The sequence below is a fragment of the Duodenibacillus massiliensis genome (genome assembly GCF_900128485.1).
Lineage (GTDB): Bacteria > Pseudomonadota > Gammaproteobacteria > Burkholderiales > Burkholderiaceae_F > Duodenibacillus > Duodenibacillus massiliensis.
Map to the genome: position 1 here is coordinate 9564 of NZ_LT635858.1, position 44941 is coordinate 54504.

Below are 44941 nucleotides of genomic sequence, written 5' to 3' on the forward strand. Positions count from 1 at the left end.
GGCCCTTTTCAAAAAGAGTTGCTGGCTTCGGGAAAGCGTAAGGAGTGCAACCTTGTTCTGCATCCCCGGAGAGGCCGGAAAGAAGCGTTTTGGGAGCTTCACATCGCTGTGGAGTCCCAAGGTTGTTCGGGCGAAGAGCATTTAAAGAATCTGAAAGCCGACGAGATCATGGGTATTGATGTCGGCGAGAACAATATTGCGGCCGTCAGCACGGGCCGTATTTGGAAAGCAGGAGCATTAAAGGATAAAAGAGACCGATATATGAGTCAGAGAAAGCGTCTTCAGCGCAACGGCTCTCAGAGTGCCAGACAGCACCTGAAAAAAGCCTCAGGCCGAGAAAGACGCCATGTGACGCATGTCAATAACGTTGTAAGCAAAGAGATTGTGCAGGAAGCCGCAAAGCGGGGTATCAAGTTAATCGCCCTGGAAGACCTGACGCATATCCGGGATCACATCAAGGCCGGGAAACGCATCAGAAGCCGACTGCACCGCTGGTCTTTCCGTGAGTTGCAGGAGATGATTGTTTACAAAGCGGCAGCCGCTGGAATCCGGTGTGTTTTCCTGGATCCGCGCTATACAAGCCAGACATGCTCACAGTGCGGGGCACCGGGCAAACGCCATAAGCACGGGTTCCGATGCAGCCAATGTGGTCACCTTGCGCATAGCGACTTGAATGCGAGCCGCAACCTGCAGGGTCTGTGCCGACAGCTGTCAGCACAGGGGCTGATGTAAACCAGCCTTATGTTGGGCCGTGTGATGCGGTTACAATAAAGCCCCCGTCTTCAGACGGGGGATTGTTTACAAATCGACGGTTTTAAAGCTGTCGGTTACGCAGCAGATATTGGCGCATTCCCGCTGAAGCCCTCCCCAAACTTCGGGAGCCAGCTGTGTTCAAATATCATCGGGGAAAAAACGGACGGCGTTCAGATACGCCGGACAAACAAAAACCGCTCAAAGTCATCAGACCTGGCGGCTCAGCACAGTACTTTCACAAGTACCGGAAAGAGAAATTGTATGGTGCGCGATACTGGTTTCGAACCAGTGACCCCCGCCGTGTGAAGGCGATGCTCTACCACTGAGCTAACCGCGCATTGATCCAAACGAATCAAGACTGCGCATTGTACTGAGTTTTTCCGTCTTGTAAAGACTTGCGCGCAGAAATTTTTGCCGCTCAACACCGGTAAGGCTCCCCAAAGAGCTTCCCTCTCAAAGCATTCGCACCCACGGCATCTCGCGTAAAATCGCGTATTCTTTCATTTTTTGTCCCGAAAGCACCGTGTCTGAAACAACCCGCATTCTTGGCATTGACCCGGGATTAAACCGCACGGGCTTCGGCGTCATTGACGCCGTCGGGGGCAAGCTCACCGTGGTGACGGCGGGCTGCATCCGCATCCCCGCGGGCGACTTAAGCGAGCGGCTCGGCACCATTTACCGCAGTCTCTCGCAGATTATTGAAGAAACAAAACCCACGGTCGCGGCAGCGGAAATTGTCTTTGTAAACATCAACCCCCGCTCCACACTGCTTCTCGGACAGGCCAGAGGCGCGGCGCTCACGTGTGCCGCCGTTCATAACCTCAGGGTGCACGAATTTACGCCCTCAGAAATCAAGCAGTCCGCGGTGGGAACGGGCCGCGCCACGAAGGAACAGGTTCAGATGATGATGGGCGAAATTCTCGGTATCCGGGGGCCGCTGCAGGCCGATGCCGCCGATGCCCTTGCGTGCGCCGTCACCTGCGCTCACACCCTAAGGCTTGCCGACGTGACCAAGCTCGGGAAACTGCAGGCAAGAACCGGAACCCGCAGCCTTAAGACGGCTTCAAGCCGCAGAAGCGCCTGGACGCAGCTCGCGCAAAACAGAAATAAGGAAAGCAAATGATCGGACGTATTGCCGGACGGCTTCTGGAAAAGAACCCGCCGATGATTCTGGTGGATGTGCACGGCGTGGGCTACGAAATCGCCGTGCCGATGTCAACCTTTTACAACCTCCCTGAGGTGGGCGCGGAAACGGTGCTTCTCACGCACTTTATCGTGCGCGAAGACGCCCAGCTTCTCTACGGGTTTCTTACCGCTGCTGAGCGCAGCGCCTTCCGGGAACTCATCAAGGTTTCCGGCATCGGCCCGAGAACGGCCCTCTCGGTACTCTCAGGGCTTTCAGTGGAGGCGCTTACCCAGGCCTTGACCGCGCAGGACAGCGCCATGCTCACGCGCATCCCCGGTATCGGTAAAAAGACCGCCGAGCGCCTTGTGCTGGAACTCAAAGGTAAGCTCGGCGCCGACTTCGGCGGAGCACTGACGCCTGCCGCGGGCAGCAAAGCCGACATTGTTTCGGCGCTTGTGGCTTTGGGCTACTCCGAGCGCGAAGCCACCGCGGCCGCACGAAAGCTGCCCGAGGACATCTCTGTTTCCGACGGCATCCGCGAGGCGCTTCGCGGCATGGCAAAATAGTTAGTCTCTCAGAACCCCGATGCAGACCATGGATACGATCGAACGCGTGGTGTCCGCCGACAGCGCCAGTCCCAACGAGGACAACATTGACCGCGCGCTGCGCCCGACGCTTTTAAAAGACTACGTGGGCCAAAAAACCGTCTGCGATCAGCTGCAGATTTTCATTGCTGCCGCGAAAAAGCGTCATGAGCCCCTGGACCACCTCCTCGTGTTCGGACCGCCCGGGCTCGGGAAAACGACGCTTGCGCACATCGTTGCCAACGAAATGGGCGTGAACCTGAGGCAGACATCAGGGCCCGTTCTGGAGCGACCCGGAGACCTCGCCGCGATTCTCACAAACCTTGAGAAAAACGACGTCCTTTTTATCGATGAAATCCACCGGTTAAGCCCTGTGGTGGAAGAAATTCTGTATCCGGCGCTGGAAGACTTTCAGATCGACATCATGATCGGAGAGGGGCCGGCCGCGCGCTCCATCAAGCTTGACCTGCCGCCCTTTACCTTAATCGGCGCCACGACGCGCGCGGGCGCCCTCACCAATCCTCTGCGCGCCCGCTTCGGGATCGTGAGTCAGCTGCAGTTTTACGACGCAACTGATCTGCAGAAAATCGTGGAGCGAAGCTCAGGGCTACTTAACGTTCCGATTACGCCGGAAGGGGCAGCCGAAATTGCCTGCCGCTCCCGCGGCACGCCCCGCATCGCCAACCGGTTGCTGCGGCGCGTGCGCGACTACGCGCAGGTAAGGCACGACGGCAAAATCACGCAGGAAGTGGCCTCCGCAGCACTCAAAATGCTCGACGTCGATCCCATCGGACTCGATACGATCGACCGGCGCTTTATGCTCGCCATCATTGAAAAGTTTGCGGGGGGCCCGGTCGGCATCGACAACCTTGCCAGTGCCGTCGGGGAAGACCGTGAAACCCTTGAAGACGTGGTGGAGCCCTACCTCATTCAGCAGGGTCTGGTGCAGCGAACCGTCCGAGGCCGCATGGCAACGGCACTTGCCTACCGCCATTTCGGTCTTGCGGCGCCGTCCACGCACCCCGCGGCGGCCGACCTTTTCGGCGACCTCGTCTGAGGCCTTACCTGTGGCCGTGCTCGCTTGCCCAGAGCGCGGCCTCAACGCGGGTGGTGAATTTGAGTTTTTTCAGAAGGTGCTTCACGTGCACTTTGACGGTACCGTCAGAGATCGCAAGACGCTCGGAAATCAGGCGGTTGCTCATGCCGCTCGCGATGCATTTCAAAACCTCGAGTTCCCTCGGCGACAGCGTGGAGATATCGCGGTTTTCATCCATGTAAGGGACGTTTCTCAGAGAAAGCGCCAGGGCACTTGTGAGCGTATCGCTGATCACCATTTCCCCGGACAAAATCGCCTGCAGTTCACGGACAAACTCCTGCGCCGTGAGGCGCTTGGTGAGAAAGCCGTCAGCCTGCAGGCGGATTGCGGCCATGAGTTCAGGCTGACTGCCGTCGGCAATCATCATCACGCAGCGGCACTCGGGGCGCGTTGCTTTAATCCGTTGCAAAAGTTCCAGGCCGCCCGCCCCGGCATCGAGATCAATCAAGGCAAAATCAACGCCTTTTTCGTCAAGAACCGGGAGCACCTCCTGGGCCGTGCTCACCGTCACGCAGCCTCTGAAGGCAGGCATGGTGCGCACGACGTCCGCGAGTGCCTCGCGAAAAAGCGGACACAGATCGTAGATAAGCGCCTGAGAGCCCGTCTCAAGGGCGGCTTCTGACCGGGTTGTCATAAGCCACTGTCCTCTTACGCGTCGTAGCCCGTGACGGCCGCTTTCAAAAGCTCTGCCCCGAGCATGAAGTCATCAAGCTTCATGGCTTCGTGCGGGTTGTGTGAGCCGTTTTGATTGGCAACGAAAATCATCGCAACCGGCACGCCTGCGGCACCAATCACCGCTGCATCGTGCCCTGCGCCGCTTGCGATAAGCCGCACGGGCAACCCGATCGTCTTTGCGGTTGCCTCAAGCCGCTGCATCAGTTCCGGATTGACCGAAGCGGGGTCCGTAATGAGTTTCTTATCAAACTCAAACTTCACACCGCGCGCTTTGCTCACAGCCTGCGCCGTTTCAAGAAGCTTTGCGTGGAACTTCTCCACGGTTTCGAGTTTGAGGCTGCGCATATCCACGGTAAAGGTCACTTCACCGGGAATCACAGAGATCGCGGCCGTGGGCGCTGTCTTTAAAACGCCCACCGTAAAGACGAGATCGTCGCCTGCGGCCAAAAATTCATCCCATGCCTTATCCATGCGGGAAAGAAAGTCCGCGCACGCCAAAACCGCATCGTGCCGGTAGGGCTTGTCAACTGCCCCGGAGTGAGCCGTTTCACCGATGATTTTCACCTGTTTATGGCGGATGTTGCCGCGGATACCGGTGACAATACCGGTTCGCACCGTCTCGGAACTCGTCAGCGTCGGCCCCTGCTCGATGTGAAGTTCCACAAAAGCCGCGATTTTCTTTAAGTCCATCAGGGGTTTTCCGGTCGTGAGTTTCTCCGGATCAAACCCGCATTCACGCATGTGCTCCCCAAGCGTTTTTTCCTTGGTACGGTCGGTGAGCGCCGTCACGTCCGGCGTGAGCTTACCGGTAAAGGCAAGCGACCCGATGTAGGACTTACCGTAAAAACTTGATTCCTCACAACGCATCATCAGAACCGTGAAGTCGCGCTTAGGGGTAAAGCCCGCCTTTTTCATGGCGCGCGCCGTGTAAAGCGCTGCGGTGATGCCGGCAAGACCGTCGTAGTTGCCGCCCTCGGGGACGCTGTCGGCGTGGCTGCCCGAAACAAAGGCAGGGAGCGTTCTGTCTTTTCCCGGGAGCGTCATCCAGACGTTGCCGGCCGGATCTTTCTTAATTTCCAGACCGAGGTCACGGCCGATCGCAGTGAGATAGTCAAGCGTTTTGGTTTCCACCGGACCATACCCCTGACGGGTTACGCCGGGGCCGTCCTTACTCATGGCCCGCACATCGTCAAAAATTTTGGAGCAGAACTCCAACCCCTCAGTATCAACGGTCAGCATCATTGTTTACTCTTATGCAAAAGACAAAACTTTTTCGAAAGATATACCCATTTAGGGGGTGTTTTTTCTAATTTGAAAGCATTATTCACCTTTTGCATGCGCGTACACCCGATATTTCTGACACAAGTTTGACTCAAGTCGGTGCATCCCCGCAGAACTAACACTTAAGAGAAATCTCTCTGCGTCCGGCGCATTAGCCGAGTTCTAAAATAGTTTGAGTCAGGCGGTACTGCAGGCGCCTCCCCAAGGGCTTTATTGAAAAGCTCAACCGTCGTCAGCAGATGTCACCGCATTCCTGTTATCACTAGGAGAAGTTCTCATGAGCATTTATCACGATCAACTGATCAGTATCCGCCGCCAGCTGCACCAGAACCCCGAAGAGGGTTGGTCAGAATTCACCACGACGGCCTTTTTGGTGAAGACCCTGCGCAGCTACGGCTACCAAGTGCTTCTGGGCCGCAACATCATTGATCCGGATGCCTGCTTGGGGCGTGAAATGTCGGTTGTGAAGGCCGGTATTGAACGTGCCCGCAAAAACGGCGTCAGTGAAGAGCTTCTTGCGGAAATGCAGGAACTCACCGGGTGCGTGGCCGTTTTGGACACGGGCCGCCCCGGCCCCACGCTTGCGCTGCGCTTTGACATTGACTGCATCCCTGTGACGGAAAGCACGGACGACAAGCACGTTCCCACACACTGCGGCTTTGCTTCCAAAAACCCGGGCTTCATGCACGCCTGCGGTCATGACGCGCACATGTCGATGGGCCTTGCGGTCTGCCACTGGCTCATGGACAACAAGGATAAGCTCAGCGGCAAAGTGAAGATTCTCTTCCAGCCTGCTGAAGAAGGCGTGAGGGGCGCCGCCGGCATGGCCGCAAGCGGCATTTTGGACGACTGCGACTACTTCCTCTCCTCGCACGTTGCAATGCTTGCGAAGTCGGGTGAACTCGCCACGAACCTCTACGGGTTTCTGTGCACCACGAAGTACGACGTCACCTTTAACGGCCGCGCCTCCCACGCGGGCGTGAGCCCCCAGGAAGGCCGCAACGCGCTTGCCGCTGCCGCCAACGCCACCGTTCAGATGCTGGGCATTTCCCGCCACGGCGGCGGCATGACCCGCATCAACATCGGTCAGCTCGTTGCCGGCGAAGGCCGCAACGTGATCCCCTCCAAGGCCGTCATGAAGCTTGAAGTGCGCGGCGAAACGATGGAAATCAACAACTACATGAGCGAACAGGTCACAAACATCGTCGAAGGCATCGCCAAGGGATTCTCGGTCACCTACGACATGCGCAAGATGGGTGAAGCCGTTGACCTCACCGCCGACCAGGAATTGATTGACATCCTCAACGAATCCGGCCGCGAAGTGGGTCTGAAGGTTCTTGATAAGCCCCTGAACTTCGGCGGCTCTGAAGACGCCACGATTCTTGCACGCCGTGTGCAGGCTCACGGCGGCAAGGCGGCCTTCTTCGTCTGGGGTTCGGATCGTCCGAGCGGACACCACAGTGCGCTCTTTGATATCCAGGAAAAGGATATGGCTCCTGCGTTTGACCTCTGGACGCATGTGCTGCCGAAGATCCTTAAGTAACAAGGCACGAAAAAGCCCGGGAGGTTTCTGAAAATCCCCCGGGCCGCCGTCTCTCACGTCCTGCCTTTCAACCGTAAGGCAGGACTTTTTCTGTTCCTCAGATACTGCCCTTTACCGTCGTGGACGAGCCGGTCTTAGGCTGCCAGAGCATCGCGCGGCGCTCAATGATGCCCACGATCCAGTCCAGAATCAGCGCAAAGACCGTGAGCACCAGAATACCCGCCATCACCGTGTTGATGTCAAAGACACCTTCGGCCTGAAGAATCAGGTAACCCACACCTTCACTTGACCCCAGGTACTCGCCGATTACGGCACCCACAAAGGCCATGCCCACTGAGGTGTGAAGCGAAGAAAAGACCCAGCTCATGGCAGAGGGCAGATACACGTAACGCATGAGCTGCGAGCGGTCGGCTCCGAGCATCCGCGCCGACGCGAGCACGTTGGGATTCACCTCCCTCACACCCTGATAGACGTTAAAAAAGACGATAAAAAAGACAAGCGTCACGCCGAGCGCCACTTTGCTCGAGATTCCGAGGCCGAACCACACGGCAAAAATCGGCGCAAGAATCACGCGGGGCATGGAATTTAACCCCTTGATGAAGGGATCAGCGACGGCTGCGGCAAAAGGCGACAAAGCAAGCCACATCCCCACACCGCCCCCGGTCACGGTTCCGATCACAAAGGCAAGCAGCGTTTCAATGAGCGTTACCTGCAGATGGGGATAAATATCGGCGTTGGCGACAAACCAGTCCCAGATGCGCGTGAAAATAACCAGGGGCTCACCGAAAAAGAAGGCAGCCTGCGTGTCGTTGTCAAACACAAAGGGCGGAATAAGGCCCGGTTTCGTGAGCGCCCACCAGACGATGAAAATAACGGCCAGAAGCGAAAACTGCCAGGCGCGCAGTTTGAGCGTGCGGCGTGCGACGTGCATAACGGCATCCATTTTCTTTTTCTCCCTTTTCTCTTAACCCTGAAGCTGCCGCTTGTAGCCGCGCAGCACTTCTTCACGCAGAACCGACCAGATTGCGGTATGCAGTTCAATAAAGCGCGGCGTCACGCGGACTTCGGCCACGTCGCGCGGTCTCGGAAGGTCGATCACGAACTCGCCGATGGGGTGACTGCCCGGCCCCGCACTCATCACGATCACCCGGTCGCTCATCGAAATCGCTTCATCAAGGTCGTGCGTAATAAAGAGCACGGCCTTACGCTTGGCGCTCCAAAGCGTCAGAAGCTCGTTTTCCATCAGCTGCCGCGTCTGAATATCGAGAGCCGAAAACGACTCGTCCATCAAAATGATGTCCGGATCCATGATGAGGGTCTGCGCCATCGCCACACGCTTACGCATGCCGCCGGAGAGATGGTGGGGGTAACTTTCCTCAAAACCGGCAAGGCCCACGCGCTTAAGCCACTCCCGCGCCTGATCATGCGCCTTTTCCCGGGGCTCACCGCGGAAAATAAGTCCGGCGGCGACGTTATCCAAAGCGCTCATCCAGGGCATGAGGCTGTCGGCCTGAAACATATAGCCCGCGCGTTTGTTAAGCCCCTCAAGGGGTTTGCCGAAAATCTTCACGGTCCCGCAGCTCGGCTGCAAAAGTCCCGCGCTCATATTTAAGAGCGTGGATTTGCCGCAGCCCGTGGGGCCCACGACGCTCACAAATTCCCCTTCGCCGATTGTGAGGTTGACGCCCTTTACAGCGGTGTACTGCGTGAGTTTTCCGCTGTCGTTGCTCACAAACGTACAGGCGATGTCACTGAGTTCAATGGCCGGTGTTGTCATTTTCTTTTTTGTTTGATCTTATGAAATGCAGTGCGGCGGGATGCGTTTTTATGTCCGAGGCGCATCCTGCAGTTTTAAAAATCAGGCCGGATAGCGCTTATTGGCTTCAATTGCAAACTTATTGGTGTAGACGGCATCCAAGTCCACCTTAAAGCCCGCCATCTTCGGATTGACGCTTTGCAGAGCCTTCAGAGAAATCGCCGGAGCGCCATCGGGGACGATCCCGTCCTTGGAGAGTGCCGGGCGGTTTTTGAGGAACCCGTCAATGTAAATGGCTTTGTTACCGAGGAAGTAGCTTTCAGGCACTGTCGCCGTGAGTTCTTCGGCGGTCGCTTTGGCAAGCCACTTGTCCGCACGCACCACGGCATTGGTAAGGCCCTGAATGATTTCGGGGTTTTTCGTGATGTAGCGCGTCGGGGCGTAGAGGCACCCGGCAACCATGGGGCCGCCGAAAATCTTGTCGCTTTCATCGACCTTACGGGTGTCTGCGACGATACGGATGAGGTTGTCGCGTTCGAGCGTTGCAATCACCGGGTCAAGGTTTGTGAAGGCATCGATCTGGCCGGAGCGCATGGCGGCAACTGCGGCCGAAGAAGCGCCCACGCCGATAAAGGAGACTTCAGAGGGTTTCACACCTGCCTGACCGAGCACGAAGTTTGCAAGCACCTGAGAGCTTGACCCCGGCGCCGTCACGCCGATCTTCTTTCCGCGAAGATCGGTGAGCGACTTGTAGTCGGGCATCGTCTTGTTGCTCACGGCAAAGACAACCTGCGGGGCTCTGCCCTGCAGCACAAAGGACTGCATCGCCTGGCCGCGCGTCTGCATGGAAATCGTGTGCTCAAAGGCGCCCGAAACGATGTCGGCCGAACCGCCCACAACAGCCTGCAGGGACCTGGAGCCCCCCTGAAAGTCGATGATCTGCACATCAAGCCCTTCGTCCTTGAAGTACCCGAGGCGCTCGGCAATCGAAATCGGGAGGTAGTAGTACAGGGCCTTACCGCCCACGGCAATGCGCACACGGCGGTCTGCGGCAAAGACCGCAGGAGCACTCATCGTAAAGGCAGCGGCGGCTGCGGCGGAAAGAATCTGACGGCGGGTAAAGCTCATTTGATTTTCTCCAAAAACTAAAAAACGCACAGGTGAAACTTCACATGTGCGTCTGAACAAACTCTGTAATTGTCTGCGGCTCTTCGTGCTTTGCCTTTTTACCGCCACTGCAGCCGGATAAAAACTTTCCCCCGACTGTCGTGTCTGCTTGAAGGCAGAACCGCAATGCGGGGGATGTCAATGTCAGTCACCGACGCACAGGCGCTTATCCCCCGCCCGCTTTAGCGGTAGGGATAGCAGACGCAGTAAAGCGGCGCTTGCGCTACGCTTCATTGCATATGTCTGTGCGGTGGTCTGCATGGTAAAAACTGTGTTTCCTTTAATACCGAAAGGCTCCAGCCGCCTTTCAATGCGTGCAAGATAGCGCGCTCAAAAAAGGTTGTCAAAAATTTTTTGCGCTTCTGAGACATTATCCTTAGACAAATCCCGCAGGAAGGCAAAAATGCAGGACGACAACCGCGCCGCAGCGGAAAACTAACCTCGCCGTCCCGGCATCACCTTGCGGTCAACCACTGCTGCCGCAATACTCGCCGCATCCGTATATTCCACCTCAACGCCGGCAGGCAGCCCCCGAGCCAGACGCGTCACACGAAGTTCAGGAATATGGCGTTTGAGCGCAGCTGCCACCATGTGCGCGGTGGCCTCCCCTTCGGGCGTGTAGCTTGTAGCAATCACGACCTCCTTAACCTCAGGATCTGAAGCCTCTTCAATGAGCTTATCCACGCCGAGCTCCTTTGGACCGATTCCGTCCAAGGGATTGACGCGCCCCATAAGTACGAAGTAGCGGCCGCGGTAGGAGACACTGTCTTCAACAGCATTCTGATCCGCCGGCGTTTCCACCACACAAATGACCGAGCGGTCGCGGTCGGGCTGCCGGCAGATGGCGCAAAGCGGTTCCGTCGTGAGCGTATTGCACTGCGGACAACGGTGCACCTTCTCAATGGCTTCAGCCAAGGTGCGCGCCAGATCCATGCCGAGCGCACGCCTGCGGTCAAGAAGATCATCCACGAGACGCGCGGCGGATTTGGGCCCGAGCCCCGGCAGATCGGCAAAAAGATCCGTGAGATGCGAGAGCCGCTCATCGGTATTTAACGGCATGTGTCACCCTGGCATTGAAGTTGGCTGCCGCCGATTGTAATGCGTAGAAAGAAAGCTCAGTCCCGGAGGCAATACCACAAAGACCCGTCACATTCAGAACACTGCCTGCCGCTCCTCTCGTAAAGCCTTACCACTATCAATATATAAAAGGCGGGCCGCAGGGAGACCAGACAAGTAAACAACACCCCGTCTGAAGACGGGGCTTTATTGTGACCGCATCCCACGGCCCAACATAAGGCTGGTTTACATCAGCCCCTGTGCTGACAGCTGTCGGCACAGACCCTGCAGGTTGCGGCTCGCATTCAAGTTGCTGTGCGCAAGGTGACCACATTGGCTGCTGCGGAACCCGTGTTTATGGCGTTTGCCCGGTGCCCCGCACTGTGAGCATGTCTGGCTTGTATAGCACGGATCCAGGAAAACACACCGGATTCCAGCGGCTGCCGCTTTGTAAACAATCATCTCCTGCAACTCACGGAAAGACCAGCGGTGCAGTCGGCAGCGGTGCAGTCGGCTTCTGATGCTTTTGCCGAATTCAACCGCTTTATCGGGTTGAATGCCTATCGGGAATTCGAACAAAAGTACGGCGTCAGACACTGAGACCGATTCCGCCACGGCCTCGTCTTCAGCCCCCGGCAGAAAAAGACTTCTGCAGGCAAATGGCGGATAATGAGACCATTGTCAGCGCATTTGAAGGAGTTTCTCCATGCAGAGAAGACCGATTCGCCGCGGCGGCATTCTTTCCGCGGGCTACGACCCCGAAAAGCGTCAGCTTGACATTGAGTTCGATACGCACCGCATCATGCGCTATGAGGATGTGGGCCAGGAAGTTGCAGACCGGTTTTTAACCTCGGCCGCTCCGGCCTCTTACTTTGCCGATGAAATTGACGGCGAGTACCCGGCGCACGAAGTCAATTCCAAAGAAGCCCGCAGTGCTTCTCCGGCGCCCCGCAAAAAAGGTGTCCCCGAAGAATTAAAGCGGCTCTTTGGAGACGCGTAAACCGACCAAACCTCCCGTTCAGTCTGCAACCGGAAGATGTCCAAAAGCACCTTCCGGTTTTTCTGCATCAAGACAACAGAAATGCGGCTTAATTCCAAAAAGCCGCCATCGAAACAGCGCTACAGCCGTCCCCAAAGTCGCGGACCTGTTGGCTGCAATAAAAGACAAAAGCTCCTACCACTTTTTTACCCTGTTTTTCTTTAAACCAGCGGATGTACCGGAAATCCTCATCGGTCGGTTATGTCATTGGGTTTTCGCCGAATCCGAAAACCCAAAGAATGGTAAAAGAAAACGGTCTGAAGAATCCCCGCCGCAAGATGGTGAAACGCTACACCACGACCGGCATGGCTCACCGCACCATCGGCGAACTCGTCAATTACAAAGCTAAGTCCTGGAAGCAGGAACGTCGGCTCATCGCCCGACGACAGCATGACGCTCGTACCAACCAAATGGATCTGCGCCTGATTCAGACCAACATCAAACATGTCAAAAAGGGGGAAGACGGCTGGTACGGAAAGTATTCCGAGTACGGCGCAGCCAAGCTGTATGAAGACCTTTACTGCGGTCGGGCGGCTGACTGCGAACTCAATATCGCAGAATTTAAAACAGATTGCTTTGGCGGCAGAGCAAGTTCAACGCGCTTCTGCACCAACGGCTACCGCATGATATTGGGCATGGTGACATTGCTGGTGCTCAAGTTGGCCCGGCACTATCTCTTTGGTGTTGTGAAGGAAAGCGCGAAAAAAGCTGTACGCGTTTCCATTGCCCGGCTCAGAGCCACTGTCATCCTGGTGACTGCTAAATGGAGCTCAACGATAAACACCGTTCGACTGACGCTGCCCTCTGTTTTGCCGGGAGCCCGAGAGCTGGGAGCGCTTTTCAAGATACCGATACTCTGACGCCTGAGCGTCCCCGACTCACAGAGCGTGCCATCGGGGGTTGGGGGTATTGCACCCAAAATCGGGCTCCGCGTGAATTTTTGCCATGATGCCCCCAGAATTTTCTCGATTTTTGATCTTGCACCAGCCTGCCTTTCTGAAAAATCAAGCTGCTGCAAAATTCAGGCTAGCCAAGAGGTACTGAGCCGTCCGGCTGCGACAAGCGGCCGGGCGGCTCTTTCCTTATGCCTCAACTATGGCTCAACGCTCCTTACGGCTTTGAGCCGGGACGTCCGGCCTGAGAGGCGTAGTAGACGGCAAGCGCGTTAATCTCGTCATCGGTGAGCTTCTGCACGAAGAAGCGCATTTCCTTCAGGATGTCGTTCGTGCGTCTTCCGTCGCGGTAGTCTCTGAGCTGGCCCGCAAGATAGGCCGGGTTTTGGCCGTGAATGACGGGCACGCTTCCGGTGGCCCTTCCTTTCCCCGTCGTACCGTGACAAGCCGCACACGGCGTGATCGCACGCTTGGGATCTCCCTTTCGGACAAGCCCGGAAACATCGATGCCTGAAGTGTCGGCCATGTTCTTCTTGCCGACCTCAAGCTTCGTTCCGTCGGGGCCGGGAAGCATGGCGTACATGGCGGCGACGTCAGCGATCTGCTGATCGGTCATTGTTTTAACGGCCGCGACCATCAGTTTGGCGCGTTCGCCGCCCGAGCGGCGTCCGTCGCGATAATCCAGAAGCGCCTTGGCGGTGACCTCGAAGGGCTGTCCGGCGACATGCGGCCACGCGGAAGTCTGAGAAATGCCGTTCGGTCCGTGGCAGCTCCCGCAGAACTGCTTGCTGTGCACGGCAAAGCCGCCGAGCGGATTGGGTTCCGGAAGCGAGGCGACGACAGCATCGAACGCCTCGGGCGTGAGCGCAGGAGCGTCCGGATTTGCGGCCGGCGAAGCGACCGCCATCACAGGCAAAGCCGCCATCATCAACATGCAGAGTTTTACTGCTTTCATCTTGTATCCTTAGCCGAAGCTGTCGGCCGTAATGGTGTTCATCCAGCTGTGCAGGTAATGTGCGGCAACGGCCTGCTCCTGCGGGCTCGCCGTCAGGAACTGATAGCGGGCTCGCGTATTGACTCGGGCGATTTTGCCGTTGACGATTCGGAAGACGTCGGCCACGAAAAGACCGTAGTCCTCGCCTGCAAGCGCATAGCAGGTGTTCGACCAGGCGGGCTCGGGAATCGGCCGGCCCGCGAGCTCCTCGACGATGGCGCGGGCCGTCGTCTTCGCCTGCGTATTGGCTGAAAAGCCCGACTTCGGCATGGCATCCGCGATGGACGCATCCCCGAGCACGTAGACATCGGGAATGATCGAGCTCTCAAAGGTCCGGCGATCGACCGGGCAGAAGCCCGTCTTGTCGGCTAGATCCATCTCAAGCGCAATGTTTGCCGCACGCATCGGCGGAATGATGTTGATCACGTCCGCCTTGATCATGCCCGCTTCGGTCCGTACCGTCATGCCGGCTGCATCGAGTTCCAGAGGCTTGCCGCCGTCGTGCGCCTGAATCCACGCAAGCCGGCAGTCGTCGCGTGCGGGCTTTGCGTAGTTGGAAAGCTTCGCCGAATAATCGGCCGGGATCGGGAACCCGTAGAGGCGGTTCCAGCCGAGGATCATCGTTTCATCCGTCACGAAGCTGTTCTTCGGATCGGTGATGATGACCCTTGCGGTCGGATTGTGCTTTGCGCACCATTCGGTCACGAGCGCGGCGCGTTCGTACGGACCGGGCGGACAGCGGTACGGATTGGGCGGCGCAACGATGAGGAACGTGCCGCCGCTGCGCATCGACTGAAGCTGATTGGCAAGGAGCTGCGTCTGAGGACCTGCGATCCAGCCGCTCGGGATTCGGGAGGCCGCCAGATCCGCGCTGTAGCCCGGCAGAGCATCGTAGAGAAGCTCGATGCCCGGCGAAACGATGAGCTTGTCGTAGGCATAACGGCTTGTTTTGCCGATCACGGTCTTTCTGTCGGCATCAAGACCGATGATCGTGTCGCGAACGACCTTGACGCCGTAGCGCTCGTGAAGCGCGTCGTATGAGACCGTGAGATCCTCCATTGTCACGGCGCCCGTCAGAAGTTCAGACGAGCCGTAATGGCGCACGAAGTTCGGATTCCGGTCGATCAGCGTAACGTGGATCTTCGGGTTGAAGATCTTGAGGTATTTGGCCGCGGTAGCGCCGCCGACGCCTGCGCCGACGATGACGATTTTTGCGCCGGCCGCAGGTGCGAGCGATTCGGCTGCCATCCTCGCCCAGGAAGTGCCGGCGGAAGTGCCCGCGGCGGCAAGGGCCATGGCCGTCAGAAGGCGGCGGCGGTGAAGCATGACTGCATTTCTCATTTCTGCTCTCCCGTCTTGATGTTCGCAAAGAAGTCGGCCATGCGTTCGATTTCATCGTCGCCGTAGCCCTGAGCAATGTGGCTCATGATGGAAGACGGCCGCTTGAGATTCTTGAAATCCTTCATCGAGATAATGAATTCGGCGGGCGGCATGCCGGCCAGCGGCACAAAGTTTTCACCCTTAACTTCTCCGAAGGTCCCATGGCACGCGGCGCACGTATGCGCCAGAGAGTCGGCCCTGGGTTCGGACGAAGAAGCGTCGCCGCCGAGAGCACTCCCGGATGCTGCGCAGAAGAAGGATGCGCCCGCCGCTGCAATGATTTGCCTGATGTTCATGTTGTCTCCTTATCCGTTGATCACGATCCAGCCGATGATGAAGTAGCCGGCGACCCAGCAGATATGGGACGCAATGGCGAGGGTGCCTACGCGGGTGAGTCCGGAGGAAGGCGTGTAGAGATCCTTCGTCTGACCGCTCTTCCAAGCCAGTGTCAGAAGGTACGAAAGGTTGAGGCCGCCCAGGACGAGGAAGGTCACGAAGAAGATGGCGGTGCTCGGCCAGTCCATCGTGATCTTGTAGTCGAGCGCATTCCAGCCGGCGGCGTCAAGCAGCGTGACGAAGCGGAGCACTTCGCGAACGGCGGCGAGCACAATCGTCATGATGATCGTCATGCCGAATGCCATGTAGTTGCAGAAAATGCAAAGCTTGCGCTTTTTCTGAATGAAGCTCATGGCGCCGAAGTACGCGATCGGGACCAGCGCAATCCACATCCAGACGGACGTGCGGAACCATTCCATGTTTTCAGGAAGCGCCGCCATCCAAAGCGCGCCGGCAGCGAGGACGAGCACGGCGCCTGCCTTGGCCATGGCGTGTGCAAGGCCTTCGATGAAGTCGACGTAGCCGTAGTCCGTCTCGCCCGAAGAGAGGAGATAGCGGCGCATGCCGAAGAGCCAGGCGGCCGTGACGGGAAGGCTCAGCAACAGGAAGAACGCCAGACGTCCGATCGTGAGGCTGTGAAGTTCCCGGCCGTAGGGCACGATCGTGCCGCCGGGAGCGTACCAGTTCATCCATTCCGCGGGCTGAAGCGACTGATTGACGACCGCGTGCATGATGGCGCCGCAGACGATCATCAGAAGGAGCGAGCCGGCCAGCCAGAAGCCGCCGCGCGGTGCGCCCGGACGGCTCGACGGCGTGCCGTCGTCCGCATATGAATGATTCAGACCGTACCAGCGGTAGAGCGCCAGATAGGCGACCGTGAGAACGGCAAGGAAGCCGAGAAGCCACCAGGCCGAAATCACGTTCGATGTGTACCAGAACGGATCGTAGATGACCTGAACGAAGAGAAGCGGCGCGACGCCCAGCACGATGGCGACCGCGACGGCAGCCTTGGCGGTCGTGCCCAGCGCGCCGGAAAGTCGCTGCCAGTACGGATTCGAAGAGAAGCTTCCCACAGCGGCAAGGCCTAGCGTGCCAAGCATCACATTGACTGCCGTCATGTGAAGCGCGAACGTTACGACGCCGAGCACGAGGAAGACGAGCGGATGAGCCGGCGCTCCCGCAGGATCCATCAGCGCCAGAAAAAGGGATTCATTCATTTGGCGTCTCCTTTCTTGACAAGAGTTTCGATGTAGGCGGCCATGGCTTCACGCTCCGCTTCGGGGAGCGGAACCGCGGGCATGTAGACCGTGTGGCCGCGATGCAGGCCTGCGCCCAGATAGTCGGCGATGAAGCGCCGGTCTGCATCGGACGGGAAGAAGCGCTCAAGCGGCCGAATGCCCGTGGAGGTGAGCGAATGACAGTTGCTGCAAAGCGTGAGCGCAAGCACGCGGCCGGCTGCGACCTCGTTTTCAGGCGTCACCCTGCGAAGGCTTTCCGGTACGAACGGATGCTGAGCGAGAATGCCCTTCTCCGCCATGCGCGGCAGTTCGCTTTTGATGCCAAGAGCCGGAACATCGCGACCGATGATCTGATTGCCGTAGACATACTGGCCGGCCACCCACGGCTTGCGGATGATTTCGCGAGCCGTCTCCTCAGGCGCAAGACCGAGGACGAGAATGACGATCGTCATGACGCCGGCCAGCCACGGACGCAGAACCGCGGGCTTCCAGGCGGTGATGATGAAGTACGCGGCGGAGACGGCCACCGAAGCCGCCATCATGAGGCCGAACTGCTCGGGCAGGCGCGTGGCCGCCAAATCATGCGCCTCGGCCGGAATCGTGGACAGATACCAGTTGAAGGCTAGACAGCCGAAGAACGTGCCGATGAGGCCGGCAGCTGAAAGAATGCGCACGATCGCCCTGCGATCGTCCGCATCGCGGATGCGCCCGGCCACCATGCCGCCGACGACGCCGGTGATGGTGAGCATGAACATGAAGCGCGCGGCCACCTGAGCAAAGGTGTTTTCGCCGAAGAAGGCATTGAGCACGCCGCCCGTCTGATGCCAGTCGGCCTGACCCGGCCACAGCATGAAGGAGAGAATGCCCGCAATCACAAGCAGCGTTGCGACGGACGAGAGCCCGAAGATCGTCGCAATCCGCGTATGGGTCTTCGGATCTACGCGGCCGGCCAGATAGACAAGCAGATAGACGCCGACGACCTCAATGAGGAAGAACACCCATTCGCTCGCCCAGAGCCAGACGAAGCTGTGAATGAGAGCGGAAATGCCGCGCGGGCTCGCAACCGTTGCGGCAAACCAAATGCCGGGACCCGTGATGGAACCCAGCACGTAGCTGAAGATGAGAAGAAAGAGACCGTAGCGGCGAATGAAGCTGAGATAAACGGGCCGGTCCTTGCGAACGGCATAATTGGCCAGCCACGCAAACAAGATGCCGCCGCCAACTGAGGCGTGAGAGAAGAGAACGTGAATCGTGGCAATGATGCCGATGATCCAGCCGCTTCCGACACCCGGTTCAAACCAGGTCGGATAGAGTCCGAGCATATATTGCTCCTGAAGAAACGTTTGAAAGACTTTTAAGGTCGCGCTCATTCCAAACTTATCGCGAATGAGAGCAACTCCTAATTTTTCCATCAAGCGATCTTCGAATGCATTTCGGGTTTATCCGTATGCACGTCATTTAGCCTACATCAGCCGGTCTTCTTTCAAATAATTGTCTTCGCCTGCACCGCTGTCTGTTTTAGCTGTTTGTAGACGAGTCTGAACAACAAATTGCTCCTAAAGACGTAGTCGTCTAATCCTAATTGTCTTCGCCTGCACCGCTGTCTGTTTTAGCTGTTTGTAGACGAGCCTGAACAACAAATTGCTCCTAAAGACGTAGTCGTCCAATCCTTTTGGATATCGAAAAAACAAAGGGATATAAGATTTCCCTATTGAAGCTTTAGCCTGCCTTTTGCACCAGCTTGATTTTTCAAAAAGGCAGGCTGGTGCAAGATCAAAAATCGAGAAAATTCTGGCTCTTCGTGCATAGTTATGGGTAAAAAAATCAAGCAACCACACCGGAAGGCTGTTGTTTAGCGGGCTTTCCGGAGACAGCATGGTTTGGCAAAGGGATCACCAAATTTGAGCAGCATAAAAGCACCATTGCCTTGAGATTTTCAACATTACGAAACCGGCACCGGCAACGGTATCCCCGGGTGGCGTGAACCTGGACCACTGCAGATTTTGTACCGTCAGTTTCGTGGAAGAATTCGATGTCCTCGACGACGGTGCCTTTGACATTGAGAAGATGCTTGAATAAAGTGGTGTCCCGAGCCATTCCGGTCCTTATTTTGTGAGTGTCGACAGCCACAACTTTAAAGACTGTGAATGGCTTTTTTGTTAATGAAATCTGAAGAAAGGCCGGCAGTCGTGCTGCTCGCCCTGCCTATTCGGCGGCCGTTACGGAGAGAGCCCCCGGTAATCGCGCAGGTATGCAGCGTAGCGAGTACCGGGGGCTCTCTCCGTATTTGTTAACAGGCTCTCGTTGCCCATAATCGGGGGACTAACTACCCACACATATGCCCGAAGAATCATTTTCGCGCGCATTTGTGTAAAAGCCACCCCGTCCTCCAACACTTTCCCCGTCCGGCTCTTTGAGTCACCGTCGGGAAAAGCGGCTTTACGCGCTTTGAGTGCAACTGACGTTATTTCACGTCAGCCTCCCGACCTTCCTTAATCGCCTGGTTTTTCGCGCGGATGCGCTCCACCATGGCGCGCTCGGCATCAATCTTTGTGTCCACAAAATCCTTGGCACGCTTGGCGGTTTCATTGTTGATCGCTGCGTCAGCGCCCACTGCGGCACGCTTTTTCTCCACGTCAAGGCGCAAAAGCTCCATCTCAAGCGCCGCCTTTTCATCGGCTCGCTTTTCAGCCTTCGCGGCCTTACGGACACGTTCCTTCGCGGCAGCACGCGCCGCGGCATCCTTTTTCGCCTGAGCGGCGGCCGCAGCCTTTGCGCGCGCCTGAAGTTCGGCCTGAGCCGCAGCCTGCACTTCCTGATAGTTCTGTTTAACAGCCTGAATCTGCGCGTCCACCGGGGAAATGCCCGAAGGCACATAGTCGGGCGGCACGCTGCCCGCGGTCTGTGCAAGCACCACTGAGGCCGCCAGAACGGAGAGCGCGGCCGAGCATACCTTCACCATTACTTTCATCGTCATCACCTCAAACCGTTACTTTCTCGGACAGCCGTAGGGGTTATTGGGCTGAATACGGGTTTCGTTGGGCGAGGGCGACACCATGATGGCCGTCCCGGTCTTAAATTCGCAGACCTGGCCTACCTGGGCGGAATTAAACATGCGGTTGCCGTCACGGAAGGTGATCTGCACGCCGTTGACGAGTTCCTGACGGCCGCCGCCCGCGGCCTGGCCGGCTAAGCCGCCGATTGCGCCGCCCGCAAGGCCGCCCGCGATCTTATTTGACGTGGAGTGGCTGCCCTGATTGGCGATCACGGCGCCGGCGATCGCCCCGAGAAGCATGCCGACATTACGGGCATCCGTGCGGTTGTCGCTGTTGGTGACGGCAACACGCGCCGGAACCACCGCGATGATTTCAACGGTCTTTACTTCCTGCGCCTGATTGACCATCGGAGCCGTATAAACGTCTGAGCGGTAAAGCGAACCGTCCGAAGCACAACCCGTTGCAAGCGCGGCACTCGCAAGCATCGCGGGCAAGAGAAGTTTCTTTGTCATTTTTATTTCCTCTTTTTGGGGCCGCTCCCCTGAAGGCAAAGCGGCCGGGCCGGAGTAAAACTCGCAGCCGGATTCATGGTTTTGGAAATAATGTACCGCATTTGCGCGCAGAGGACACGGTTAAAGCCCAGGCATTAACACTGCGCAACAAATCTTTGCACTGCCGTGTCGTTTTTTAGCCGCAGTGCGCCGGGTTACCGGAAAAAGACCGTGGCGAGTCCGAGGAAAATCAGAAAGCCCCCGGAGTCGGTGGTAAATGTGAGAAGGACCGAACCGCCCATCGCAGGATCCCGCCCGCAGGCTTTCAGTATCAGAGGCACCGCCAGGCCCACGGCCGCCCCCACGATGATGTTTAAAAGCATCGCAAGGAACATCACAAACCCGAGGAGCATCCCCTGAGAGCTGTTGAAGTAAAGTCCCCAGGCACAAAGTCCTGCGATGGCGCCCCACAAGAGGCCGTTGATGAGCGCCACAACAAGTTCTTTTTTCAGGAGGTCAAAGCGGTTGGCGTCGGTGACCTGGCCCATTGCCATTGAGCGCACCAAAAGCGTGAGCGTCTGGTTACCGGAGTTGCCGGCCATACCGGCCACAACCGGCATCAGAGCGGCAAGCGCCACCACACGCTCAATCGTGCCGTCAAAGGCCGTAATCACGCGGGACGCGAAAAAGGCCGTGCAGAGGTTGACGCCCAACCACACCCAGCGACTCTTGGCGGCATCCCAGACACTGCCGAAAATATCCTGATCATCATCAAGACCCACCGCCGCGTATGCGTCTTCATCGCTTTCTTCACGGATGACGTCAACGACTTCGTTCACGGTAAGACGCCCTACGAGACGCCCGGACTCATCCACGACCGGCGCGCTCACCAGGTCATAACGTTCGAAGGCCTGTGCGGCGTCTCCTGCGTCATCCAGAGGGTTTAAGGCGAGAATATCGGTGCGCATGAGGCTTGAAACCGAAGCCTCAGGCTCGTGCACAAGAATCTGGCTTACCGCTAAAGACCCCTTGAGTTTTCCCTGACGGTCAACCACAAAGACCTGGTCGGTATGGTCCGGCAACGAATCAAAGCGACGCAGAAACCGCAGCACAATCTCAAGCGTCACCTCTTCGCGGATGGAGAGCATCTCAAAGTCCATGCGCGCACCGACGCTCTCCTCGGGGTAACTCATCGCGGCGCGCAGCTGTGCTCGCTCTTCGTGCGAGAGCCCTTCCTGCACTTCCGCGACAACGTCAGGCGGCAGGTCTTCCACGAGGTCGGCGATTTCGTCGGTATCGAGCGTTTCAACCGCATCAACGAGTTCATCGCGGTTCATCGCCTCGATGAGGGTCTCGCGCACGCCGTCATTGACTTCAACGAGAATATCGCCTTCACGGTCACCGTCAACCAGCTGCCAGACGGCGAGGCGGTCATCCTGCGGGAGCGCTTCAAGCACGTAGGCGATGTCAGCCGGATGCAGGTCCGCGAGGACCTCCTTTAAGGCTTTCTTTGCTGTTTCCCCCAGGGGCGTCGCGTCCCCCCTGACGTCAGACGCAGGAACTTTCTCGCCGCTTTCGTCCTGCTCGTCAAAGATCTGGGAGATCCGCTCCAGAGCCCGGCTTGCTTCATCCGGGTCTCGCGCCGGCGCTTCGTCCTCACTGCGGGACTGCTGTGCAAGCCGCATCTTTTCAGAGTCGCTTTCTGCCATCGCCAAACGTCCTGCCGGAGGATGAATAAAAAAAGGAGAAGCCGCGTCACCGTCACAAAGGAGGCACGGCAAGACAAACCCGCCGCAGATACGAAAGGTTGCGGCGCGGTTAAACCGCAGGCATTGTAACCACAAAAACCGCGGCTGAGGAGGTGTGTTTTTCCTCCCGCATGCCCCCTCATATCGGGGTTTACAGACAGCAAAAAGCCGGCTTCCAAAGAAACCGGCTCTTTGTCGGAAAACCGCCTCAGGCCTTAGCCGTGCAGCGCCTTTCTGAGCGTTTCGTACACGCCCTTCGTTTCAGGCATCTTACCGTGCCAGACACGGAAGGATTCCGCAGCCTGTTCAACGAGCATTCCGAGGCCGTCCTCGACGCGCTTCACACCGGACTCAGCCGCAAGACGCATAAAGGGCGTGGGCTCGGCCGCGTAAAAGAGGTCGTAGGCCAAAGCGCAGTTTTTAAAGGCCGTGTTGGGAACGGCGGGCGCGGCGTCAGATAGCCCCGCACTCGTGCAGTTCACCACGAGGTCAAAGCCCCCTGCTGCGGTTTCCGTGAAAAGAAGGGGCTTCACGCCGAATTCCTTCACAAGATCATCAACGCGCGAAGGCGTTCTGTTGGCCACGCAAAGCGACGCGCAGCCCTTGTCCTTTAACACGGCAAGCAGACCGCGGGCAGCGCCGCCGGCGCCGAGAATCAAAACCCGGGCGCCCTTAAGGGCAAAGCCGCAGCGCTTTTCAACGTCGGCAACAAAGCCCGCGCCGTCGGTGTTGTCACCCACAGGGCGGTCATCGTAAAAGCTGATGGTGTTGACGGCGCGTGCCGCGCGGGCACGGTCGGAAAGCACCTCGCAGTAGTCTGCGGCATCAAGCTTAAAAGGCACCGTCACGTTGATGCCCGCGGGCTTTTCCTTAAGGCACAACGCCCCCATGCCTTCGGCGAAACGGTTGTCTTCAAAAGCGCGCGCCTCATACGTCATTTCGATGCCGAACTGTTGGGCAAAAGCCTTGTGAATGGCAGGCGACAACGAATGACTGACGGGATTTCCAACGACAAAATAGCGGTTCATACGCCCTATCCTTTGCTGTCCGCGGATCCTCGTAAAGCAGCGGTTCTCCGCGTTCAGCCTTCTATTAACAGATGTTCGCGCCGACTGTGTCGACACACCTTATTTGTCAGGACTATTTTGCCCGATTTCAGCTGTACTTTGGCTGTCTTTTGTCACATTTTCCTCAGTCTGAGGAACGTCCGTCTGCGTAGCCGCCGCGTCATCGTCTTCCTCATCGTCAACGTCACCGAGACCGGCCGACTCAGGCAGCACTTCAATGAGTTTGGTTTCGAGCACAAGCTCAATGTAGTCAAAGCCCAGCACGGCAAGCCGCACACGGCGTCCGCGCTCAAGTTCAGGCAGCCCCGGAATACGCTGCACAAACGGGAAATCTTCGGCGCGCACAAGGTCTTCCTTGATCACCGCGGCCGTAATTTCCTTTAACCCTTCCTGCTCGATCCACCGGAGTGCCCAGTAGCGTTCCAGCCGTCTCTGGAAATCGTTATAGGCGTCGTAGAGCCCCTCAAAGCGGCTTACGATCGTAAAAAAGTCCGCGTCGTTACCCTGATACACGGGGTCTGCGCCCTGCACGGCCGCAATAATCTGACGCTGATTGACCATGTCGACATAGCGGCGCAGCGGAGAGGTTGCCCAGGAATAACGCACCACACCGAGCCCGTCGTGCGGCCCCGGAACGGTGCTCATTTTGACGCGCCCCATGCGCTGACTGCGGTAAATACCGGCATAGCCGTGCTCTTCAAGCCAAAGACCCCAGGTGGAGTTGGCAAAGATCATGAGTTCGGCAACCAAAAGGTCAATGGGGGCACCGCGCTTGCGGGGTTTGAGCGTCACATGCGCCTTATCCTCTTCACCGTCCAGAACAAAGCTCCACTCAATGCGGCCCAGAATTTCGGGCTTGCCGCGCACCTCCTCACGCTCGGCGAGCCGCGCGCGGGCAAAGTGCCAGAGAAACTCCACCGCACGGGCGTGCGGGATCGTGAGCGCGTGATTGATCATCATCTCATCGGTGATCTCGGGCTCAAAGGTGTCGTAGCGCAGATTTGTTTTGACGGCAATGCGTTCAAGCCGCGTTTCCGTACCGTAAATCACCTTGGCGTCGTCGCTGACCGTCACGTAAAGCGACACGCAGGGCACAAGCCGCCCCTCATCAAGGCTTGCGGCCTTGACCCAGGCCTCCGGCAGCATCGTGGTCTTTAACCCCGGCCCGTAAACGGTGGACATACGGTTTCTCGCAAGCCGGTCAATGGCGCTGTCGCGCGGCATGATCAGTGCCGGTGCCGCGATATGAATGCCGATGCGTTTTTTGCCGTCGGGCAGGTCCGTGACGCTTGCCGCATCATCGATTTCCGTGGTCTGAGAGTCATCGATGGAAAAGGCTTCGACCTCAGCAACCGGCAGATCTTCCGGAATTGCAGGCACCGCCGGCACTTCGGCAAAACCGGTGCCTTTGGGAAAATATTCAAAGTAAAAGCCCTTCACAAGCCAATGCCAGGGACTCGGGATGATGCCGAGGTTAAGCATCAGCCTTAACGCGCTCATATGCGCGTTGTCCGCGGCTTCCGCAAGCGCCTTCCACTCGATGCTGTTTTTATCGGGCTTAATCAGAAGCCCGTAGGGATTTGCGGCAATTTCCGCGGGCACTCTGCCTTCTTCGAGTTCCTGCGTCATCGCTTCGCGCCGCTTTTCCATTTCCTCGCGCTTTTTGACGGCTGCCAGCGCCCGCTCGAGAATATCAGCGGGGGCTTTACGGTAGTTGCCGCGGCCCTTGCGGTAAAAGTAGACGGGGTTGCCATGCAGAGCGAGCAAAACCGCGGCGCGCTCAAAGGGTTTGGGGGCCGTGAAGTAGTCGGCGGCAATCGCCTCGTACCCGAACTCCTCATCGGGCGCAACCTCCCACAGGAAGGCCGGATCAAGCTCCGCGGCCGTCGCCTGTGCTTTTTCCATGAATTCGGCCGCGCTCATCCCGTCAAACTCGAAAAAGACGTGCCCGCCCTTAACCTTGGTGCGCCGCCCCGTAGGAAGCTCCGCCTGATAGGCCGTACCGTCCTTTTTCAGAACGTTACCCGCCTTAAAAACACCGTCTTCTTCAAAAAATAACTGCATGGCTTTAGTGCCTTTCGTTGCGAAGGTTGTCCGAAAGAATACGCTTTTGCGCTTCGCCCGCACTGATGGCGGCACGCTTTAAAGGAAGTGTCCCGTTAACGAGGAAATCCGTAAGGGCGTCAGCATAGCGGTCAATGTCAGAGACTGCATGATCCGACCCTTCAATCACATACTGCGGTGAGGCGGGATAGGCCCGCAGGGCCTCATGCCAGTCAAGCACTTCGTCGCCGGTGGTCACCGTCACCAAAACCTGCTGCGGCGAAGCAAAAGCACCGGGCCGCATGGCTTCCAGGGACTGCGCAAAGTCCGGCCTGATAAGAAGTGTGCGGCCGTCGGCTGTCTTTTGCTCCCCGAGATACTTTTCCACGAAAAGCCAGGGGCGCACTGCGGGGTTGATAAGAAGCGTTCTCACGGGCCTTCGGCCTGCAAGCCACGCAGCATAAAAGCCCCCGAGGCTTGAGCCGATCACGGCAACTCTCTCCGCAGACTCCCCCCGCAGCAGATCATCAAGCAGAAACGGCAGACACCTCGGATCCGTCACGTTTAAGTCCGGTGCCTTGTAAGTAAGGCCCCGCGCGCGGGCTTTTTCACCAAATACCCGGCCTTTAAGCGACGCGGGCGAGGATAAAAACCCGTGCAGGTAAATGATCGTTTTAACAGAAGACATGATGGACCGTACTCACGCTTTCTGCGCCGTTGCCGCGAGTTCCTTTAAGAGTTTGGCGTGAATACCGCCGAAACTGCCGTTACTCATGCAAAGAATCACGTCGCCGACGCGGGCCCTGCGGCAAATGTCCTCAATCATCGGCGTCATGTCGCCTCTGAAGGTTTCGGCTTTTTCCCCCAGGGGCAAAAGCGCTTCGTGCGTATCCCAGTGCACGGCGTCTCCGGCCCAGCAAAAGACGCGCTCTGCGCCCGCAAGCGCTCCGGCAAGCTGCGCCTTCATGGTTCCCAACTTCATCGTGTTGCTGCGGGGTTCGAGCACCGCAAAGATGCGGCGCTGCGATCCCACCTTCTGGCGCAGTGCGGCAATCGTTTCGCGGATCGCGGTCGGGTGGTGCGCAAAGTCGTCAATCACGGTGACGCCTCTCACTTCGCCCTTTACTTCCAGGCGGCGCTTGACGCCCGCAAAGTGTGAAAGCGCTTCAAGCGCCGCCTTCGGATCAACGCCTGCGTCGCGCGCGGCTGCGATGGCCGCCGTCGCGTTTAACGCGTTATGGTGACCGGGAAGCGCCATCTCAAGCTGTCCCACGGGATTTCCGGCAAAACTCACGTTGCGCGCATCGTCCACCGTCCAGCCGCCCTCGCGGTCGAAAAATTCCGTGCGGCTCCAGCAGCCCATTTTGAGCACTCTGTCGAGGGCCTCACAGCGGCCGTTTACGACAACGAGCCCCTTTTCAGGCATCGTGCGCACAAGATGATGAAACTGCTTTTCAATCGCCGCGAGGTTTTCAAAAATATCGGCGTGGTCGTACTCGAGGTTATTTAAAACCGTGGTTCTCGGACGGTAGTGCACGAACTTACTGCGCTTATCAAAAAACGCCGTGTCGTATTCGTCCGCTTCAATCACAAAGTGTCGGCCGCTGCCGAGCCGCGCTGAAATGCCGAAATCGTCTGGCACGCCCCCGATCAGAAACCCCGGTTCAAGCCCCGCGTAATCGAGAATCTTTGCCACCATTGAGGTGGTCGTGGTTTTGCCGTGGGTGCCGGCAACGGCAATCACGTGCCGCCCCTGAAGAATGTTTTCGCACATCCACTGCGGGCCCGAGGTGTAGGGGGCGCCAGCGTCAAGAATGGCTTCAAGCAGGGGGTTGCCGCGGCTCACGGCGTTACCGATCACCCAAAGGTCGGGTTTCACGGCCATCTGTTCGGCACCATACCCTTGCGTGAGCTCAATGCCGGCAAGCTTTAACTGGTCGCTCATCGGCGGATAGACGTTGGCATCACACCCCGTCACCGTATGCCCGGCGTGCGCCGCAAGCTGGGCCACACCGCCCATAAACGTACCGCAGATACCCAAAATATGAATGTGCATGAAACCACCTGTGCCCGATAAAATCCGAGTGCCGCGCCATTGTACCGCCCGAACCCGGAGCATTTGCCGGCGTTTCCCGATTGTTTTTCTGAGACTCTTCTGTGTTTGACAACAATCCTGAATTTCTCACCGCCGCCGATGACCGGCGTCTTGAACTCGCGGCCCGGGCCGCTGCGCTTATTGTGGACGACGGCATGAGCTGGGCTGAAGCGCGCGAACGCATCACGGGGGATCTGCGGGGAGCAAGGCGCGCTCAGTGTCCCTCATCGGCTGAAATCGAGTCGGCCGTGCGCGAGCGTCACGCCGTTTTTAATCCCGAAGAACATGCGGCACTTCTGAAAAAGCGCAGGCTTCTGGCGCTTGATGTCCTCGAAAGGGTTTTTGCTGGCTTTGACGCGTGGCTCACCGGTGCCGTTTTAAACGGCGCCGCCACCGAAGAGAGCAATATCGCCCTGGCGATTTTCTGCGACGACGTTAAAAGCGTGGAAGTGGCTCTGATGAACGCCAACCTTACGTTTGAAGCGATGGAATCGGTCGCGGGCCCCATGCCCGAGCCGCTTGAAACGATTGCGGTTCTCATCCCCGACGGCAGGGAGCGTGTAGGCTGCCTCATTGAAGTGCATTCCACCAAGTCAATCGGCATCAATCCCTTTAAGCGAGAACCCGACAGTCATCAGAAGGCCTGGGAAGCCGCAGGCCGCATTACGGCCGCCAAACTAAGGCAGGAACTCATCTGAGCTTATACCGAGCAGTCTGCACATCGCCCGGTAATCGTTAACGAGTTTGGTTTTGTCGATGAGACAATCTTCCTGCGTTCTCAAACCTGACTTTTAAAGCAAACTAACTTTTTGAGAGCCCGTAAAGCCGCACGGGCTCTTATTTTTGTGCCTTTTTCTAAATTGTTTCCTTGTTGTATTCTGTTGTCTTTCCTGATATAATTTCCTTAGAAAATCAAGGTCTCTTTGGGGAAAGACTATGTTCGTAAAAATCACCAAAAGCGGCAACGGCAAGTTCTCCTATGTCAAACTCGTGGAAGGGTATCGGGACGAGAAAGGCCGGGTGCGGCACCGCACCGTCAAAACCCTGGGACGCCTTGATGAACTGACTGCCAACGATCCCGACTATCTGGAAAATCTCAAACAGCAGTTCGGCAGTGAACGTGCGAGCAAAAAGCAGGCCGTTGCAGCCCTTCGGGCCCAGACGGCCGAAGCGGTGGCGCAGGTCCTTGGGCAAAGTGAGAGTCCGGCAGAGGACTTTCCTCTGCTTCGGTATGGTCACTATGCACTGAAGCAAATCTGGAATAAGACCTTGTGCTTACCCCGCAAATTTGATTACCTGCAAAGCAAGCTCAATCAGAAAGTGCAGTTCAGCTTCAATGCCGCCGCTTCTTTCATGATTTTCAGAAAAGCCATGAGACCGAGCTCTGTGTTGGCCGGTTTCCATGATCAGGATGAGTATCTCGGCGCTCCGCTGCAGGGAATCTCTCTGCAGGCCTGCTACAGGACGCTTGATTTTCTGAAAGAGAACAAGGATGAGATTTTCAACTGGGTCAACCGTCAGATGGACAAGCACTACGGTACTGACAGAGCCACGCTTGTTTTTTATGACGTCACCAATGCGTATTTTGAGGCACCTCTGACAGATGCCGAGATGGAAAACTACCACCAGGATTTTCTGGACAAACTGCAGGCTGCTGCTGAGCAGGCCCGCGCAGAAAAAGAACTTCCGGAAGCGTGTTTTGACGATGACGGCTCCGTTCTGCCGGACACTCTGCCGCAGGACTTCATCGATGCCGTGGCTGATGATCACAATCCTGAATTTTTGAGAATGCGCGGTCCCTCAAAGGAACACCGCTCGGATCTGCCGCTGGTATCCATTGCTCTGGTCATTGACAAGAATGGTTTTCCGATGGACTTTGAGGTTTTCAAAGGCAACAGCTCCGAGTACAGAACCATGGAATCCGCCATCAGAAAACTCAAGGATAAATACAACATCGGTCATGCCATTGTTGTTGCCGACAGAGGACTCAATTCAGCTGAAAATCTGTTGATGCTCCAGCGGCTTGAGCTGGGCTACCTGGTGGCCCAAAAAGTGAGTAATCTCAATGACGAAACACTTAAGCAGATGCTTGATCTGTCAGCCTATCAATCGATTAACGACAAAGATCCTGAAAGCAACAAATACCGCGTTATTGAGGACTGGGAGCGCACCGGCAAGAGCGGCTCAGTCAAATGCTCACTGGTTCTGACCTGGAGCGAAAAACGTAAGCGCCGCGATGAAAAACTGCTTGAGATCTGGGCTGATTTGATCCGCAGAAGAAGCGGGAAGGAACTTAAAACAAGAAAGCCGGCTTGGGCAGGCATCGCCACCACCGACACCAAGGAAAAGAAGCAGGTGATCACCGGCATTGACGAAAGTGCTTTGGCAGAGCGCAAGGCGCTCTGCGGGTTTGCTGCTGTCGTTTATGACGAGTACTGCATTGAACGGACTGAAAAGGCTGACGAGCAGGAAAACAAAGCAAAGGAGACTGCAGCTGCAGAAGTCAAAGAGTCGGATAACAAGGGGGAACGGATACTGAAAACGGGCAAGGAAATCGCCTCGATGTACCACTGCCTGAATCAGATTGAAACGTGCTTCCGGATCATGAAATCCAACATCGGCTTGCGCCCGATGTATGTCTGGACTTCCAGCCATATTTACGGCCATATTACGGCTTGTGTACTGGCCCTGTTGCTGCTGAGGCTGCTGCAGGACAAACTGAAAAAGCAGGGAACGCCAATCAGCATTGACACACTGTGCCGTGAACTGCACGACTCAACCGTGATGGCTCAAATCATCGATGACAACCAAATCACCTTCTACCGGTGCGGCTTTGGTCCGAAGCTGCGCAAAGGAAATGAGTTGCTGACAGAAGAAGAACTTGGTGCTCAGTACGTTGCCGGCAAAGCACGCAACCACAAAGCTGACATCCTGCAGGCCTGCGGCCTGTCGCTGCCGCCTCGGGTGTGCTCGAGGCCGGAACTTGCCTCCTGCCTCGGCACCCGCTTCCCCACCAATCGCTCCGCCGTACCCATGCTCCGTGAACTGGGACAGCGGTAGAAGTACAACAAGAAAATAATCAAAACCAGCCGTTAGACCTTGTGGTTACTGGTTTTGTCGATTTTCTGCTTTAAAACTCAGGAGTCTGCACATCGCCCGGTAATCGTTAACGAGTTTGGTTTTGTCGATGAGACAATCTTCCTGCGTTCTCAAAAGGTACTCAAGATCGTTGCTCTCGAAATAGCTGAGAGCGTTGCTGATATCAAATTTCCTTTCTTCCGAAATCCGGTCAAAAAAGAGCCGGATGACAAAAGCCAGGTCATACAGATCCCGAAGATGTCTGCTGCGGTTAAAGGCAAAGCACGCCCGGGAAGCTAAGGTGTCCGGCTCACTGACACGGATGCCGCGGATCACCGGTGTCGGAACAGCCCGGGCCTTACGGTAGCTGACAATGACCCGCAGTTCGTCCGTTGCGCTGCGGATAAGAAACTCGCGCCGGATCAAGACCTCATTGATCAGAGACAGGCTGACGCTGCGGGCTGCGCAAAAGCGGCGCAGCACCCCGGCCGCTTCGCCTCCGGAACAGACAAGTTCCAGATTCTCCACGGGGCTCTCACGCCCGTAGCAAAGCGCGAGCGCCGCCTGTCCCGTCACGGTGAGTTGGTCGACGGCCTGCGTTACAAAAGTTGCGCAGTCTCGGAGAAACGCCGCGTGCGTTGCCGGTAAGGGCATGCGGCGGATAACCTCAAACGGCGTCTCCTCTCCGCAGCCTTCCAGAAAATCCAGCCATTCGGCGCCGTATTCCCGGCCCATGAACGCCGCAATCTGCGACCAGCGCCCGGAGCCCTTCAAAAGCAACACTTTCTCAAAAACCTCCGGCGTGTATCGGTCCGCGCAGATAAAGTCTTTTTTCATTCCGCCCGCCGAACGGAACCGACCATCCGCGATGAGATCCAAAAATGCCCGGATATGGTTGGCCCGCTTTTGCACACCGGATGCTGGGGCACAAAGCTGCAGTCTGCGATACCGTAGGCTCCGAAAACGCTTTTCTCCGTATCAGCCGTCTGCGGCCGCTCCCAGTTAAGCGCCGAAGAGTGCCAGTCGCCCTGTGGTCTCAAGGCTGCAGGGCAGATTGAGCGCGTAAACACCCGTAATGTATTGCACGGCAAAAAATCCTTCTGCAATGATCCCGAAGTTCGCCCAACGCTGTGTTTTTCGAATTTCGTCCGAAAAACGCAAATTTCGGAGAAAAAAGGCCCTATTTGCTCCCATCCGTACGGATGATCCCCAACTTTTCACGCGTTTTTCTCAAACCGCGGCGGCTATAATTTCCGGACAAGGGGTCATTGTTCTGAGAAATTTTGGCTTCTTTCGACGAAATTAACAACAATTCAGTGCATTTTCGGCATTTGCCGGCTCACTGTCCGCGAAAAACGACACTCATTCTTTACGACGGGGATAAGCCCATGGATCTGAGAAAACTCAAAACGCTGATTGATCTTGTCAGCGAGAGCGGCGTTGCCGAACTTGAAATCCGCGAAGGCGAAGATCACGTCCGAATCGTCAATCCCACGCGTGCGTCCGCTGCCGCCGCCCTCCAGCCGCAGACCGTCATTACGGCTGCGGGCGCCGCGGCGCCCGCACCTGCCGCTCCGGTTGCTACCGCAGCCCCCGCGCCTGAAGCACCGGCCGCGGAAAAGAATACTATCAATTCGCCGATGGTCGGCACCTTCTACCGCTCGCCCTCCCCGGGGGCCAAGCCCTTTGTGGAAGTCGGCCAGAAAGTGGCCGCGGGCGACACGGTCTGCATCATTGAAGCCATGAAGCTTTTAAACGAAATTGAAGCCGAAACCGACGGCGTGATCCGCGAAATTCTCGTGGAAAACGGCTCTCCGGTTGAATTCGGTCAGCCGCTCTTTGTGATCGACTGATGTCTGCAGGCGGCCCGTCGGGCCGCCTCTCTGTCTCTGTTTCCTCACCAAAAAAGCTCATGTTCGGAAAGATTCTGATTGCCAACCGCGGTGAGATTGCACTGCGGATTCAGCGCGCCTGCCGCATGCTCAACATCAAAACCGTTGTCGTGCATTCCACTGCAGACGCCGACGCCATGTACGTTAAGCTCGCCGATGAGAGCGTCTGTATCGGTCCGGCGCCCTCTTCTGAAAGCTACCTCAACATTCCGGCCATTATTTCCGCAGCCGAAGTCACCGACGCCGAAGCCATTCACCCCGGTTACGGCTTTCTCTCGGAAAACGCCGACTTTGCCGACCGTGTGGAAAAAAGCGGCTTTGCCTTTATCGGCCCCCGCGGCGACACGATCCGCCTGATGGGCGACAAGGTAAACGCCAAGCGCGCGATGATTGAGGCGGGCGTACCCTGCGTACCGGGCAGCGACGGCGCCCTCCCGGACGACCCCAAGGCGATCATCGCCGCAGCCCGCAAGATCGGCTACCCCGTCATTATTAAGGCAAGCGCCGGGGGCGGCGGCCGCGGTATGCGCATTGTGCGCACCGAAGCCGCGCTCATTAATTCCGTCGCCACGACCCGCACCGAAGCCAAGGCCGCTTTCGGCAGCGACAAGGTTTACCTGGAAAAATTCCTGGAGAATCCGCGCCACATCGAAATCCAGGTTCTCTCCGACAACTTCCAAAACGCGGTTTACCTGGGCGAGCGCGACTGCTCCATGCAGCGCCGCAACCAGAAGGTTCTTGAAGAGTCCCCGGCTCCCGGCATCCCCCGAAAGCTCATCGACAAACTCGGCGCCCGGTGCGTGGACGCCTGTAAGCGCATCGGCTACCGCGGTGCGGGCACGTTTGAATTTCTCTACGAAAACGGCGAGTTCTACTTCATTGAAATGAACACGCGCGTGCAGGTGGAGCACCCCGTGACGGAACTCGTAACGGGTGTGGACATCGTGCGCGAGCAGATTGCGATTGCCGCGGGCGAGCGGCTCTCCATCCGCCAGAAGGATATTGAAGTAAAGGGCCATGCGGTCGAATGCCGCATCAACGCCGAAGATCCCTTCAACTTCCGTCCCTGCCCCGGAAAAGTCACGATGTGGCATATGCCCGGCGGTCCCGGCATCCGCTTAGACAGCCATGTCTTTGCCGGCTACCGCATTCCGCCCTACTACGACAGCATGATCGGCAAACTCATTGCCTACGGACCTGACCGTGAGACCGCAATGGCACGCATGCGTGTGGCGCTGTCTGAAACCGCGGTGGAAGGCATCACCACGAACATTGCGCTGCACCGCATGATTTTGGCCGACAGCCACTTCCTGCAGGGCGGCACGAGCATTCACTACCTTGAGAAAAAGCTTGCCGAATGGAAAGCCGTTCCCAACACCAACCCCGTCGGAGGCGATGACTAAATGGCGTTAAACGAAGCGAGCCTTCTTTGCCCGGAAAACGTTGCCGAGGATTTGGCCGACGCGCTGATGGACGCAGGCGTCATGAGCGTTTCCACCGAAGACGCCGATGCCGACAGTCCCGACGAAGTGCCGCTTTACGGTGAGCCTGGTCTGGAACCCACCACGCAGGCCTGGCGCAATTCGCGTCTCAAACTCCTCGTGGATGAGAGTTTTGATATCGGTAAGGCCGTGCGGGACGCTTCTGAAAGCCTCGGCATTGAACCGCCCGCGCTGGAATCCGTTACGCCGGTTCCGGACGCCGACTGGGTGCGCGTCACGCAGGCGCAGTTCGGGCCCACGCAGGTAAGCCCGCGCCTGTGGATCGTTCCTTCCTGGAGTGAACCGCCTGTTGCCGACGCCTTAAATATCCGGCTTGATCCCGGTGTGGCATTCGGTACCGGTTCGCACCCCACGACGCACCTGTGCCTTGAGTGGCTTGACGCCAACACAAAGGCCGGAGACGACGTGCTTGACTACGGCTGCGGCACGGGGATTCTTGCGATTGCCGCCGCCAAACTCGGCGCAAAGGACGTCTGGGGCACGGACATTGATCCGCAGGCCGTGGAAGCCGCGGTTTACAACGCCCGCGAAAACGGTGTGGACGCACACTTTGTACTTCCCGAAGGCATGCCCGAAGAGAAGAAATTCAAAATCGTGGTGGCCAACATCCTTGCCAACCCCTTAAAGCTTTTGGCGCCCGCGCTTGTCGGCCGCGTCTCCGCAGGAGGTCACCTGGTGCTTTCCGGGCTTCTTGCTCACCAGGCCGATGAGATCATCGCCGTCTATAAAGGTTTTGGAATTGAACTCACCCTTTATAAAGAAATGAACGGGTGGATTTGTCTTGCCGGAAAACGCGGCTAGACTTAAGAGCTGTCCGGATCAAAAAACCGGACAGCTTTTTTCTTGGCCTTTTTCTTTCTCGGGTTTGACTATGGCTTACGTAACACGTTGTCCCTACTGCGGTTCGGTCTGGCTGATGCCGGACAAGGAAACGGCGGACCGCACGCCCGTGAAGTGCCCGGACTGCAATCACAGTTTTGATGCGACATGCTCGCTTACCGCCGTGCCGGATTCTCTTTTCCCGGGACGCGTGCCGGTGATGCTGCAGGGTAGCGGCATGCCCGTTGCCGCTACCGACAAAAAGGAACCTTTTTCCGTGATTCCGGAAATTGCCGCGGAAGAAAAACCTGAGGCCGCGCCGGAAAGCACTGAAGAGAGCGCCCCCGATTTCGCTGACGCCGCGCCGCAGACACCGCAGGCCGACACTGCCGAAAGCACCCCGAAAGAGGCTGCCGCGCCTGAAGGTGAAGATCAGCCCCGGGCTGCGCACGAAAACCCCGCGGAAGCTGAGCCGGAAAAGGCATCTGCGCCCGCGCAAAAAGCCGAACCCGCGCAGAGTACGCAGCCTGAACAGCCCGCGCCCATCGCCGGCGTGCCGCTTGCCAAGCCCGAGACTAAACTGAACGCAACGGCAACGGCGCTCTCCCTCATGCAAAAAGGCTTTTCCAATGAGCCGCGCCTCGGAAACCTTTCGAGTCTGCAGTCGGCCGTTGCCGGCAACGGCACGCCCAAACTCAAAATCGAGGCAGAGGTTGCGCAGGCGACGGACTCTGCCGCACACGGAGCACCCGCGAAAGCCGGGCGCAAAAAGAGAAGCGGCGCCGGAAGCCTCATTCTGACCGTGATCGTTCTCATTGCGATTGCCTGTGTTGCAGCCGTCATCTTCAATCAGCGCCTGATGGCAGCTTTCCCGCAGACTGAACCCTACTTTGACAACGTCTGCCGCACGATCCCCTGCCCGGGCTTTTATCTGCACCAGATCGAAAGCTTTGTGGTGAGTAAAACCAATCTGCGGCCGCTGGACGAATCCGGAAACTATGCGCTTGAAGTGACGGTCGTGAACGGCTCCTCCACCGCACAGGCCGTACCGGACCTGCAGATCGAACTTGTTGACGACAATGACGGGTCGCTGCTGCGAAAAACGCTCACCCCACCCGAATTTCTGGATCCGGGACAGGCTGATGAAAGCATCGCCGCCCGCGGGCAGCTCACGGTGCGCGTGAATCTGCAGACCAACGTCACGCCTGCGCGCTGCATCGTCACGCCCGTCTACTCAAAACAACAGAAGTAACTGTTTCTGAGCCAAAGAAAGCCCGCCTTTTTTCGGCTCTTTTTGTCTTTCGCCTACAATTGGCTAGAAATGCTTAGTTCAGACGGACAGACTTTCCCCTCCGGCCGAACCGGGCAATCCTCGGTTTTTCTTTGGATACAAGAGAAAATGTCTGTTCTTATCAGCGGTTCCATTGCCTATGACAACATCCTGTCCTACGGGTCTCGCTTCAGCGACCACCTGATTCCGGGCAGCCTCGATCACATCAACCTGTCGTTTGTCACCGACAACATGATCCGCGGGTACGGCGGCTGTGCCGCCAACATCGCCTATTCTCTCAAAATGCTCGGCGGCGACCCCCTGGTGATCGGCGCAGTCGGTACCGACGGCCGCGACTATCAGGTCTACTTTGAGATGCACGGCATTGATACGACCCTGGTGAAATTAAACGACACCTTCACGGCCCAGTGCTTTACGACCACCGACATCACGGGCGCACAGATCACGGCCTTTAACCCGGGCGCAATGCTCAGAAGCCATGAAGCGCCTTTCCCGGAAGACCGCAAGATTGAACTCGCAATCGTCGGCCCTGACGGCAAACAGGCCATGCAGCAGCGCTCGCGGGAACTTGCCATCCGCAAGATTCCGTTCATCTTCGATATCGGCCAGGGTGCGCCGCTTTTTAACGGCGAAGAAATGAAGGAGATGCTCTACCTTGCCGACTACGCCGTCGCAAGCGACTACGAAGCCGACCTCATGACCCGTGCCACGGGCCTCACGGTGGATCAGATCGCCTCCGGCCTTAAGGCCTTCATCATCACCCACGGCGAAAAGGGCTCCACCGTCTACTATGACGGCAAGACCCTGGACGTGCCGGCTGTTAAAAGTAACGCCGTTGATCCCGTGGGCGCGGGCGACGCCTACCGCGGCGGACTCCTTTACGGTCTTACCCACGGCTACGACTGGCAGCAGACGCTGCGCCTTGCCTCCGTCATGGGGTCCTTCAAGGTGGAAAGCGCGGGCGCTCAGGCCTACAAGGCCACGAAGGAAGAAATCGCCGCGAAGTACGAAAAGGCTTACGGCGAAAAGATTGAACTCTAAAGTCTGCCCGCAAGGGCTCTGAGTTCCGGCGGCCTGCAGAAAAAACGCTTTCTGCAGGCCGATTCTTTTCAGGCTATACGGAAAATACCGGACAACTTAACACTCCGCGCTTAATCTCTGAGGCGCCTGTCATCAGCTTCTCAAAACTCAAGCACTTCACCGTTGTTCGGAACAAAGAGCTGGTCGAGTTGATTGGCCTTGGCGAACTCACGCAGCATCGGACGATTAACCGTGGCGTGCGAAACACCTTCGACGTGCGTGGCAATCACCTTGAGCGTCGGGAAGCGGCGCATCAGCGAGCGCACATCGTACTGGTTCATGATGATGAGGTGCCCGAGTGGATACTGTGCACCTGCTGCATTAACCGCAACGATGCCGGGCTTGAACTTTTCTACCGCATCCACCACGAGCTGACAGTAGATCGTATCGCCGGCAAGGTAGAAGCGCTCAGTCTCAGCTACACTTTCAAAAACGACCCCGCTGGCTTTTTCCGTTAAGCCTCTGTCTTTGTACCCGTCAACTGTCACCAAATTACTCGAGCCGTGGTCGCATTTGGTACGGTAGAGCCTGACGCCGTCAAAGGCGATACCCTCACCGGAGAGCACACGCACATCATCAAAGCCCATGCCGCGCAAAATCTGCGCTTCTTCTTCGGACTGCGAAAATAGTGTCAGGGCCTTGGGCAAAACTTTTGCCGCTACTTCGTCAAAGTGGTCAAAATGCAGATGCGTCACGATGACGGCATCAACATCAAAGAGGCTTTCGACCGGACATGGCAGGTCACAATCGGGATTGCCCCGGCTTAAGCCTTGTCAGCCGCTACTTCTGCCGGTGCCGTCACAAGGGGCTTTCCGTCCTTTTCAGTTTCTTTTTCCTTGGCCTCTTCTTCAGCCTCTTCCTCTTCCGGAAGCGGCAGAATCAGGGTGAAGGTGCAGCCCGGACCGTCGGCGTTGTTCTTACCGATTAACTGAGCGCCGTGCACGCGGGCAATGGTGCGGCTGATGGCAAGCCCCAGGCCCACACCGGCCACGGCACCGTTACCGGTCTTCACACCGCGCTTAAAGGGATCAAAAAGGCGGTTGACGTCGCCTCCGGGAAGGCCCGGACCGTTGTCGCTGACGCTGATCAGGACGTTACCGGCTGCGGCTTCCGCGGAAAGCTCAATCGTGCAGCCCGCGGAGCAGTATTTCACGGCGTTATCGAGAAGATTCACAAGCAGTCTGCGGATAAGCGCCGGATCCACGGAAATTTCAGCCGGGCAGTCCTTGGCGATGTTGGTGACGATATGGAACTGCTGCCGCTGCGAGGGCGCGATTTCATCAAGCGACTCTTCAAAGAGTTCGGCAATGGGCGTTTTCTTCGCTTCGAGTTCAAAACCTGAAGACTGCAGACGCGACATTTCCAGAAGGTTGCCGGTCAGGCGCGACATACGGCGCACATCGCTTAAAAGCTTGCGGCCTTCGGCGGCTTCAGGCGAATTCTGCACGGAGAGTTTCGCGGAGAGCGCTTCGGCGCCTTCGGTGAGGTCAGACAAAGGCACCTGCAGTTCGTCGCCCAATTCCTGAATCAGCGCATGACGGAACCGGTCGCTTTCCATTTCAACGAGCGTCTTCTGCGACACATCAATGTAGTGCAGACGTTCAAGCGCCAGAGCCGCGAGGTCTGCGACCGCCGTTGCCACACGCCGCATTTCCGGATCAAGCCACCGGTCGGGCTCATCCACCGAGAAAACAATCACGCCGTGCACGCGCATCTGGCCGCGCAGCGGCAGATACAGGTACGGGGAATACGGCAGCGTATGCGTACCGCGCCCGGCTTCGTCCCCGTGCTCCACGCACCAGAGAACAATCGCGCGGTCCACGTTTTTGATGTTGGCGGTCAGGCGCTTCACATCACTCACGGTCCCGCCGCTGCTCCAGAGTTCGATTTTGGCGCCCAAGTCCGAAAAGGCATGCTTTTCCAGAATCTCCGCCACCTCTTCGACCATCAGCGACTTACCGAGCTCACGGCTTAAGGTAAAAAGCATGCGCATGTGCGCCGTGCGGTCATTGGCCTGATCCGAAATCCGGCGAAGCCGCGCAAAAAGCGTGCCCGTGCCCGCGGCCACCAGAAGCATCACAAAGGGAACAATAAGGTAGGAGGGATCGTCGACCGCAAAGGAAAAGGGCGGCTCGACAAAAAAGACAATAAAGGCCGCAGACGATAAGAGCGCGGTGAGCACGCCCGGTGCCCTGCCGTAGCGCATGGAAATGATAAGTGTCGGGATGAGAAGCACCATCACGGCGTTGGCGGGCTTAATGTAGGGCTCAAGCCACATCAGAATAAGCGCCACAACGGCCGTGACCACACAGGACTGCCACCAGCCGTCGCGCTCGGTGATCGCAAAAAGCCCGGTGGTCTGAAAGGTGTCTTTTTCAGTTTCCGTGGGAAGCGCCGTCATTTCGAGGATTCTCAGATCCTCGGCTTCGTTCATGAGCCTTCTGCGTCGCCAGAAATTCATGTAGGCCTTGGAAACGGCGATGGTGCTTGCGCCGTGCGTGCGGGCGTAGTCGCAGACCGCTCGCTCTTCTTCAAAGCCGCTTAAGACTTGGGTGGCCGCGCCCAATTCTTCAGCAAGCGCAAGGCAGTGCATCATCTCAAGGCGCCGCTTTTCGCCTGCGGTTCCGTCGTCATACCAGACAACGTGCCAGTTTCTCTGCTGCGTTGCCGAAAGCCTTGAGCAGCTTCTCACGAGCTCCTCAGCGCCGCTTGCGTTACCAAGCCACAGGACAATGCCTTCGGTCGTAAGATCCGGCGTCTGGCTTAACACGCGCCGCGCATTGGTTTCGGCGTCCGCCCTCTCGGCCATGCGCTTTAAGGAGAGTTCGCGCAGCGCAAGGAGGTTTCCCTGCTTAAAGAAGCTCCCGAGCGCGGCTTCAATCGTCTGTCTCAGATAAACCTTACCGGCTTTGAGGCGCGCAATAAGGTCCGCGGGCGGCAGGTCCACCAGGCGCACTTCATTTGCCTCATCAAAGAGGCGGTCGGGCACCGTTTCGTTAACGGTCACGCCGATCATGCGCTCAACGACGTTATTAAGGCTTTCCAGATGCTGAACGTTTAAGGCGGTGTAAACGTTAATGCCCGCGTCAAGCAACTCTTCAACGTCCTGCCAGCGCTTGGGATGGCGCGAGCCCGGCGCATTGGAGTGCGCAAGTTCATCAACAACAACGAGCCCGGGCCTGCGCTTTAAAACCTCGTCAATATCAAATTCCTGGTACTTAAAGCCCCGGTGCACGATGGTTTTGCGCGGCAGCACTTCAAGGCCCGCAAGCATCGCTTCGGTGTCTTTACGGGCGTGGGTGTCAACCCATCCCACCAGCACATCGAGGCCCTGGGCACGCTTTTCCTGCACTTCCTGCAGCATGGCGTAGGTTTTACCCACGCCCGGCGCCGCCCCGAAAAAGAGCTTTAACTTACCGCGCCGCTCTTTCTGGACTTCTTTCAGAATCTGATCCGCTGTTTTTGTGTTGGAAGCATTGTCGGGCATAACCGTGCATCCTTTTTCCGCATTACTTTCACTGTCAGCCCGTCAGTGGGGGTTCGGGCGGGTTTTGCTGATCTGCGCTTTAAGCCGCAGATTAAGTTCCAGCACGTTCACATACCGCGAACCGCCGAAAAGACTCATCTGAGCGCACTCGTCAATCATTTCCGTGAGCTTATCAGGACTGATCCCGGTTTGGCGCGCAATGCGTCTGACCTGCCAGAGGGCCGCTTCAACGGAAATATGCGGGTCTATCCCTGAAGCCGAGGCCGTGAGAAGCTCCGCGGGCGGCGTGTCGCTTCGGCCTTCACGCGTTTGAAGTGCTTTGAGGCGCTCGGTCACTTCGCTTTTAAACACGGGGTTATCCGTGGAAAGGTTGCTTGCGGCGCTCGCTGCGGCGTTATAGACCGGAGTCGTTGCCGACGGGCGCGACTCAAACCAGGCGCCGCCCGAAAAATCCTGGCCGATTAATTCCGACCCCACGATGCGGCCGTCCGCTTCCACAAGCGACCCCTGCGCCTGATGCGGGAAAAAAAGGTTTGCCGCCCCCGTAATGAAAAGAGGATAAAGGACACCGAAAACCACCGTAAAAAAGGTGAGCACCGTCAGTGCCCTCACCACGATACGGCGCCAGATCACGGGTTCTGCAACCACTGCTGAGCGTTTCACCATCGTTATCACTCCTACGCTCCAAGCCCGGTGAAGGCCAAAAGCCAGTCAGCGGCCTTAATGACGATAAAGGGCGAAACAAGGCCCCCGAGACCGTAAATCAGAAGATTTCTGCGGAAAAGCCGCTGCGCGGACATCGGCCGGTAGCGGATCCCCTTTAACGCAAGGGGCATCAGAGCCGCCATACTGAGCGCATTAAAAATAACGGTCGCCAAAAGCGCGGTCTGGGGATTGGTAAGCCCCATCACATTCATCACCTGCAGCCCCGGATAGATGCCCATAAAGGCGGCCGGAATCACGGCAAAGTATTTGCCGATGTCGTTTGCGAGCGAAAAGGTGGTCAATGCCCCGCGGGTCATGAGCATCTGTTTGCCGATACGCACGATGTCAATGAGTTTTGCCGGGCTTGAATCCAGATCCACCATGTTGGCCGCTTCCCGCGCGGCCTGCGTTCCGGTGTTCATCGCAACCGCCACATCGGCCTGCGCCAGAGCCGGCGAATCGTTGGTGCCGTCACCGGTCATGGCAACCATGTGCCCGGCGTCCTGCAGTTCCCTTACCTTCGCGAGTTTCTTCTCCGGCGTTGCTTCCGCAAGAAAATCATCCACTCCGGCTTCCGAAGCAATCGTTGCGGCCGTAAGCGTACTGTCCCCGGTAATCATCACCGTGCGGACCCCCATGCGCCTTAACTGTGCAAACTGCGCGGCAATACCGGGTTTGACGGTATCTTTGAGTTCGACGACGGCAAGCGCTTTTTCGGCCGTACAGACAATGAGCGCTGTAGAGCCGCGTCCTGAGACAACGTCGGCGCGCCCCGTAAGGTCCGCGGGTACGGTTTTGCCGCCTGCGGCAAGAAACGCTTCCACGGCATCTGCCGCACCCTTACGGTAGGTGGCGCCTGAAAAACTTACGCCCGACATCCGCGACTGAGCCGAAAACGGGATAAACGCCGCTTCGTCCGGAAGGACTTTGAGGCTGCGCCCGAGTTTTCCTGCCGCAAAAGAGGCCAATGACCGGCCTTCCGGCGTCGGATCTGCCGCCGAGGCGTAATAGGCTGCCTGCAGTGCTTCTTCGCGTGTGACGCCCTCGGCGGGAAAAACGGCTTCCGCGCGCCGGTCGCCGAAGGTGATGGTGCCCGTTTTGTCCAAAAACAAAATGTCGACGTCGCCCGCGGCCTCCACGGCGCGGCCCGAGCGCGCGACCACATTTTTCTTCATGAGGCGCGCCATGCCGGCTGCGCCCACCGCGGACAAAAGGCCCCCGATGGTGGTGGGCAGAAGGCACACAAGCAGCCCCAGAAGCACCGTGTGGCTCACGCTGCCGCCTCCCGCGGCCTTTGCGCTGTATTGGGTAAAAGGAAGCAACGTAATCGTTGCCATCACGAAAATCACGGTGAGCACAAGAAGCAAAACGGAGAGCGCCTTTTCATTCGGCGTTTTGCGGCGTTCCGCACTTTCCACCATCCCGATGATGCGGTCGATAAAGGCTTCGCCCGGGTCATTGGCAACCCGCACGATGATCCAGTCACTTAAAACCGTGGTGCCCGCGGTAACGGCACTTGCGTCCGTCCCCTCGCCTCTCACAACGGGCGCGGATTCCCCGGTGACGGCTGATTCGTTCACACTGGCAATGCCTTTGACGACTTCGCCGTCGGCGGCAATGATTTCGCCTTGCCTCACAAGAATCAGGTCACCGCGCCGCAGGTTTTCCGACGTGACAGCTTGACCGGCCGTTCCCGGACCCGCATCACTCAGATCACTTTCGGCAATCCGCACGGCCCGTACGCTTTCCTTCACGGTCTTTAAGGACTCGGCCCGCGCCTTGGCGCCGCTTTCGGCGTAACTTTCAGAAAACGCGGCAATCAAAACCGTTACCCAGAGAACGAAGGCCGTCAGTCCCGTAAAGACCGCAGACTCGGCGTAAACACCGGCAAGCGAGCCGAGCCAAAGGCCCGTCACCACAACGCTTGCAAGCCACACCAAAAACATCACGGGGTTTTCAATCTGCCTTTGAGGCGTGAGCCTTGCCGCCATGCCGATAAGGGCACTGCGGATCAGTTCACTCTGCGCTTTTTCACGACGGCGTCTTGTCATTTCTTCACTCCGTCATTTAGGGAAGCACCGTGCCCGAATAGGCCGCAACGGGCCCGAGCGCCAATGCCGGCATGTAGGTGAGCGCCCCCACCACGAGCACCGTCGCGCTTAGAAACACCGTGAACAAAAGTCCGTAGGTTTTAAGCGTCCCGTCCCCGGCCGCGGTCATCTTCTGCCGCGCAAGGGAACCGGCCAAGGCCGTCACCGAAATGAGGCACACAAAGCGTCCGAACCACATCGCAAGCGCGAGCCCCGCATTAAAGAAGTCCGTGTCGGCGTTTAGCCCTGCAAAGGCTGAACCGTTATTGTTGGCGGCCGAACTCCACGCGTAAAGGATTTCTGAAAATCCCTGTGCCCCGGGGTTTGTGAGACTTTCAAGGGCGGGCGGATAAACGCACGTCACGGCCGTACCGAAAAGCACAATCATCGGGGGCGTAAGCATTGCTACACCCGCAAGTTTCATCTGCACGGGCGTGATTTTCTTACCGATATATTCGGGCGTGCGTCCCACCATCAGGCCCGCGGCAAAAACACCCACCACGGCAAAAACGATCATGCCGTAAAAGCCCGCGCCGACGCCGCCGAAAACAACTTCGTCCATCTGCATCAGCCACAGCGGAAACATCCCTCCGAGGGCCGTGAAGGAATCATGCATGGCGTTAACCGCCCCGCAGGAGGCCGCAGTGGTGGCCATGGAAAAAAGCGCGGTTGCGGCAATGTCAAAGCGCGCTTCTTTTCCTTCCGGATTCATTACGCCTTCGGGGACACCGAGATCGGTGAGTACCTGCGGGGTATCCAGTTCAAACCAGGCAAACGCCACCGTGCAGAGCGCAAAAATAAGCCACATCGCGGCCCAGATCGTCCACCCCTGACGGGTGTCACGCACCATCACGCCGAAGGTATAGGTGAGCCCCGCCGGTACCGCAAGGATGGCAAGCGAAGCAATGAAATTCGTGATCTGCGTGGGATTTTCAAAGGGGTGCGCCGAATTCACCGCAAAAAAGCCGCCGCCGTTGGTGCCGATCATTTTGATCGCTTCCTGGCTTGCAACGGGCCCCATCGCAATCGTCTGCTCTCCCCCGGCAAGCGTCTGAATCACCGCGTAATCCGACCAGTTCTGAATCACGCCCTGGCTCACGAGAAAAAGGGCGTAAATCACGCAAAGCGGCAGATAGACCCAGAGCGCGCAGCGCACCACGTCCGCCCAGAAGTTTCCGAGGTCATCAGTGAGTTTCCGTGAAAACCCCCGCATCAGGGCAAAAGAAACGGCCGTACCGGTGCACGAGCAGCAAAAATTCTGCACGGCAAGGCCCACGGCCTGCGAGAAGTAACTCACCGAGACTTCGCCGCTGTAACTTTGCCAGTTTGTGCCCGTGACAAAACTCACGGCAACGTTAAAGGCCTGAAGCGCCCCCATCCCGTCAACGCCCTGCGGATTAAAGGGAAGCCACCCCTGAAAGCGGAGAATGAGGTAGAGAAACACCGCTCCCGCCATATTGAAAACCACGGCGCTTGCGGCATAGGCCGCCCACGTCTGCGGGGTGTTGGTAAGGCCCAGAAAATGCAGTACCGCGCGGTCGGCGGGTTCAACAACGGCGGGGGCACCCCCCCCTGGCAAGGGGGGAAAGCCCAACCCCCCGGGGGTGGGGGGGGGCCTTTTTACAAACTTGAAGGGGTGT

Annotated in this window: 40 protein-coding genes and 1 tRNA gene; 14 read left to right on the top strand and 27 right to left on the bottom strand. The window is 57.6% G+C overall.

Annotation, left to right across the window (positions count from 1 at the left end; all coding sequences use genetic code 11):
• On the top strand, window positions 1-732 hold a 732-nt coding region (locus BQ7486_RS02150), incomplete at its 5' end, for an RNA-guided endonuclease InsQ/TnpB family protein (protein WP_204206979.1).
• Between the two features lie 283 nt (window positions 733-1015).
• On the opposite strand, the gene BQ7486_RS02155 is transcribed toward BQ7486_RS02150, so the two are convergent.
• Window positions 1016-1090, bottom strand: a tRNA-Val gene (locus BQ7486_RS02155).
• A gap of 186 nt (window positions 1091-1276) precedes the next feature.
• Here BQ7486_RS02155 and ruvC point away from each other — a divergent pair.
• From ruvC to ruvB, 3 genes are read left to right on the top strand one after another with little or no spacing between them, the layout of a single operon-like run.
• Window positions 1277-1876, top strand: a complete 600-nt coding sequence (gene ruvC, locus BQ7486_RS02160; protein WP_022372841.1) for a crossover junction endodeoxyribonuclease RuvC — start codon at window positions 1277-1279, stop codon at window positions 1874-1876.
• Window positions 1873-2445, top strand: a complete 573-nt coding sequence (ruvA, locus tag BQ7486_RS02165) for a Holliday junction branch migration protein RuvA (protein ID WP_074008803.1) — start codon at window positions 1873-1875, stop codon at window positions 2443-2445. Before ruvC ends, ruvA begins: the two co-directional genes overlap by 4 nt.
• 28 nt (window positions 2446-2473) lie before the next feature.
• Entirely contained in the window at window positions 2474-3520 is a 1047-nt protein-coding gene (ruvB, locus tag BQ7486_RS02170) for a Holliday junction branch migration DNA helicase RuvB (protein ID WP_204206982.1), read from the top strand.
• 4 nt (window positions 3521-3524) lie between these two features.
• Here ruvB and BQ7486_RS02175 read toward each other — a convergent pair whose 3' ends face one another.
• The gene (locus BQ7486_RS02175) at window positions 3525-4193 is read right to left on the bottom strand and encodes a LuxR C-terminal-related transcriptional regulator (RefSeq protein ID WP_074008804.1); all 669 of its coding nucleotides are present in this window, start codon (window positions 4191-4193) and stop codon (window positions 3525-3527) included.
• Window positions 4194-4207: 14 nt separating this feature from the next.
• On the bottom strand, window positions 4208-5476 hold the full coding sequence (locus tag BQ7486_RS02180; RefSeq protein ID WP_074008805.1) for a Zn-dependent hydrolase: 1269 nt from the start codon (window positions 5474-5476) through the stop codon (window positions 4208-4210).
• Between the two features lie 316 nt (window positions 5477-5792).
• Here BQ7486_RS02180 and BQ7486_RS02185 point away from each other — a divergent pair, with 316 nt between their 5' ends.
• Entirely contained in the window at window positions 5793-7058 is a 1266-nt protein-coding gene (locus BQ7486_RS02185) for an amidohydrolase (RefSeq protein WP_074008806.1), read from the top strand.
• Between the two features lie 97 nt (window positions 7059-7155).
• Here BQ7486_RS02185 and BQ7486_RS02190 read toward each other — a convergent pair whose 3' ends face one another.
• The 5 genes from BQ7486_RS02190 to BQ7486_RS02210 all read right to left on the bottom strand — a co-directional run bounded on the left by BQ7486_RS02190 (window position 7156) and on the right by BQ7486_RS02210 (window position 11634).
• On the bottom strand, window positions 7156-8001 hold the full coding sequence (locus BQ7486_RS02190; protein WP_074008807.1) for an ABC transporter permease: 846 nt from the start codon (window positions 7999-8001) through the stop codon (window positions 7156-7158).
• A gap of 21 nt (window positions 8002-8022) precedes the next feature.
• Window positions 8023-8835 (bottom strand): ABC transporter ATP-binding protein, encoded by an 813-nt coding sequence (locus tag BQ7486_RS02195; RefSeq protein ID WP_022372834.1) that lies wholly within the window; start codon window positions 8833-8835, stop codon window positions 8023-8025.
• 81 nt (window positions 8836-8916) lie between these two features.
• Window positions 8917-9942 (bottom strand): ABC transporter substrate-binding protein, encoded by a 1026-nt coding sequence (locus BQ7486_RS02200; RefSeq protein ID WP_074008808.1) that lies wholly within the window; start codon window positions 9940-9942, stop codon window positions 8917-8919.
• Window positions 9943-10416: 474 nt separating this feature from the next.
• Entirely contained in the window at window positions 10417-11040 is a 624-nt protein-coding gene (gene recR, locus BQ7486_RS02205) for a recombination mediator RecR (protein WP_022372832.1), read from the bottom strand.
• A gap of 243 nt (window positions 11041-11283) precedes the next feature.
• The gene (locus BQ7486_RS02210; RefSeq protein ID WP_162272226.1) at window positions 11284-11634 is read right to left on the bottom strand and encodes a zinc ribbon domain-containing protein; all 351 of its coding nucleotides are present in this window, start codon (window positions 11632-11634) and stop codon (window positions 11284-11286) included.
• 109 nt (window positions 11635-11743) lie between these two features.
• On the opposite strand from BQ7486_RS02210, the gene BQ7486_RS02215 reads away from it, so the two are divergent.
• Window positions 11744-12037: a KTSC domain-containing protein gene (locus BQ7486_RS02215; protein WP_074008810.1), complete on the top strand. Its 294-nt coding sequence runs from the start codon at window positions 11744-11746 to the stop codon at window positions 12035-12037.
• 212 nt (window positions 12038-12249) lie between these two features.
• Window positions 12250-12936: a transposase gene (locus BQ7486_RS02220; protein WP_074008811.1), complete on the top strand. Its 687-nt coding sequence runs from the start codon at window positions 12250-12252 to the stop codon at window positions 12934-12936.
• 250 nt (window positions 12937-13186) lie between these two features.
• Here the strand turns inward: BQ7486_RS02220 and BQ7486_RS02225 are convergent, their stop codons facing one another.
• The 13 genes from BQ7486_RS02225 to mpl all read right to left on the bottom strand — a co-directional run bounded on the left by BQ7486_RS02225 (window position 13187) and on the right by mpl (window position 27318).
• A complete protein-coding gene (locus tag BQ7486_RS02225) occupies window positions 13187-13924 on the bottom strand; it encodes a c-type cytochrome (protein WP_074008812.1) in 738 nt (245 codons plus the stop codon).
• 9 nt (window positions 13925-13933) lie between these two features.
• Window positions 13934-15304, bottom strand: coding sequence for an NAD(P)/FAD-dependent oxidoreductase (locus tag BQ7486_RS02230; RefSeq protein ID WP_235836710.1), 1371 nt, complete (start codon window positions 15302-15304; stop codon window positions 13934-13936).
• Window positions 15301-15639 (bottom strand): c-type cytochrome, encoded by a 339-nt coding sequence (locus BQ7486_RS02235; protein WP_074008813.1) that lies wholly within the window; start codon window positions 15637-15639, stop codon window positions 15301-15303. Before BQ7486_RS02235 ends, BQ7486_RS02230 begins: the two co-directional genes overlap by 4 nt.
• Window positions 15640-15648: 9 nt before the next feature.
• The gene (locus BQ7486_RS02240; protein ID WP_143183007.1) at window positions 15649-16779 is read right to left on the bottom strand and encodes a hypothetical protein; all 1131 of its coding nucleotides are present in this window, start codon (window positions 16777-16779) and stop codon (window positions 15649-15651) included.
• Window positions 16780-16892: 113 nt separating this feature from the next.
• Complete coding sequence (locus BQ7486_RS02245; protein ID WP_074008815.1) at window positions 16893-18239, bottom strand: c-type cytochrome; 1347 nt, start codon at window positions 18237-18239, stop codon at window positions 16893-16895.
• 502 nt (window positions 18240-18741) lie between these two features.
• Window positions 18742-19014, bottom strand: coding sequence for a hypothetical protein (locus BQ7486_RS11570; protein WP_143183008.1), 273 nt, complete (start codon window positions 19012-19014; stop codon window positions 18742-18744).
• A gap of 367 nt (window positions 19015-19381) precedes the next feature.
• Complete coding sequence (locus tag BQ7486_RS02250) at window positions 19382-19894, bottom strand: hypothetical protein (protein WP_074008816.1); 513 nt, start codon at window positions 19892-19894, stop codon at window positions 19382-19384.
• 12 nt (window positions 19895-19906) lie between these two features.
• The gene (locus BQ7486_RS02255; RefSeq protein ID WP_074008817.1) at window positions 19907-20425 is read right to left on the bottom strand and encodes a hypothetical protein; all 519 of its coding nucleotides are present in this window, start codon (window positions 20423-20425) and stop codon (window positions 19907-19909) included.
• Window positions 20426-20619: 194 nt separating this feature from the next.
• A complete protein-coding gene (gene mgtE / locus BQ7486_RS02260; RefSeq protein ID WP_374048733.1) occupies window positions 20620-22113 on the bottom strand; it encodes a magnesium transporter in 1494 nt (497 codons plus the stop codon).
• Between the two features lie 254 nt (window positions 22114-22367).
• Window positions 22368-23180, bottom strand: coding sequence for a shikimate dehydrogenase (gene aroE, locus BQ7486_RS02265; RefSeq protein WP_022372535.1), 813 nt, complete (start codon window positions 23178-23180; stop codon window positions 22368-22370).
• Between the two features lie 99 nt (window positions 23181-23279).
• On the bottom strand, window positions 23280-25283 hold the full coding sequence (locus BQ7486_RS02270; protein WP_074008818.1) for a ribonuclease catalytic domain-containing protein: 2004 nt from the start codon (window positions 25281-25283) through the stop codon (window positions 23280-23282).
• Window positions 25284-25287: 4 nt separating this feature from the next.
• Window positions 25288-25950: a YqiA/YcfP family alpha/beta fold hydrolase gene (locus tag BQ7486_RS02275; protein ID WP_074008819.1), complete on the bottom strand. Its 663-nt coding sequence runs from the start codon at window positions 25948-25950 to the stop codon at window positions 25288-25290.
• A gap of 12 nt (window positions 25951-25962) precedes the next feature.
• Window positions 25963-27318 carry a UDP-N-acetylmuramate:L-alanyl-gamma-D-glutamyl-meso-diaminopimelate ligase gene (gene mpl, locus BQ7486_RS02280; protein ID WP_074008820.1) on the bottom strand — a complete coding sequence of 452 codons (1356 nt, stop codon included), beginning with the start codon at window positions 27316-27318 and terminating at the stop codon, window positions 25963-25965.
• 101 nt (window positions 27319-27419) lie between these two features.
• On the opposite strand from mpl, the gene BQ7486_RS02285 reads away from it, so the two are divergent.
• Together BQ7486_RS02285 and BQ7486_RS02290 are read left to right on the top strand one after the other, a co-directional pair.
• Window positions 27420-28055: a hypothetical protein gene (locus BQ7486_RS02285; RefSeq protein WP_074008821.1), complete on the top strand. Its 636-nt coding sequence runs from the start codon at window positions 27420-27422 to the stop codon at window positions 28053-28055.
• A gap of 238 nt (window positions 28056-28293) precedes the next feature.
• The gene (locus BQ7486_RS02290; protein WP_074008822.1) at window positions 28294-30417 is read left to right on the top strand and encodes an IS1634 family transposase; all 2124 of its coding nucleotides are present in this window, start codon (window positions 28294-28296) and stop codon (window positions 30415-30417) included.
• A 45-nt stretch (window positions 30418-30462) separates the two neighbouring features.
• On the opposite strand, the gene BQ7486_RS02295 is transcribed toward BQ7486_RS02290, so the two are convergent.
• The gene (locus BQ7486_RS02295) at window positions 30463-31272 is read right to left on the bottom strand and encodes a hypothetical protein (RefSeq protein ID WP_074008823.1); all 810 of its coding nucleotides are present in this window, start codon (window positions 31270-31272) and stop codon (window positions 30463-30465) included.
• Between the two features lie 551 nt (window positions 31273-31823).
• Here BQ7486_RS02295 and accB point away from each other — a divergent pair.
• The 5 genes from accB to BQ7486_RS02320 all read left to right on the top strand — a co-directional run bounded on the left by accB (window position 31824) and on the right by BQ7486_RS02320 (window position 36980).
• Window positions 31824-32288 (top strand): acetyl-CoA carboxylase biotin carboxyl carrier protein, encoded by a 465-nt coding sequence (gene accB / locus BQ7486_RS02300; protein WP_074008899.1) that lies wholly within the window; start codon window positions 31824-31826, stop codon window positions 32286-32288.
• 59 nt (window positions 32289-32347) lie between these two features.
• Window positions 32348-33730 carry an acetyl-CoA carboxylase biotin carboxylase subunit gene (gene accC / locus BQ7486_RS02305; protein ID WP_022372975.1) on the top strand — a complete coding sequence of 461 codons (1383 nt, stop codon included), beginning with the start codon at window positions 32348-32350 and terminating at the stop codon, window positions 33728-33730.
• A complete protein-coding gene (prmA, locus tag BQ7486_RS02310) occupies window positions 33731-34630 on the top strand; it encodes a 50S ribosomal protein L11 methyltransferase (RefSeq protein WP_074008824.1) in 900 nt (299 codons plus the stop codon).
• 70 nt (window positions 34631-34700) lie between these two features.
• Window positions 34701-35900, top strand: coding sequence for a zinc-ribbon and DUF3426 domain-containing protein (locus tag BQ7486_RS02315; RefSeq protein WP_074008825.1), 1200 nt, complete (start codon window positions 34701-34703; stop codon window positions 35898-35900).
• A gap of 147 nt (window positions 35901-36047) precedes the next feature.
• Window positions 36048-36980, top strand: coding sequence for a carbohydrate kinase family protein (locus tag BQ7486_RS02320; RefSeq protein ID WP_074008826.1), 933 nt, complete (start codon window positions 36048-36050; stop codon window positions 36978-36980).
• A gap of 140 nt (window positions 36981-37120) precedes the next feature.
• Here the strand turns inward: BQ7486_RS02320 and BQ7486_RS02325 are convergent, their stop codons facing one another.
• From BQ7486_RS02325 to kdpA, 5 genes are read right to left on the bottom strand one after another with little or no spacing between them, the layout of a single operon-like run.
• Window positions 37121-37759: an MBL fold metallo-hydrolase gene (locus tag BQ7486_RS02325; RefSeq protein ID WP_084765583.1), complete on the bottom strand. Its 639-nt coding sequence runs from the start codon at window positions 37757-37759 to the stop codon at window positions 37121-37123.
• A gap of 23 nt (window positions 37760-37782) precedes the next feature.
• Entirely contained in the window at window positions 37783-40506 is a 2724-nt protein-coding gene (locus BQ7486_RS02330) for a DUF4118 domain-containing protein (protein ID WP_074008827.1), read from the bottom strand.
• A 42-nt stretch (window positions 40507-40548) separates the two neighbouring features.
• Window positions 40549-41172 carry a potassium-transporting ATPase subunit KdpC gene (kdpC, locus tag BQ7486_RS02335; RefSeq protein ID WP_022372982.1) on the bottom strand — a complete coding sequence of 208 codons (624 nt, stop codon included), beginning with the start codon at window positions 41170-41172 and terminating at the stop codon, window positions 40549-40551.
• An 11-nt stretch (window positions 41173-41183) separates the two neighbouring features.
• A complete protein-coding gene (gene kdpB, locus BQ7486_RS02340; protein WP_074008828.1) occupies window positions 41184-43262 on the bottom strand; it encodes a potassium-transporting ATPase subunit KdpB in 2079 nt (692 codons plus the stop codon).
• Between the two features lie 16 nt (window positions 43263-43278).
• Window positions 43279-44880: a potassium-transporting ATPase subunit KdpA gene (gene kdpA / locus BQ7486_RS02345; RefSeq protein WP_074008829.1), complete on the bottom strand. Its 1602-nt coding sequence runs from the start codon at window positions 44878-44880 to the stop codon at window positions 43279-43281.
• Between the last annotated feature and the right edge of the window lie 61 nt (window positions 44881-44941).

Bases quoted from the DNA above. Each gene is read 5' to 3' on its own strand.
- ruvA (WP_074008803.1), top strand. From the start codon at position 1,873: ATGATCGGACGTATTGCCGGACGGCTTCTGGAAAAGAACCCGCCGATG.
- ruvB (WP_204206982.1), top strand. From the start codon at position 2,474: ATGGATACGATCGAACGCGTGGTGTCCGCCGACAGCGCCAGTCCCAAC.
- BQ7486_RS02175 (WP_074008804.1), bottom strand. From the start codon at position 4,193: ATGACAACCCGGTCAGAAGCCGCCCTTGAGACGGGCTCTCAGGCGCTT.
- BQ7486_RS02180 (WP_074008805.1), bottom strand. From the start codon at position 5,476: ATGATGCTGACCGTTGATACTGAGGGGTTGGAGTTCTGCTCCAAAATT.
- BQ7486_RS02185 (WP_074008806.1), top strand. From the start codon at position 5,793: ATGAGCATTTATCACGATCAACTGATCAGTATCCGCCGCCAGCTGCAC.
- BQ7486_RS02190 (WP_074008807.1), bottom strand. From the start codon at position 8,001: ATGGATGCCGTTATGCACGTCGCACGCCGCACGCTCAAACTGCGCGCC.
- BQ7486_RS02195 (WP_022372834.1), bottom strand. From the start codon at position 8,835: ATGACAACACCGGCCATTGAACTCAGTGACATCGCCTGTACGTTTGTG.
- BQ7486_RS02200 (WP_074008808.1), bottom strand. From the start codon at position 9,942: ATGAGCTTTACCCGCCGTCAGATTCTTTCCGCCGCAGCCGCCGCTGCC.
- recR (WP_022372832.1), bottom strand. From the start codon at position 11,040: ATGCCGTTAAATACCGATGAGCGGCTCTCGCATCTCACGGATCTTTTT.
- BQ7486_RS02215 (WP_074008810.1), top strand. From the start codon at position 11,744: ATGCAGAGAAGACCGATTCGCCGCGGCGGCATTCTTTCCGCGGGCTAC.
- BQ7486_RS02220 (WP_074008811.1), top strand. From the start codon at position 12,250: ATGTACCGGAAATCCTCATCGGTCGGTTATGTCATTGGGTTTTCGCCG.
- BQ7486_RS02225 (WP_074008812.1), bottom strand. From the start codon at position 13,924: ATGAAAGCAGTAAAACTCTGCATGTTGATGATGGCGGCTTTGCCTGTG.
- BQ7486_RS02230 (WP_235836710.1), bottom strand. From the start codon at position 15,304: ATGAGAAATGCAGTCATGCTTCACCGCCGCCGCCTTCTGACGGCCATG.
- BQ7486_RS02235 (WP_074008813.1), bottom strand. From the start codon at position 15,639: ATGAACATCAGGCAAATCATTGCAGCGGCGGGCGCATCCTTCTTCTGC.
- BQ7486_RS02240 (WP_143183007.1), bottom strand. From the start codon at position 16,779: ATGCTTGGCACGCTAGGCCTTGCCGCTGTGGGAAGCTTCTCTTCGAAT.
- BQ7486_RS02245 (WP_074008815.1), bottom strand. From the start codon at position 18,239: ATGCTCGGACTCTATCCGACCTGGTTTGAACCGGGTGTCGGAAGCGGC.
- BQ7486_RS11570 (WP_143183008.1), bottom strand. From the start codon at position 19,014: ATGGCTCGGGACACCACTTTATTCAAGCATCTTCTCAATGTCAAAGGC.
- BQ7486_RS02250 (WP_074008816.1), bottom strand. From the start codon at position 19,894: ATGACGATGAAAGTAATGGTGAAGGTATGCTCGGCCGCGCTCTCCGTT.
- BQ7486_RS02255 (WP_074008817.1), bottom strand. From the start codon at position 20,425: ATGACAAAGAAACTTCTCTTGCCCGCGATGCTTGCGAGTGCCGCGCTT.
- mgtE (WP_374048733.1), bottom strand. From the start codon at position 22,113: ATGGCAGAAAGCGACTCTGAAAAGATGCGGCTTGCACAGCAGTCCCGC.
- aroE (WP_022372535.1), bottom strand. From the start codon at position 23,180: ATGAACCGCTATTTTGTCGTTGGAAATCCCGTCAGTCATTCGTTGTCG.
- BQ7486_RS02270 (WP_074008818.1), bottom strand. From the start codon at position 25,283: ATGCAGTTATTTTTTGAAGAAGACGGTGTTTTTAAGGCGGGTAACGTT.
- BQ7486_RS02275 (WP_074008819.1), bottom strand. From the start codon at position 25,950: ATGTCTTCTGTTAAAACGATCATTTACCTGCACGGGTTTTTATCCTCG.
- mpl (WP_074008820.1), bottom strand. From the start codon at position 27,318: ATGCACATTCATATTTTGGGTATCTGCGGTACGTTTATGGGCGGTGTG.
- BQ7486_RS02290 (WP_074008822.1), top strand. From the start codon at position 28,294: ATGTTCGTAAAAATCACCAAAAGCGGCAACGGCAAGTTCTCCTATGTC.
- BQ7486_RS02295 (WP_074008823.1), bottom strand. From the start codon at position 31,272: ATGAAAAAAGACTTTATCTGCGCGGACCGATACACGCCGGAGGTTTTT.
- accB (WP_074008899.1), top strand. From the start codon at position 31,824: ATGGATCTGAGAAAACTCAAAACGCTGATTGATCTTGTCAGCGAGAGC.
- accC (WP_022372975.1), top strand. From the start codon at position 32,348: ATGTTCGGAAAGATTCTGATTGCCAACCGCGGTGAGATTGCACTGCGG.
- prmA (WP_074008824.1), top strand. From the start codon at position 33,731: ATGGCGTTAAACGAAGCGAGCCTTCTTTGCCCGGAAAACGTTGCCGAG.
- BQ7486_RS02315 (WP_074008825.1), top strand. From the start codon at position 34,701: ATGGCTTACGTAACACGTTGTCCCTACTGCGGTTCGGTCTGGCTGATG.
- BQ7486_RS02320 (WP_074008826.1), top strand. From the start codon at position 36,048: ATGTCTGTTCTTATCAGCGGTTCCATTGCCTATGACAACATCCTGTCC.
- BQ7486_RS02330 (WP_074008827.1), bottom strand. From the start codon at position 40,506: ATGCCCGACAATGCTTCCAACACAAAAACAGCGGATCAGATTCTGAAA.
- kdpC (WP_022372982.1), bottom strand. From the start codon at position 41,172: ATGGTGAAACGCTCAGCAGTGGTTGCAGAACCCGTGATCTGGCGCCGT.
- kdpB (WP_074008828.1), bottom strand. From the start codon at position 43,262: ATGACAAGACGCCGTCGTGAAAAAGCGCAGAGTGAACTGATCCGCAGT.